Below are 57,671 nucleotides of genomic sequence, written 5' to 3' on the forward strand. Positions count from 1 at the left end.
CGCGGTCGGGGCGCAGGCCCATCTCGTCCATCTGGTAGACGATGCGTCGGTGGACCGGCTTCAGGCCGTCCCGGGCGTCCGGCAGGGCCCGGGAGTAGATGACCGAGTACGCGTACTCAAGGTAGGAGCCCTGCATCTCGTCGACGACGTCGATGTCGAGGATCCGCTCCTCGAACGAGTCGTCGGGCGGCGGGGTCTTCGTGCTGCGGCGGGCCATCGCTGCCGGCTCCTCTTTTCTGGTCGCTCGCCTGGGGGTCGCTCCCCTTCGGCTCACTCTTGCTGAAGCGTGAACGGGGTCTTGACGTGAACCATTGTGGACCGCGGCACTGACAACGCGGACCAGGACCCGGCGTCGGCCGCTCGGCTCCGTCACCGACGACGGCCGCGTGGGTCCACGTGTGCGACAGCCCGCAGGCTACGCGATCTCGCTCTCGGCGTACGTCCGCCGGGAACTTCGCCGAGGGTCCGCACGCTTGCATACAGTGGCGGGACGAGCAGGATTTCTGCGGTTCCAGCCAGAGAATCCGCGATCGAAGGGACGTACATGCCCATGGGTCACACGGCCACCGCCGAGGCAGGGTCCGGCGGTCTGACAGCGACCGAACACCGCTTGGCCAACGGTCTGCGCGTGGTCCTCTCCGAGGACCACCTGACCCCGGTCGCGGCGGTGTGCCTCTGGTACGACGTCGGTTCGCGCCACGAGGTCAAGGGCCGTACCGGCCTGGCTCACCTCTTCGAGCACCTGATGTTCCAGGGCTCCGGACAGGTGAAGGGCAACGGCCACTTCGAACTGGTGCAGGGAGCGGGCGGTTCGCTCAACGGCACCACCAGTTTCGAGCGCACCAACTACTTCGAGACCATGCCCACGCACCAGTTGGAGCTCGCCCTCTGGCTCGAAGCCGACCGCATGGGCTCCCTGTTGGCCGCCCTGGACGACGAGTCCATGGAGAACCAGCGGGACGTCGTCAAGAACGAACGCCGTCAGCGCTACGACAACGTGCCCTACGGGACGGCGTTCGAGAAGCTGACCGCCCTCGCCTACCCGGAGGGCCACCCTTACCACCACACGCCCATCGGCTCGATGGCGGACCTGGACGCGGCCACCCTGGAGGACGCGCGCGCGTTCTTCCGCACCTACTACGCGCCCAACAACGCCGTCCTGTCCGTGGTCGGCGACATCGACCCCGAGCAGACGCTCGCCTGGATCGAGAAGTACTTCGGGTCCATCGCCTCGCACGACGGCAAGCCCGCGCCCCGTGACGGCGCGCTGCCCGACACCATGGGCGGCGAACTGCGCGAGATCGTCGAGGAAGAGGTCCCGTCGCGCGCCCTGATGTGCGCCTACCGGCTCCCCGAGGACGGCACCCGCGCGTCCGACGCGGCCGACCTCGCCCTCACCATCCTCGGCGGCGGCGAGTCCTCGCTCCTCTACAACCGCCTCGTACGACGCGACCGTACGGCCGTCGCGGCCGGCTTCGGGCTGCTGCGGCTGGCCGGAGCGCCCTCCCTGGGGTGGCTGGACGTCAAGACGTCCGGTGACGTCGAGGTGCCCGTCATCGAGGCCGCCATCGACGAGGAACTCGCCCGGTTCGCCGCGGAGGGCCCCACGGCCGAGGAAATGGAGCGCGCCCAGGCCCAGTTGGAGCGCGAGTGGCTGGACCGGCTCGGCACGGTCGCGGGCCGCGCGGACGAACTGTGCCGCTACGCCGTCCTGTTCGGCGACCCGCAGCTCGCCCTGACCGCCGTACAGCGCGTCCTGGACGTCACGGCGGAGGAGGTCCAGGAGGTCGCCAAGGCGCGCCTGCGGCCCGACAACCGCGCGGTGCTCGTCTACGAGCCGGTCGCGGACGAGGACGCCGGCGACGACACCGACGACGAAGCAGCGGCCGAGGCCGGCGACGAGAACGAGGAGACGGCGAAGTGACCGAGCTCGCCACGATGGAATTCCACCCGCAGCCCCAGGCGGGCGAGGCCCGGCCGTGGGCCTTCCCGGCGCCCGAGCGCGGAACGCTCGGCAACGGCCTGACCGTGCTGCGCTGCCACCGCCCCGGCCAGCAGGTCGTCGCCGTCGAGGTGCTCCTCGACGCGCCCCTGGACGCCGAACCGGCCGGCCTGGACGGTGTCGCCACGATCACCGCGCGCGCCTTCTCCGAAGGCACCGACAAGCACTCCGCCGAGGAGTTCGCCGCCGAGCTGGAGCGCTCCGGCGCCACCCTCGACGCGCACGCCGACCACCCGGGCATCCGGCTGAGCCTGGAGGTCCCGGCCTCGCGCCTGGCCAAGGGCCTCGGCCTGCTGGCGGACGCCCTCAGGGCACCCGCCTTCGCCGACAGCGAAGTCGAACGGCTGGTCCGCAACCGCCTCGACGAGATCCCGCACGAGACGGCCAACCCGTCCCGCCGCGCCGCCAAGGAGCTCTCCAAGGAGCTGTTCCCGGCGACCTCGCGCATGTCGCGCCCGCGCCAGGGCACCGAGGACACCGTCGAGAAGATCGACTCGGCGTCCGTCCGCGCCTTCTACGACCGGCACGTCCGCCCCGCGACCGCCACCGTCGTGGTCGTCGGCGACCTCACCGGCATCGACCTGGACGCCCTGCTCGCCGACACCCTGGGCGCGTGGACCGGCTCCACCGCCGAGCCGCGTCCCGTGCCGTCGGTGACCGCCGACGACACCGGGCGGGTCGTCATCGTGCACCGGCCCGGCGCCGTCCAGACGCAGCTGCTCATCGGGCGGGTCGGAGCCGACCGGCACGACCGCGTGTGGGCGGCCCAGGTGCTCGGCACGTACTGCCTCGGCGGCACCCTCACCTCCCGCCTGGACCGCGTCCTGCGCGAGGAGAAGGGCTACACCTACGGTGTGCGCTCGTTCGGCCAGGTGCTGCGATCCGCACCCGACGGCACCGGCATCGCGATGCTCGCCATCAGCGGCTCCGTGGACACCCCGAACACGGGTCCCGCCCTGGACGACCTGTGGACGGTGCTCCGCAAGCTCGCCGAGGGCGGCCTCACCGACGCCGAGCGGGACATCGCCGTACAGAACCTCGTCGGGGTGGCGCCGCTCAAGTACGAGACCGCCGCGGCCGTGGCGAGCACCCTGGCCGACCAGGTCGAGCAGTACCTGCCCGACGACTACCAGGCGACGCTGTACCGGCAGCTCGCCGCGACCGGCACCGTGGAGGCCACCGCGGCGGTCGTCAACGCCTTCCCGGTGGACCGTCTGGTGACGATCCTCGTCGGCGACGCCGAGCAGATCAAGGAGCCCGTCGAGGCTCTCGGCATCGGCCAAGTGACCGTCGTTCCGGCGGAGTAGTCGCCGTAGCGGCACGCGCGCGTGGGGAGCCCCGGTGACGGAAGCGTCACCAGGGCTCCCCATTGTCCGAATTGGGGGAGAGGTTGCCTGTCTGCCCTGTGGCGTGCGCTACAAAAACCGTGATCCGTTTGGGGATTGAAAGTGGCCCCCCTTAGCGTCGGTCCGGCTGTCCGTCAGGCACCGCGCCGCACTCGCGGCACCGGACAGTCATCGCCGAGTCCCCGTACGGCGCGAGCCAGGGGAGCCGGGGACCCACATGAGTCCCTGGGGTGAATCGGACGCCCGCGCGCACGGCGGGGGAGTCCGTAGGAGACCTTCCTGCTCCGAACCCGTCAGCTAACCCGGTAGGCGAGAAGGAAGGAAAGGACCAGCCACTTCATGGCGTTCACCCGCGCCACCGGGAAGCACCGTCGCCCGAGCCGGACCCATCGCACCACCGTTCGCGCCGCCAGCGTCGCGGCTCTCGCCACCTCCGGTGTCGTAGGCACCCTGGCCGCCGCCCCGGCGTTCGCCGCGGAACCCGCCCCCGAGCAGACCGGCCTCACCCCCGTCGTCGCCATCGGCGACTCCGTGGCCGAGAAGATCGACGCCCAGGCCGTCGCCCAGCGGCAGGCCGCCGCCGAGACGCTGGCCGAGGAGACCGCCCGCGCCAAGGCCGCCGCCCAGGCGAAGGCGGCCCGTGAGGCCCACGCCCGCGCCGCCCGCGAGGCCGAGCGCAAGAAGCTCAACACCTTCGTCGCGCCGGTCTACGGCTCGTACGTCTCCACCGGTTACAAGACCGGCGGCTCCCTGTGGTCCTCCGGTGCCCACACCGGCATCGACTTCCACGCCTCGACCGGCACCAGTGTCCACGCGGTGGGCTCCGGCACCGTCGTCGAGGCCGGCTGGGGCGGCTCGTACGGCAATCAAGTGGTGATCAAGATGGCGGACGGCATGTACACCATGTACGGCCACCTGTCGTCCATAGGTGTCTCGGTCGGCCAGAGCGTCACCCCGGGCCAGCAGATCGGCCTCTCCGGGGCGACCGGCAACGTCACCGGACCGCACCTCCACTTCGAGGCCCGCACGACCGCCGAGTACGGCTCGGACGTCGACCCCGTCGCCTACCTCCGCAAGCACGGCGTCGACGTCTGACCGCGCACCACCGCACTTCCCGGAGCCCCGGCCCACAGGCCGGGGCTTTCGGCGTTTCCGGACCCCTCCTGTCCAAAAAATATCCATGGATTCCGGTCCGCCATCGGAAATTCCCGCTGATTGCAATAGAGTCACGGAACACACGTCAATCGTCGACGTTTCACGGGGATTAAGGCGGAGGTCGGACATGCGTATTCCGGCGCACTCGGTATGCACGGCGATCCGGGACGACATCGTCGCCGGTGTCTACGAGCGCGGCGGCCGGCTCACCGAGGAACTCCTCGCGCGCCGGTACGGCGTCTCGCGCGTGCCCGTGCGGGAGGCGCTGCGCACGCTGGAGGCGGAGGGGTTCGTGGTGACCCGTCGGCACGCGGGCGCGTGCGTCGCGGAGCCGACCGAGCAGGAGGCCGCCGACCTGCTGGAGATGCGGATGCTGCTGGAGCCGCTCGGTGCCTCGCGGGCCGCCCAGCGGCGCACCGAGGCCCATCTCAAGGTGCTGCGCGGCCTCGTGCGGCTGGGCCAGGAGCGCGCCAGGAGGGGCAACAGCGAGGATCTGCGCTCCTTGGGCAGCTGGTTCCACGAGACGCTGGCCCAGGCCTCCGGAAGCCCCGCCCTGACCTCGATGCTGACCCAGCTGCGGCACAAGATCGCCTGGATGTACGCGGTGGAGGTGCCGGCCAACCCGGTGGAGTCCTGGGCGGAGCACGGGGCGATCGTGGACGCCGTGGCGCGCGGCGACGCCGAGCGCGCGCGGGCGATCACCGCCCTGCACACCGAACGCGCGGGCGCCGCGCACCGGCTGCGCTTTCCCGGCGGGGCGCACGGCGCGGACCGTGTGAGGACTTCGCAACCTCCCGTAAACATGTCGGGTCTCCGGCATTAACACGGGCGCCGTATACAAAGAGGGGGTAATTCGCGGGGGATTATTTCTGCTGCCCGCAAGTGGAATAGCGAAGGGCTCGCCCGGTAATTCGGACGAGCCCTTCGGGGTTGCGGTCACCGTTTTTGCGGCGAAATCACCGCAACCATCAATTCCAGGCCGCTCAGACGGTCTCGGGGAGTTCCTCAAGACCTTCCGCGACCAGCTTCGCCAGGCGGTCGAGGGCCGCGTCCGCGCCCTCGGCGTCCGACGCGAGGACGATCTCCTCGCCGCCCTGGGCGCCCAGGCCCAGGACCGCGAGCATGGAGGCCGCGTTGACGGGGTTGCCGTCGGCCTTGGCGATCGTCACGGGGATACCTGCGGCCGTGGTGGCCCGGACGAAGATGGAGGCGGGGCGGGCGTGAAGGCCCTCCGCCCAGCCGACGTTGACGCGGCGCTCAGCCATGTGATGCTGCCCTTCAGAGTCTCAGGGTTGTCTAGACCAGTTTCCCACACGTGAAGCGAGTCCGGAGCGGCCCTGCGGACCGTCCGGAGAGGGGTGTCGGACTGCGGCCTCGGCCCCACTTCCCCTCGCTGCTTTCCCCACAGACTGCCTCGCGCCGTTGTCGGACGCGAGCCGTACGCTGGGGCCCATGCAGCAGACCTCGTCGGACCGGCACGAGTACCCCGCCCACTGGGAAGCCGACGTCGTGCTGCGCGACGGCGGTACCGCGCGCGTCAGGCCCATCACCGTCGACGACGCCGATCGCCTGGTCAGCTTCTACGAGCAGGTCTCCGACGAGTCGAAGTACTACCGCTTCTTCGCGCCGTACCCTCGCCTGTCCGCCAAGGACGTCCACCGCTTCACGCACCACGACTTTGTGGACCGGGTGGGACTCGCGGCCACGGTCGGCGGCGAGTTCATCGCCACCGTACGCTATGACCGCATTAGTGCCGACGGACGTCCCGCGTCCGCCCCCGCCGACGAGGCCGAGGTGGCCTTCCTGGTGCAGGACGCGCACCAGGGCAGGGGCGTCGCTTCCGCCCTCCTCGAACACATCGCGGCCGTCGCCCGCGAGCGCGGCATCCGCCGCTTCGCCGCCGAGGTGCTGCCCGCCAACAACAAGATGATCAAGGTGTTCACGGACGCCGGCTACACCCAGAAGCGCAGCTTCGAGGACGGCGTCGTACGCCTGGAGTTCGACCTCGAACCCACGGACCGGTCCCTCGCCGTGCAGCGCGCGCGGGAGCAGCGCGCCGAAGCGCGGTCCGTACGACGGCTCCTGGTGCCCGGCTCGGTCGCCGTCATCGGTGTCGGCCGTACCCCCGGAGGGGTGGGCCGCAGCGTCCTCGACAACATCAGGGACGCCGGATTCACCGGCGGCCTGTACGCCGTCAACACCGCCTTCCCCGAAGGGCAGAAGGAACTCGACGGGGTACCGGCACACCGCTCGGTGCGCGACATCGAGGGCCCCGTCGACCTCGCGGTCGTCGCCGTCCCCGTCGAACACGTCCTCCAAGTCGTCACCGAGTGCGGCGAACACGGCGTGCAGGGGCTCGTCGTGGTCACCGCCGGCTACGCCGAGAGCGGCCCCGAGGGACGCGAGCGCCAACGCGAACTCGTCCGGCACGCGCGCACGTACGGCATGCGCATCATCGGGCCGAACGCCTTCGGGGTCATCAACACCGCAGCCGACGTACGGCTCAACGCGTCCCTCGCCCCCGAGATGCCCCGCCCCGGACGCATCGGACTGTTCGCCCAGTCCGGCGCCATCGGCATCGCCCTGCTCTCCCGGCTGCACCGGCGCGGCGGCGGCGTCACCGGAGTCACCGGCGTCTCCACCTTCGTGTCGTCCGGCAACCGCGCGGACGTGTCCGGCAACGACGTCCTCCAGTACTGGTACGACGATCCCGACACCGACGTCGCCCTCATGTACCTGGAGTCGATCGGCAACCCCCGCAAGTTCACCCGCCTCGCCCGGCGCACCGCGGCGGCGAAGCCGCTGGTCGTCGTCCAGGGCGCCGGATCCGCCCCCCAGGGGCACGCCGTACGCGCGACCCGCCTGCCGCACGCCACGGTGTCCGCGCTGCTGCGCCAGGCCGGCGTGATCCGCGTCGAGACGATCACCGAACTCGTCGACACCGGGCTGCTGCTCGCCCGTCAGCCGCTGCCCGGCGGGGCCCGGGTGGCGATCCTCGGGAACTCCGAGTCACTCGGACTGCTGACCTACGACGCGTGCCTCTCCGAGGGGCTGCGCCCGCTCGCCCCGCTGGATCTGACCACGGCGGCCACCGCGGCCGACTTCCACCGGGCCCTGTCCCAGGCGCTCGCCGACCAGGCCTGCGACGCGGTCGTGGTGACCGCGATACCGGCCGTGGGGGAGGGCCCGGCCGAGGACGCGGCCCTGGCCGAGGCCCTGCGGTCGGCGGCGGAGACCGATCCGGGGAAGCCCGTGCTGGTGGTGCACGTGGAACTCGGAGGCCTCGCGGAGGCACTGTCGGCCGCGACCAGCACGGCACCCCAGGCCGTTTCGAAGCGGGAGGACCAGCAGCCCGCCGAACGACCGCCCACCGCCGCGCGGACACCCGAAGGCGTCGGCCTCATCCCCGCCTACCCCGCCGCCGAACGCGCGGTGCGCGCCCTCTCCGAAGCCGTGAAGTACGCCCAGTGGCGGCGCGAGGCCACCGACCCCGGCCGGGTGCCCGAGTACGAGGACATCGACGAGAAGGGGGCCGCCGCACTGATCGGCGGGCTCCTCGCGCGCGGGCAGGGCCTCACCCTCGGCGCCGACGCCACCTGCGAACTGCTCGGCATGTACGGCGTCGACGTGCACCGCGCGCTGCCCGCGCCCACCCCCGACGCCGCCGCCGAGGCCGCCCGCACCCTCGGCTACCCGGTCGCCCTCAAGGCCACCGCCCCGCACCTGCGCCACCGCGCCGACCTGGGCGGCGTACGCCTCGATCTCACGGACGAGGACCGACTGCGGCGCGCGTACGCCGAGTTGGGCGATCTGTTCGGCAGCCCGGAGGAACTGCGGCCGGTGGTGCAGCGGATGGCACCGCGCGGGGTCGACACCGTCGTACGGGCCGTCATCGACCCGGCGGCGGGGGCCGTACTGTCGTTCGGGCTCGCCGGAGCCGCCTCGCAGCTGCTCGGGGACATCGCGCACCGGCTGGTTCCGGTCACGGACCGGGAGGCCGGTTCGCTGGTCCGGTCGATCCGGACGGCCCCCCTCCTGTTCGGCTGGCGCGGCTCGACGCCCGTCGACACGCCCGCCCTGGAGGAACTGCTGCTGCGGGTGTCGCGGCTGGTCGACGACCATCCCGAGGTGGTCGCGGTCACCCTGGAGCCGGTGGTCGTCGCCGCGCACGGCCTGAGCGTCCTCGGCGCCTCCGTCCGGCTGGCCCCGCCGCCGGTCCGCGACGACCTCGGCCCGAGGACGCTTCCCGTGTACTGACGGACCTCCCGCGCGCGGGAGGTCCGCCTCCCGGTGCTGGTCCCGTGTCCTGAGACGGCTGTGACAAGACCGCGCTCGGCGGTGCCTCGCAGTCAGTGGGCCACCGTAGGATGGACATCATGGCCAAGACCAGTACGACGACCCAGGGGCTGCGTGCGGCGATCGAGCGCAGCGGCTACTACCCGGCCCTCGTGGCCGAGGCGGTGGAGGCCGCAGTGGGCGGCGAGCCGATCCGGTCGTTCCTGGTCCACCAGGAGACCACGTTCGACCAGAACGAGGTACGCCGACATGTGACCGTGCTCGTCCTCACCGGCAACCGCTTCATCGTCAGCCACACCGACGAGCAGGCCGCCGACAGCACCTCCCCGACGCCCTACGCCACGACGTCCACCGAGTCCGTGAAGATCGGCCGGATCTCGTCGGTGGTGCTCAGCCGCGTGGTCGCCAACCCGGAGTCGTACAAGCCGGGCACACCGCCCCGCGAGGTCGTGCTGACCATCGGCTGGGGCGCCGTCTCCCGCATCGACCTGGAGCCGGCCGCCTGCGGCGACCCCAACTGCGAGGCCGACCACGGCTACACGGGCAACTCGACGGCGGACGACCTGAGCCTGCGCGTCAGCGAGGCCGGGGACGGCCCCGAGACGGTCCAGCAGACCCTGGCCTTCGCGCAGGCGCTCTCCGAGGCGACCGCGGACGTTCCGCGATAATGGCGCAGCCCGCAACCTGGGACCACCCCGAACCCCTCGCCGTGGCCTCCGCGCCCGTCCCCGAGTACGGCTCCGGCTCGCTGGCCGACCTGCTGCCCACGCTGGCCGCGGGCATGGGCGTCCCCGGGACGACCGCGGCCATCCCGGAACTGACGGCGGCCGACCGCAACTGCGTCTTCCTGGTCGACGGCCTCGGCTGGGAGCAGATCAAGGACCACGCCGACGAGGCGCCGTATCTGCACGCGCTCCTCGGCAGCTCGCGCGGCGGCACGGGACGCCCGCTCACCGCCGGCTACCCGGCGACCACCGCGACCTCGCTGGCCTCCGTCGGCACCGGCCTGCCGCCCGGCGCGCACGGCCTGCCCGGCTACACCGTGCGCAACCCGGCCACCGGCGCGCTGATGAACCAGCTGCGCTGGCAGCCGTGGACCGAGCCGAAGACCTGGCAGCCGTACCCGACGATCTTCCAGCTCGCCCAGGACGCGGGTGTGCACGCGGCCCAGGTGTCGTCCCCCACCTTCCAGAACACCCCGCTGACGAAGGTCGCGCTCAGTGGCGGAACGTTCCTGGGGCGGCTGACCGGTGAGGAGCGCATGGACCTCGCGGCCGAGCAACTGGCCGCCGGGGACCGCTCCCTGGTGTACACGTACTACGCCGAACTCGACGGCGCGGGCCACCGCTACGGCGTCGCCTCCGACACCTGGCGCGGCCAACTCATGTACGTCGACCGGCTCGTCCAGCGCCTCGCCGAGCAACTGCCCCCGCGCAGCGCGCTGTACGTCACCGCCGACCACGGCATGATCGACGTGCCCTTCGACGAGGAGCACCGCATCGACTTCGACGCGGACTGGGAGTTGCGCGCCGGGGTCGCCCTGCTCGGCGGTGAGGGCCGCGCCCGCCATGTCTACGCGGTGCGGGGCGCCGAGAACGACGTGCTGACCTGCTGGCGCGAGGTGCTCGGCGAGCAGTTCTGGGTGGCGTCGCGGGACGAGGCGGTCGCGGCGGGGTGGTTCGGCCCGACGGTCGACCGGCGCGTCCACGACCGGCTCGGCGACGTGATCGTGGCGGCCCGGGACGACGTCCTGGTCATCGCGTCCGAGCGGGAGCCCAAGGAGTCCGCGATGGTCGGCAACCACGGTTCCATGACCCCTGCCGAACAGCTGGTCCCCCTCCTCGAAGTACGCTCCTGAAGCCCACCCTGCGACCCCCTCCGCCGAAAGGTCCTCAACTCCCCATGCCCGAGCTGGTGTTCTTCTCCGGAACGATGGACTGCGGGAAGTCGACCCTGGCGCTCCAGATCGAGCACAACCGCTCGGCACGCGGCCTGGCAGGGATGATCTTCACCAGGGACGACCGCGCGGGCGAGGGAAAGCTCTCCTCACGGCTCGGCCTGGTCACCGACGCGGTGGAGGTCGAGGACGAGCAGGACCTGTACGCGTATCTCGTCGACCACCTCTCCCGGGGAGGTCGCGCGGACTACGTCATCGCCGACGAGGCGCAGTTCCTGGCGCCCGTCCAGATCGACCAACTCGCCCGCGTGGTCGACGACCTGGGCCTCGACGTCTACGCCTTCGGCATCACGACCGACTTCCGCTCCAAGCTCTTCCCCGGCTCCCAGCGCCTGGTCGAACTCGCCGACCGCGTCGAGGTCCTCCAGGTGGAGGCCCTGTGCTGGTGCGGCGCCCGCGCCACGCACAACGCCCGCACGATAGGCGGCGAGATGGTCGTCGAGGGCGCCCAGGTCGTCGTCGGAGACGTCAACCAGTCGGAGGCGATCGGCTACGAGGTCCTGTGCCGCCGCCACCACCGCCGCCGGATGACGTCCGCGACGGCACGCGCGGCGGCGCTGTCACCGGATGTGCTGCCGATGACGTCGGCCTAGCGCCCACTCGATGCCGAGGGCAGCTGCCACTCGCCGACGTCGTCCGAGAAACCGCTGTTCATGGCGAACTGGACGCTGACGATCCGGGACGCCGTCGGCACCTCGAACGTGATGAAGCCGAGGGCTGTCTTTCCGGTGCCGACGGTGACACTGCCCGGGAACGGGGGACCGGCCGTGGAATTGTTCAACGATGCGGAGAATCGCTGACCGTCCTTGTCGATCACCGTCGTCCCGTTGGACGGCGAGTCCTTGTAGACGGCGGTGCCCGTGTTCTTGAGCCGGAACTGCACGGACACGAAACGCTTCCCGGACGACGGATGGTCGTACGGCCCGGCACCTGCCGGATCGACGACCTTCACGACGGTCACGTCGAGCTTCTCACCGGTGTTGGTGCCGGTGAGGCTCAGCGTGTCTCCCACCTTGCTGTCGGACATCGGTGCCAGGGCCAGTGCTGGGACTGCCATCAGACAAGTCAGCAGCGGTGCCGTTTGACGGAACATCGCTCCTCCAGGTGTGCGGAGCGGCTGATGACCACATGATCCGCCCGCAGCACACCGGAGGCGACCGGAAGCGTTACCGCGGCCCCTGGATCACCGAGAACATCGCGCCCTCCGGGTCGGTCACCGTGGCCACGCGGCCGTGCGGGCTGTCGTGGGAGGGGTCCAGGACGTGGCCGCCCAGGTCCGTGACGCGGCGCAGGGCCTCGTCCGTGTCGGCGACCTCGAAGTACGTCATCCAGTGCGGGCCCCGGTCGCGGGGCAGCGCCGTGCCGACGCCGCGGATGCCGACGACCGGGGTGCCGTCCAGGTGCAGGGTGACGTGGTCGAGGTCGGCGGACTCGACCGGTACCTCCTCGTAGCCGAACACCGCCGCGTAGAACTTCGCGACGCTCGCCGCCTCGAAGGTCAGCAGCTCGTTCCAGGCGGGTGTGCCGGGGACGCCCGTGACCGACGTACCGAGCCGGTCCGTGACCTGCCAGATGCCGAACACCGCCCCCGAGGGGTCGGAGCCGATGGCCAGACGGCCGGCCTCGGCCGCGTCCAGGGGGCCCACCCCGACCGTGCCGCCGCACATCCGTACCGTCTCAGCCGTCTGGTCCGCGTCGTCTGAGGCGAGATACGGCGTCCAGGCGATCGGCAGATGCCGGTCCGGCGGCAGCTGGCCGATGCCGGCCACCTCCTGCCCGTCGAGCAGGGCCCGCACGTAGGGGCCGAGCTGATGGGGGCCGGGCCGGAACTCCCAGCCGAACAACTCTCCGTAGAACTCCTGCGTCGTGGCCATGCCGTGGACCATCAGACTCACCCAGCAGGGTGTGCCCTGCGTACGCCGAGTGTGCGTGTCGCCGTTCAGGTCGGCCGACCCCCGTGCCTCGGTCATCGTCACCTTCTCCTCGGCCCCTCGCGGTGGCCGTTTCTTCCGCACTGCGGATCCGCGTGCCGCGACCGCGGCACGCCCCGAGCCGATGCTCGTACCCCTGGTGGCGCGGCGCCCCCGGCCGTGCCGTCGACTGACGGCTCACGCACGGAGAATGCCTGGTCTGTGGCCACTTGCCCGTTTCCGGTTGATTGTCGTGGGGTGTCCATCGGTAGTACACCATGTGCTCGATCCCGTACGCCTGGTGATCGAGACTGTCCGGCGGGCAGAGTAGTCGGACCCGGCCGTGACGGCCACCCCTTGCGCGAGGATGGTGACCATGAACGCCATCATCTCCGCATCCGAACTGGCGAGCGATCTGGCCGGGACGAACCCGCCGGTCCTCCTCGACGTCCGCTGGCAGCTCAGCATCGCCAAAACCGCAGGTGAACCGCCCTTCGACGGACGCGCCGAGTACGCGGCCGGGCACATCCCGGGCGCCGTCTACGTGGACCTCGACCAGGAACTCGCCTCGACCCCCGGCGCCCGCGGCCGGCACCCCCTCCCCGACACCGCGGACTTCGGCGCAGCGATGCGCCGGGCGGGTGTAACGGCCGACCGCGCGGTCGTCGTGTACGACGGTGGCCAGGGCTGGGCCGCCGCCCGCGCGTGGTGGCTGCTGCGCTGGGCGGGTCACCCGGACGTGCGGGTCCTCGACGGCGGCCTTCCCTCCTGGGAGGGTCCTTCGGAGACGGACGCGCCGACGCCGGCCGAAGGCGACTTCGCTCCGGAGCCGGGGGCCGTGCAGCTCCTGGACGCGGACGGTGCCGCCGCGCTGGCCCGCAGCGGGGTCCTGTTCGACGCCCGCGCGGGGGAGCGTTACCGGGGCGAGGTGGAGCCGATCGACCGGGTCGGCGGCCACATCCCGGGCGCCGTGTCCGCGCCGACCAACGAGAACGTCGGCAGCGACGGCCGCTTCCTCCCGGCGGAGGAACTGGCCGCCCGCTTCAAGGCCTTGGGCGCCACGGAGGGCACGGGCGTCGGCGTGTACTGCGGCTCGGGCGTCTCGGGCGCCCACGAGGTGCTGGCCCTGGCGGTGGCGGGCATCCCGGCCGGACTCTACGTCGGCTCCTGGTCGGAGTGGTCCGCGGACCCGGAGCGACCGGTCGCGGTCGGCCCCGACCCGCAGTAAGAGCCGTAGCGCACGGAGAGGGCCCGCGACCGAAACCGGCGCGGGCCCTGCGTCGTAACCGAACCCCCCTGCGGCGGGCTGTGGTTCGGCGAACTATTCCTGTTACTCCTGCTTCTTCCTTCTCGTGCCGAAGACGATCTCGTCCCAGCTCGGGACCGCGGCTCTGCGGCCCGGGCGGACGCCGTCCGCCTCGGCCTGGCGGTCCGTGGAGCCGATGAGGCGGTCGCGGTGGGCGCCGACGGAACGGGGCATGAGGACGTCCGCGTAGGCCGAACCGGCCGAGGCCGCGGGAGCCGGGGGCTCCTCCGCCTCCGGTTCCTCCACGGGCTCCTCCGGGGTCTCCGAGGGGCGCTCGGGGACCACCATGTCGCCGCGGAAGCTCGGTACCGCCTCCAGGAGGCTGGTCAACGAGTCGCGCTCGCTCTCCTCGACCGGCTCGGTCGCCGGCAGCGCGGGACGCTCCGGGCGCTCCAGGGCACGGTCCAGCGGGCGGTCCCGGGGCAGCCGGGCGATCCGCGGGACGAACGGGAAGCTCGGCTCCGGCGTGGCGGCGAGGTCGTCGGACTCGCCGATCAGCGAGCGCGCCTCGTCGTCGACGGCCTGGACGAGCCGCCGGGGCGGGTCGTACGTCCAGCTCGCCGAGTGCGGTTCGCCCGCGACCCGGTAGACCAGCAGGACCTCCCAGGTGCCGTCGTCGCGGCGCCAGGAGTCCCACTGGACGGTGTCCTTCTCGGCCCCGCGCAGCGTCAGCCGTTCCTGGACGGCCTCACCGAGCTGGGGTCCCGCGTTCTCGCCGGGGCGGCGGACAGGGGTCTTCCGGGCGCGCTCGGCCATGAAGGCGCGCTCGGCGAGCACGGGACCCTCGAAGCGGCGCACCCGGTCGACGGGGATGCCGGCGAGCTGCGCGACTTCCTCCGCGGAGGCGCCGGCACGTATACGTGCCTGAATGTCTCGGGGGCGGAGATGGCTCTCCACCTCGATCTCGATCTGGCCGAGGCGGGGACGGTCGCCGCGTACGGCGGCGCGCAGACGCTCATCAATCGGAAGCGTGTACTCCGTGCTGTCCGCAGCCTTCAGCACCAGCCGTGTGCCGTCGTTAGAGACGGCCACGACACGCAGTTCGGGCATGGGGACCTCCCGGGTGGTGCCTGCCGACGTCACGTGCGTCGCTGCTTCCGCTAGTCGAGTGTGGCCTGCCCGGGTGCAGCCTGCCACAACCTTGCCGAGTTGCCCGGCGTGTCGGGCACGGGCCCTGACTCGCCGTTATGGCACGGTTACCTATTCGCAACGCTAAGTGACCAACCACGTCACCCTGTGCAACTGGCCCCCTCTGAGCGGTCCGAAAGGCCACGGACGCCCTGGCTGGAGACCGCACCCAGGGCTCGCAACAGTACTCCATTTGGACCACGTGCGTGGATTGGCACGCCACCCAACTTCTTGCGGGGAGCGGGACTTGGCGCTCGGTGGCGGGCTCGGGGCGATCTTGGAAGTGGCGCACTTCACGCCATGACGGGAATCGGAAGCTTGTCCTCCAGCACCTCTTCGGACGGGCCGGAGCACCGCTCCGGCCCGTGACCGTGTCGGCTACTGACCCAGCACCCGCCGCAGGTAGTCGTTCTGGAACCGCCGGTCGGGGTCGAGCCGGTCCCGCAGCGCGGTGAACTCACCGAAGCGCGGGTAGACCCCGGCGAAGTACTCGGCGTCCCGGGTGTGCACCTTGCCCCAGTGCGGCCGGCCCTCGTGCGCGGTGAGGATGCGCTCGGCGGCGGTGAAGTACTCCTGGTACGGAGTGCCCTTGTACATGTGCACGGCGATGTAGGCGCTGTCCCGGCCGGACGCGGTGGACAGGGCGATGTCGTCGGCGGGGGCGGTGCGCACTTCTACGGGGAAGCTGATCCGGAGGTCCGAGCGGTCGACCATGGCCCGCAGTTCTCGCAGGGTCTCGACCAGGGCCTCGCGCGGTACGGCGTACTCCATCTCCACGAAGCGCACCCGCCGGGGAGAGGTGAAGACCTTGTACGGGATGTCGGTGTAGGTCCGCGCGGACAGTGCCTTGCTGGAGACCTGCGCGATCGTGGGCACCGTTCCGGGCACCGCGCGGCCGACCCACTGGGCCACCTGGAACACGCCGTTGGAGAGGAACTCGTCCTCGAACCAGCCGGCCACCGGGCTGACGGGCTGCTCCGGGCCCGCGCTGCGGTTGTTGCGCTTCGTGTTGGTGCTCCCGGTGTGCGGGAACCAGTAGAACTCGAAGTGCTCGTTCTCGGCCCAGAGTTCGTCGAAGCGCTCGGTGACCTCGTCGAAGGTCATCGGCTCCTCGCGGGCGGTGAGCAGGAAGACCGGCTCCACGGCGAAGGTGATCGCGGTGACGACACCCAGGGCGCCGAGGCCGATCCGGGCCGCCGCGAAGACGTCCGGGTTCTCCTTCTCGGAGCAGGTGAGCACGGAACCGTCCGCCGTCACCAGCTCAAGTCCCCTGATCTGGGCGGCTATGGAGCCCGATTCGCGGCCGGTGCCGTGGGTGCCGGTGCTGGTCGCCCCGGAGACCGTCTGCTCCATGATGTCGCCCATGTTCGTGAGCGACAGGCCCTCGCGCGCGAGAGCCATGTTGAGTCTCTTGAGCGGGGTGCCGGCCTCGACCGTGACGGTCAATGCCTCCCGGTCAATGTTGCGGATGCCGGTCAACAGTTGAGGACGGATCAACACACCGTCCGTGGCGGCTATCGACGTGAAGGAGTGCCCGGTGCCGACGGCCTTCACCGTCAGACCGTCCTCGCCGGCCCTGCGGATGGCCGCGGCGAGCTCCTCGACGGAGGCGGGCGTGACCTCCCGCGCGGGCCGGGACGCCACCGTCCCGCCCCAGTTACGCCACGTGCCGTTCTTCGCGCTCGCTGTGGTGCCCAACAACGGTGCCTCCCCGACCCGGTGCCGGTCTGCTGAGCCGGCGGTACCCGAGGAAACCGACCGTGACCGCGACGGCCCCGGCGACCACCGGAACCCCGTACCCGGCCCGCGCGTCGGCTGCGTCGATCACCCAGCCGGCGGCCGAGGAACCGAGCGCCACCCCGACCGCCAGGCCGGTGCTCACCCAGGTCATGCCCTCGGTGAGCTTCGCGCGAGGTACGTGCTCTTCGATGAGGGACATCGTCGTGATCATCGTGGGTGCGATGGACAGTCCCGCAAGGAACAGCGCCACGGCCAGAAGCGGCAAGTTTCCGACCAGTAGGAGGGGGATCATACTCACGGCCATCGTGCATACGCCCAGCAGCCACCGGCGCTCGGGCGCTCCCCGGAACCGCAGCAGCCCGAACACGACTCCGGCCAGACAGGACCCCGCCGCGTACAGGGCGAGCACCACGCTGGCGCCGGCCTTGTGGCCCCGCTCGTCGGCGAACGCGACGGTGACCACGTCGACCGCCCCGAAGATCGCCCCGGTCGCCACGAAGGTGGCCACCAGCACCTGGAGACCGGCCGCCCGCAGCGCCGAGCCGCCGCCCTCGGCGCCCTTCACGCGCGGGTGCGGTGCGGGCTCGGTGGCGCGCTGCGCGGTCAGCCAGAAGACGCCGACCGCCAGGAAGCCGGCGGCCAGCAGGGGCCCCGCCTCCGGGAACCACACCGTGGACAGCCCGATCGAGATGATCGGCCCGAAGATGAAGCACACCTCGTCCACCACGGACTCGAAGGAGTACGCCGTGTGCAGCTGGGGCGTGCCCCGGTAGAGGGCCGCCCAGCGCGCGCGGACCATCGCGCCCAGACTGGGCACCGAGCCGATACCGGCGGCGCACACGAACAGCACCCAGTCCGGCCAGCCGAAGCGGGCGGCCAGCAGCAGCCCGGCCGCCGCGGTCAGCGCCAAGAGCGTCGCCGGACGCAGCACCCGCCGCTGTCCGTACTGGTCGACCCAGCGCGAGATCTGCGGCCCGATCGCGGCGGCGGCGAGCGCGATGGTGGCCGACAGCGCGCCCGCGAGCCCGTAGCGCCCGTTGATCTGGGAGATCATCGTGACCACGCCGATGCCCATCATCGACAGGGGCATCCGGCCGAGGAACCCCGCGGCGGAGAAGCCCTTGGAGCCTGGGGCGGCGAACAGGGCGCGATACGGGCTGGGCACGGGTGACTCCGGTCGGAAGGGCGCGGGGCGGCTCGGTCATGCTGAGGTGACTGCTGGGTAAGGTGCTAACGCGGCTGATACAGCTTACGAGCGGGACGCCTCCTGCGCACCTCCCCGGAAGCCCCGGATTCGCGGCCCGGCACCCCTCCGTTTCCCGGCTGTCAGTGGCGGGTGGCAGGATCGAACACATGCCAGACGTGCTCGACGCCACCCCCTACGACGCCCTGCTCCTGCTCTCGTTCGGCGGCCCCGAGGGCCCGGACGAGGTGGTTCCGTTCCTGGAGAACGTGACGCGCGGGCGAGGCATCCCCAAGGAACGCCTCAAGGAAGTGGGGCAGCACTACTTCCTGTTCGGCGGGATCAGCCCCATCAACGACCAGAACCGCGCCCTCCTGGACGCCCTCCGCAAGGACTTCGCGGACCACGGCCTGGACCTGCCGGTCTACTGGGGCAACCGCAACTGGGCCCCGTACCTCACGGACACCCTGCGCGAGATGGTCGCCGACGGCCGCCGCCGCATCCTCGTCCTGGCCACCAGTGCCTACGCCTCGTACTCGGGCTGCCGCCAGTACCGGGAGAACCTCGCCGACTCCCTGGCCACCCTCCAGGAGGAGGGCCTCGACCTCCCGAAGGTCGACAAGCTGCGCCACTACTTCAACCACCCGGGCTTCCTGGAGCCGATGATCGACGGGGTGCTCCAGTCCCTCGCCGACCTCCCCGAGGACGTCAGGGACGGCGCCCACCTCGCCTTCTCGACCCACTCCATCCCGACCGCCGCCGCCGACACCTCCGGCCCGGCCGAGGACCACGGGGACGGCGGGGCGTACGTCGCACAGCACCTGGACACGGCCCGGCTGATCGCCGACGCCGTCCGCGAGCGCACCGGAATCGACCACCCCTGGCAGCTCGTCTACCAGTCCCGCTCCGGCGCCCCGCACATCCCCTGGCTGGAGCCCGACATCTGCGACCACCTGGAGGAGCGCCACCAGGCCGGCGTCCCCGCCGTCGTCATGGCACCCATCGGATTCGTCTCCGACCACATGGAGGTCCTCTACGACCTCGACACGGAGGCCACGGCCAAGGCCGGGGAACTGGGCCTGCCCGTACGCCGGTCGGCCACCGTGGGCGCCGACCCGCGCTTCGCCGCCGCGGTCCGTGAGCTGGTCCTGGAGCGCGCCGCCGCCGAGAGCGGGCACCGGGTCACCCCCTGCGCTCTGGGCGCCCTCGGAGCCGGCCACGACCTCTGCCCGGTCGGCTGCTGCCCGGCCCGCGCCCCGCGTCCCGCCGCCGCGGGCGCCGACAGCCCCTACGCGTGAGGAGCACCGTGACCGACCCCCTGCACCAGGAACTGCTGGCACTCGCCCAGGAAGCCGCCCGCAAGGCCGGCGCCCTGCTGCGGGACGGCCGCCCGGCCGACCTCGCGGTCGCGGCCACCAAGTCGAGCCCGATCGACGTCGTCACCGAGATGGACATCGCGGCCGAGAAGCTGATCACCGATCTGATCTCCGAAGCGCGGCCCGACGACGGGTTCCTGGGCGAGGAGGGCGCCTCCGTCACCGGCACGAGTGGTGTCCGCTGGGTCGTCGATCCCCTCGACGGCACGGTCAACTACCTCTACGGACTGCCCACTTGGTCCGTGTCCATCGCCGCCGAGCTGGACGGCGAGACCGTCGCCGGGGTCGTCGCGGTCCCGATGCGCGGCGAGACGTTCCACGCGGTGATCGGCGGCGGGGCGTGGGCCACGGGCGCGTGGGAGGGCGAACGCAGGCTCACGTGCCGGCCCGCGCCGCCCCTGGAGCAGGCGTTGGTGTCGACCGGCTTCAACTACGTCACCGAGGTCAGGGTCCACCAGGCCGACGTGGCGCGGAAGTTGATCCCGCTGCTGCGCGACATCCGGCGGGGCGGCTCGGCGGCCGTAGACCTGTGCGACGTGGCCGCGGGACGCCTGGACGGCTTCTACGAACGGGGCCTGAACCCGTGGGACCTCGGAGCGGGGGACCTGATCGCCCGGGAAGCGGGCGCTGTGAGCGGTGGACGCCCCGGAGAGCGCCCCGGACGGGATCTGGCGGTCGTGGCGAGCCCGGGGGTCTTCGAGCCGCTTCAGAGGCTGCTGGAGGACTTCGGGGCCTGGCACGACTGACACTCACTAAACCGACGGCGAGAGGCCCGGCGCGCGGAGGCCCGAAGGGCTGAGCACGGTGGGCCTCTCGACCCCGGCTCGAAGCGCCCCGAAGGCGACCGAACCAGACAATCAGCAGGACCCCGGCGCTGGATTCGCCGGGGTCCTGCTTTTCTGCTGTTCGCGCTGATCAGACGCTCGTCGCGCTGACCTCCACACCGTGGTCGGCGGCCAGGCGGCGCAGGTCGTCGAGCTCGGCCTGTTCCACCTCGACGAGGAAGTCGTCGCCCTCGTCGCGAGCCCGAGTCAGGTCGGTCTCGGTCGCCCTTATGCGCTGCAGAAGTCCTGCGGTGAATGCGTCCATGCTGCGCCCCCTCGTCCTGGGTCGTGGGTCGGGTGGCACGGGGGTGTGCCGTTCGGAAGGGGCGATCACGTCTGCGGATGCGAGTGCCCAGCGCTGCCCTGGCTGGGCGGCGACGGTGCCGGACACCCACGCCCGCTCTGCGGAAGCGTTGGACGTACCACAAGGTGGCTTGCCACATGCAGAGCGTGATCGCGGGGTGTAAAGCCGTCCTCCCCCCGCTCCCTCCGACGGAAACCTCAACCCATCGAGAAAATCCCGCATTCCCGGGCCTCATACCCGACCTTCATCTTGCGCCCCGCCGCCTTACAGCCGACTTATGGCCGAAAAGGGCAGGATGGAGGTCACACAGCCACGAAGACCCTGCCCGCGTGCGCCGAGGCGCGCTACGCGGGTGGACAGAGGAAGGACAAGCGACGTGCGCGTACTCGTCGTCGAGGACGAGCAGCTGCTCGCCGATGCGGTGGCCACCGGACTGCGCCGGGAGGCCATGGCCGTCGACGTCGTGTACGACGGTGCGGCCGCCCTGGAGCGCATCGGCGTCAACGACTACGACGTGGTCGTCCTCGACCGCGACCTCCCGCTCGTGCACGGCGACGACGTCTGCCGCAAGATCGTCGAGCTCGGCATGCCCACCCGGGTGCTGATGCTCACGGCGTCCGGCGATGTCAGCGACCGCGTCGAGGGCCTGGAGATCGGCGCCGACGACTATCTGCCCAAGCCCTTCGCGTTCAGTGAGCTGACGGCACGCGTGCGTGCCCTCGGCCGTCGTACGAGCGTGCCGCTGCCGCCCGTCCTGGAGCGCGCCGGCATCAAGCTGGACCCGAACCGCCGCGAGGTGTTCCGCGACGGCAAGGAAGTCCAGCTGGCGCCCAAGGAGTTCGCCGTCCTGGAGGTGCTGCTGCGCAGCGAGGGCGCCGTCGTCTCCGCGGAACAGCTCCTGGAGAAGGCCTGGGACGAGAACACGGACCCGTTCACCAACGTCGTGCGGGTGACCGTCATGACGCTGCGCCGCAAGCTCGGTGAGCCGCCGGTCATCGTCACCGTGCCCGGCTCCGGCTACCGGATCTGAGTCCACCGTGGCGACGACTCCCGCGCCTCCCCAGGCGCCCCCGAAGCCCACGTGGGACCCCAGAAGGCCCGAACCACCGTTCCCCTGGCTGCGCCCCACCATCCGTATACGGCTCACGCTGCTCTACGGCGGGATGTTCCTGATCGCCGGGATCCTGCTGCTGTCGATCATCTATCTGCTCGCCGCGCACGCGCTGAACGTGGGCAGTGAGCTGCCCTTCAAGGTCATCTCCGGCTCGGTCGGCAGCAGTACGTGCAACTTCCCGTCCGAGCCGTCGGCGGCCACGCTCAACAACGCGATGGACCAGTGCGTCAACGAACAGCGCCAGCACGCCCTGGACGACCTGCTCAGCCGCTCCCTGCTGGCCCTGCTGGGTCTCGCGATCATCGCCTTCGCCTTCGGGTACGCGATGGCGGGCCGCGTGCTGTCCCCGCTCGGCCGGATCACCCGCACCGCCCGCGCGGTGGCCGGCTCCGACCTGTCCCGCCGGATCGAGCTGGACGGCCCGGACGACGAGCTGAAGGAACTCGCGGACACGTTCGACGAGATGCTGGAGCGCTTGCAGCGGGCCTTCACCGCCCAGCAGCGCTTCGTCGGGAACGCGTCGCACGAGCTGAGGACGCCGCTCGCGATCAACCGCACGCTCCTGGAGGTGCATCTGTCGGACCCGGGCGCCCCGGTGGAGCTCCAGCAGCTCGGCAAGACGCTGCTGGCCACCAACGAGCGCAGTGAGCAGCTCGTGGAGGGACTGCTGCTGCTCGCCCGCAGCGACAACCAGATCGTCGAGCGCAAGCCCGTGGACCTCGCCGAGGTCGCCGAGCAGGCCGTCGACCAGGTGCACGCCGAGGCGGCGGCCAAGGGCGTGGTGATCCGCGGCGAGCAGAAACCCGCGGTCGTCCAGGGCAACGGTGTGCTGCTCGAACGGATCGCCCTCAACCTGGTCCAGAACGCGGTGCGCTACAACGTGCCCGAGGACGGCTGGGTCGAGGTCACCACCGAGGTTCAGCACGGTCACGCGGTGCTGATCGTCTCGAACACGGGTCCCGTGGTCCCGGCGTACGAGATCGACAACCTCTTCGAGCCCTTCAGACGGCTGCGTACGGAGCGAACGGGCAGCGACAAGGGTGTGGGCCTCGGTCTGTCGATCGCGCGCTCCGTGGCGCGCGCTCACGGCGGCCACATCGCGGCCCAGCCACGTGAGGGGGGTGGGCTCGTGATGCGAGTCACCCTGCCCATCTGAGATCATGTCGCCGACACACGAGGATGTTCGCTTTGCGCGGAATTTTCTGGCCGCGACTTCGGCACTCTTGTGTGTGATCGATCACAAGCGCGAATTTCGGGGCATCTACTCTCCGTGATCATGCACCCTGTCGGAAAGCCGGGAAAATGCGGGTTTTCAGGGGTCTTGATCACGGGAAGTACACGGTGAGGTGCCTTTGAAGAGCGGCATGAGGACCGTGTACGGTCCCCTTCGCCATCCAAGCCGATCACTCTTGAGGGGTCCGGTTGGGTGTCGATTGAGTAACAGACCTTGATGTGAGGCAAAATCTCCGCCTCAGGTCGGGCACAAGTCCGGCCTCTCACGCGTTACGTGCGCTGGAGACACCGCAGACACCCAGAGGGGGAGAGCGCGACATGGCAACGGATTACGACACCCCACGCAAGACCGACGACGACGTCGACTCGGACAGCCTTGAAGAGCTCAAGGCGCGTAGGAACGACAAGTCGACTTCCGCAGTGGACGTCGACGAATTCGAGGCGGCCGAGGGCCTCGAACTGCCCGGAGCGGACCTCTCGAACGAGGAGCTGGCCGTCCGGGTGCTGCCCAAGCAGCAGGACGAGTTCACCTGCATGAGCTGCTTCCTGGTGCACCACCGCAGCCAGCTGGCCCGCGAGAAGAACGGCCAGCCGATCTGCCGCGACTGCGACTGAGGCGGGGTCGGCCGTGACTGGCTCGACCCCACCCTGGAAGCGCCGCTCCCTCACCTCGGGAGCGGACGAAGGGCCGGCTGACGGCCCTCATGGCGCGCGTGACGACGAGCGGGGCTCATCCGAACAGGGATCAGCCTCGCTCGAACCGGCGGCCGACCGGGCTGACCTCCCGGTGCCCGCCGATGCTCCCGCAGCCGCCCCCGTTGCCAGGCGACGGGCGGCGGTCATCCGGGACAAGGCCAAGGAAGGCGTCCGTAAGGGCGGCAGCCGGGCCAGGGCGGGCCTGGCGTACCTCGCCGACCGAATCATCGACATCGCCCCGCGGATCCCCGTACGGGACCTTGAGGCGCTTCGGCGGCAGTTCCCGGGCCTGGACCCCGAACAGCTCGCCGACAAGCTGGTGGCGGGCGCGGCCAACGGGACCTCGACGGTCGGTGCCGGAATCGGTGCCGCCGCGATGCTGCCGGTACCGCCCGCGATGCCCACCGAACTGGCCGCCGAGATCACCGGCGTCGCCGCGATCGAGCTGAAGCTGATCGCCGAGCTGTACGAGGTCTACGGCGTCCGTCCGCCCGGCGACCTCCGCCAGCGCAGCACCGCGTATCTGAACTCCTGGTCCGGGGAGCGCGGTATCGACGTGACGAAGCCGTCGACCATGAGCGCCGCGCTGAACGGCCACATGAAGCGCGAACTGCGCCAGCAGATCATGAAACGCATGGTCCGCGACCTGCCGAACCTGATGCCCTTCATGGTCGGCGCCGCCGTCGGAGCGGTGATGAACCGCCGGGACACCAAGAAGCTCGCCGAGCGCATCCGCAAGGACCTGCGCAAGGCCCAGGTGCCCTGGGACGCGCTGCCCGAACTGCCGCCCCTGGAGGCTCCGCCGGACCCGCTGAGGATGGGCGAGATCCCCAGGGAACTCGGGCGCTGAGGGCGCGCCCAGGACGCGCCCCGGACGTGTCCTAGGCGGCCGCCGCCTGCGCCGCCTTCAGTGCCTCCGCCAGCCGCTCCGGCTCGCGCGTCGACAGATACAGGTACGGCGTCGGGTCGGCCGGGTCGGTGACCTCCACGCGCAGTGCCGTGGGGATGTAGGAGCGCAGCAGCAGGAAGGCGCGGGTGTCGGCCTTGTAGGTGCGCCAGGCGCGCGCCTCCTCCGGGTCCAGGATCTCCGCCTCGCCCAGGGCCGTCACCGGGACCTTCGCCTCGCCCGCGATCAGCTGGTCGCCCACGATCCGGATGCGCAGCGAGCCGTAGGAGCTGGCCATGACGGACGCGGCCGCGGTGCCGCCGACCAGGCCGCCGAGCATCGGCAGGGTGCCGAAGGGCAGCAGGATCAGGGCGAAGGAGACGCCCACCAGGAACGAGATGAACCACCACGAACGGGGGGCGGTGAGGCGCTCGTCGTAGGGGGAGGCGGAAAGCTGCATGGAGTCAAGCTTGGCACGGTGTCCGCGAGGCGCCGACGCGCGGGTAAGGTCTGCGGCTGTGGGTGGTACTTCTCCAGCTCTTAAGCCTCCGTCCGACGCCGTGAAACCGGTGCGGCACCCTGACGCGCCCGCGCCGGGCGAGCTGCTCGGCGCGCACTACGAACAGTGTTTCGGATGTGGTGGTGACCAGGCGCACGGGCTGCATCTGGCGGCGCGGGCCGGAGAGGGCGTGACGATCACCGCCGAGTTCACCGTGCGGGCCGCCCACCAGGGCGCCCCGGGCCTCGCGCACGGCGGAGTGCTCGCCAGCGCGCTGGACGAGACCCTCGGCTCGCTGAACTGGCTGCTGCGGACGATCGCGGTGACCGGCCGGCTGGAGACCGACTTCGTGCGGCCGGTGCCCGTGGACACCGTGCTGTACCTGGAGGCCGAGGTGACGGCGGTGGCCGGGCGGAAGATCTACTCGACCGCCACCGGACGCATCGGCGCCCCCGACGGGCCGGTGGCCGTGCGCGCCGACGCGCTCTTCATCGAGGTGAAGGTCGACCACTTCATCGACAACGGCCGTCCGCAGGAGATCCGGGCCGCCATGGAAGACCCGGACCAGGTCCGGCGTACCCGCGCCTTCGAGGTGAACCCGTGAGCAGTGGCCGTAGTCCCCTGGACGTACTGATCCGGCGCGTCGACCCCGACGTACCGCTTCCGTCGTACGAGCATCCCGGTGACGCGGGCGCCGATCTGCGGACCACGCAGGGGCGGGAACTGAAGCCGGGTGAACGGGCCGTGCTGCCCACGGGGGTGTCTGTCGCCCTCCCGGAGGGGTACGCGGCCTTCGTGCACCCCCGTTCCGGGCTCGCCGCCCGCTGCGGTGTCGCCCTAGTGAATGCCCCGGGGACGGTTGATGCCGGGTACCGTGGGGAGATCAAGGTGATCGTGGTGAATCTCGACCCGTACGAGTCGGTACGGTTCGAGCGCTTCGACCGGATCGCCCAGCTGGTCGTCCAGCAGGTCGAGAGGGTCCGCTTCCAGGAGGTCGCGGAACTTCCCGATTCGGCGCGGGCCGAGGGGGGCTTCGGGTCCACCGGCGGTCACGCCGCCGTGGGCGCCACCACGGGTGGGAATCGATACGCTTCGGTCGTAACCGACCGGGAAGGACAGTGACGTGTTCGGACGTCGCAAGAAGGGCACTGCCGCCGAGGACGCGGCGAGCGAGGCCGAGCAGGTCGTCGACGACGTCGACACTGAGGCGGACGGCGAGGTCGAGCGCGTGCGGCTCGAACCGGAGCCCCGCCCCGACGGACCCTGGGACGACTCGGAGGTCGGCGATCCCGCCGAGGGCCGGGTGGACCTGGGCGGTCTGTTCGTGCCGGGCGTCGACGGCATGGAGTTGCGGGTCGAGGTCGCGGGTGACGCGATCGTCGCCGCCACCGTGGTTCTCAAGGACAGTGCCATCCAGTTGCAGGCCTTCGCCGCTCCCAAGCGCGAGGGCATCTGGGGTGAGGTCCGCGAGGAGATCGCCAGCGGCATCACCCAGCAGGGCGGAATCGTCGACGAGGTCGAGGGCCCGCTGGGCTGGGAGCTGCGCGCGCAGGTCCCGGTGCAGCTGCCGGACGGCACGGGCGGCTTCCAGGTGGTGCGGTTCGTCGGTGTGGACGGTTCGCGCTGGTTCCTGCGCGGGGTGATCTCCGGGCAGGGCGCGGTGCAGCCGCAGGCGGCCGGTCTGCTGGAGCAGATCTTCCGGGACACGGTCGTCGTGCGCGGCGAGGGCCCGATGGCGCCCCGCGACCCGATCGTCCTGAAGCTGCCGAACGACGCCCAGATGGTTCCCGAGGGCGTCCAGCAGGAGGAGGCGGGTTCCCGCTTCTCCGGCGGCATGGGGCAGTTGCAGCGCGGACCGGAGATCACCGAGGTCCGCTAGCGGCAAGAGACAGCCACGAAAGGGCCGTACCCCTCCGGGGGTGCGGCCCTTCGTCGTGCGCGGACTCTTGACGGGGTATTAGTCCGTACCTATGGTCTCGGCTCAACGCCCAGTTCATGAGGGTGCTCTGTGTTCACATACGGAAACGGAGTCACCGTGCGCCGCGCTGCCCTGCTCTCCGTCGTCACCGCACTCGTCCTGGGCTTCTCCGCCCGGCCCGGCGGCCCGACCGCCGAGGCGGCCCCCGCCGCATTCGTCCATCCCGGAGTCGACGTCTCCAGGAGCCAGCTCGACTTCGCCCGCACCGAGGTCCTCGCCGGAGCCCAGCCCTGGAAGGGCGCCTACGACCAGATGACGGCCAGCTCCTACGCCAGCTTGAGCCGGACCCCGAAGCCAAGAGCCGTCGTCGAGTGCGGCTCGTACTCCAACCCCGACCACGGCTGCACCGACGAACGCGAGGACGCCATGGCGGCCTACACCGACGCGCTCGCCTGGTACATCACCAAGGACGCGCGCTACGCCCGGAAGGCCATCGAGATCATGGACGCCTGGTCGGCCACGATCACCGGCCACACCAACAGCAACGCGCCGCTGCAGACCGGCTGGGCCGGCTCCACCTGGCCCAAGGCCGCCGAGATCATCAAGTACACGTACACCGGGACATGGACCAACTCCGCCCGCTTCGCGACCATGCTGCGCACCGTCTACCTGCCCGAGGTCATCAACGGGTCCCATTCCAACGGGAACTGGGAACTGTCGATGATGGACGCCGCCATCGGCATCTCCGTCTTCCTGGAGGACAGGACGTCGTACGACAAGGCGATGGCCACCTTCCGGACGCGTACCGCCGCCTACGTCTACCTCGCCTCCGACGGCAGCGTCCCGAAGACCGTGCCCGGCCAGAACCTGAACACGACCGCGAAGATCGTCGCCTACTGGCAGGGTCAGTCCACCTTCGTCACCGGGCTCACCCAGGAGACCTGCCGCGACCTCACCCACACCGGGTACGGCATCTCCGCGATCTCCCACGTCGCCGAGACCAGCCGGATCCAGGGGACCGACCTCTACGGCACCGACGTCGGCGAGCGGCTGCGGCAGGCGCTCGGGTTCCAGGCCAAGTACCAGCTGGGCGCGGCCGTGCCGGGCTGGCTGTGCGGCGGGTCGCTGAAGCTCGGGCTCGGGCCCGTCACCGAGGTCGGCTACAACGCCCTGCACAACCGCCTGGGCATCGCCATGGCCAACACCCGCACGCTCACCCTGGACAACCGCCCGGCCGGCAGCAACAACCTCTTCGTGGCCTGGGAGACCCTCACCCACGGCGACAACCCCGGCTGAGCACCACGGCATCAGAGTTGTGTCAAAGACACCCACGACCAGGCCCACCACCCCATTTGTCGGACTTATTGGCCGTAAAGTCGACGCTGCGTACACGGGTGTGACGGGAAGACAATGGGGCCATGGGACGCGGCAAGCTTCGGATCTACCTCGGTGCGGCACCGGGCGTCGGCAAGACGTACGCCATGCTGTCCGAGGCCCACCGCAGGGTGGAGCGGGGCACCGACTGCGTGGTCGCCTTCGTGGAGCACCACGGCCGGGCCCGCACCGAGGTGATGCTGCACGGCCTGGAGCAGGTCCCGCGCGTGGAGCTGGCCTACCGGGGGGCCGTCTTCACGGAGATGGACGTCGACGCCGTCCTGCGCCGGGCCCCCGCCGTCGCCCTGGTGGACGAACTCGCCCACACCAACGTCCCGGGCTCCCGCAACACCAAGCGCTGGCAGGATATCGAGGAACTGCTCGCGGCCGGCGTCGACGTCGTCTCGACCGTCAACATCCAGCACCTGGAGTCCCTCGGTGACGTCGTCGAGTCGATCACCGGGGTGCGCCAGCAGGAGACCGTGCCGGACGAGGTCGTGCGCCGGGCCGACCAGATAGAGCTTGTCGACATGTCGCCACAGGCGCTGCGGCGGCGGATGGCGCACGGCAACATCTACCAGCCCGACAAGGTCGACGCGGCCCTCTCGAACTACTTCCGCCCCGGCAACCTCACCGCCCTGCGCGAACTGGCCCTCCTCTGGGTGGCCGACCGGGTCGACGAATACCTCCAGGAGTACCGCAGCGAGCACCAGGTCTCGGCGATCTGGGGCTCGCGCGAGCGGATCGTCGTAGGACTGACCGGCGGTCCCGAAGGGCGGACGCTGATCCGGCGGGCCGCGCGGCTCGCCGAGAAGGGGGCCGGCGGCGAGGTACTGGCCGTCTACATCTCCCGCAGCGACGGACTGACCTCCGCCTCCCCGAAGGAACTGGCCCAGCAGCGCACCCTGATCGAGGATCTGGGCGGCACCTTCCACCACGTAGTGGGCGACGACATCCCGGCCGCGCTGCTCGACTTCGCGCGCGGGGTCAACGCCACCCAGATCGTCCTGGGCTCCTCCCGCCGCAAGACCTGGCAGTACGTCTTCGGGCCCGGTGTGGGCACCACGGTCGCCCGTGAGTCCGGGCCCGACCTGGACGTCCACATCGTCACCCACGGAGAGGTCGCCAAGGGGCGCGGACTCCCGGTGGCCCGGGGCGCGCGTCTCGGCCGGGCCCGCATCGTCTCGGGCTGGATCGTCGGCGTGGCCGGGCCCGTGGGCCTCGCGCTGCTGCTCAACGCGATCCATCTCGGGCTCGCCAACGACATGCTGCTGTTCCTGTCGCTGACGGTCGCGGCGGCGCTGCTCGGCGGACTGCTGCCGGCGCTGGTCTCGGCGGCCCTCGGGTCGTTCCTGCTGAACTACTTCTACACACCGCCGCTGCACCGGCTGACCATCGCCGACCCCAAGAACATCGTCGCCATCGCGATCTTCGTGGGCGTCGCCGTGTCCGTGGCCTCCGTGGTGGACCTCGCCGCCCGCCGCACCGAGCAGGCCGCCAGACTGCGCGCCGAGTCGGAGATCCTGTCCTTCCTCGCGGGCAGCGTGCTGCGCGGCGAGACCAGCCTCGAAGCGCTCCTGGAGCGGGTCCGGGAGACCTTCGGCATGGAGTCCGTGGCGCTGCTGGAACGCAAGAGCGACGTCGAGCCCTGGACGTGCGCGGGCCGGGTCGGCGTCGGGGTGCCGCTGGAGCGGCCCGAGGACGGCGACGTGGACATGCCGGTCGGCGACCACATGGCCCTCGCGCTGACCGGCCGCGTGCTGCCCGCCTCCGACCGCCGGGTCCTGGCCGCCTTCGCCGCCCAGGCCGCCGTCGTACTGGACCGCAGACGCCTCCGCGAGGAGGCCGACCGGGCCCGCGCCCTCGCCGAGGGCAACCGCATCCGTACGGCCCTCCTGGCGGCCGTGAGCCACGATCTGCGGACCCCGCTGGCCGGCATCAAGGCGGCCGTGTCGAGTCTGCGCTCCGACGACGTGGCGTGGTCCGAGGAGGACCAGGCCGAACTCCTGGAGGGCATCGAGGCCGGCGCCGACCGGCTCGACCACCTGGTGGGCAACCTCCTCGACATGTCCCGCCTCCAGACCGGCACGGTCACACCGATCGTCCGCGAGATCGACCTCGACGAGGTGGTGCCCATGGCGCTGGTCGGGGTCCCCGAGGGCAGCGCGGAACTCGACATCCCGGAGACGCTGCCCATGGTCGCCGTCGACCCCGGACTGCTGGAACGGGCGGTGGCCAACCTGGTCGAGAACGCGGTCAAGTACAGCCCGCCCGAACGACCCGTCCTGGTGTCCGCCAGCGCCATCGCCGACCGCGTGGAGGTCCGGGTGGTCGACCGGGGCCCCGGAGTCCCGGACGCGGCCAAGGACCGCATCTTCGAGCCCTTCCAGCGCTACGGCGACGCCCCGCGCGGTGCCGGAGTGGGGCTCGGCCTCGCCGTGGCGCGTGGCTTCACCGAGGCCATGAACGGCACCCTGAACGCCGAGGACACGCCCGGCGGCGGCCTCACCATGGTCCTCACGCTCCGCGCGGCGCACGGAACCGCGGAGGACGCGCAGGGCGTGGAAGACGTGCACGGCGTGCGTGCTGCGGGCGCTGCGGATGCTGCGGGTGACGAGCGTGACGTGAAAGACGTACAACCGGAAAGGCAGGTCTCATGACCAGGGTCCTCGTGGTCGAGGATGAGCCGCAGATCGTGCGGGCCCTCGTGATCAACCTCAAGGCGCGCAAGTACGAGGTCGACGCGGCGGCCGACGGGAAGACCGCGCTCGACCTCGCCGCCTCCCGCCACCCCGACGTCGTCGTCCTCGACCTGGGGCTGCCCGACATGGACGGCGTCGAGGTGATCCGGGGGCTGCGCGGCTGGACCCGGGTGCCGATCCTGGTGCTGTCCGCCCGGCACTCCTCCGACGAGAAGGTGGAGGCGCTGGACGCGGGCGCCGACGACTACGTCACCAAGCCCTTCGGCATGGACGAGCTGCTGGCCCGGCTGCGGGCCGCCGTGCGCCGGGCCGAGCCCACCGGGGGCGGCGAGGACGACGTCCTGGTCGAGACCGAGGAGTTCACCGTCGACCTCGCCGCCAAGAAGGTCCAACGGGACGGCAGGGACGTACGGCTGACCCCCACGGAGTGGCATCTGCTGGAGGTCCTGGTGCGCAACACCGGGCGGCTGGTCAGCCAGAAGCAGCTGTTGCAGGAGGTCTGGGGGCCGTCCTACGGGACCGAGACGAACTACCTCCGCGTCTACATGGCACAGCTGCGGCGCAAGCTGGAGACGGACCCCGCGCACCCGAAGCACTTCATCACGGAACCCGGGATGGGATACCGGTTCGAGCGCTGACGACGTGGGTACGTCGCTGTCGGCGGACCCCGGTACGCTTCAGATATGAGCGCTGTCTCCCGTTCCGAAAAGCCGGCCGGCCGGTTCCGGCGCATGCTCGACCGGCTGTCCTCCTCGCAGGAGGACCTGGAGTCCGAGGAGCTGCGCGAGGACTCCGCGACCGAGGGCTGTGTCCGGATCGGCGACTGCCACGACCGACAGATCGTGACGGTTACTGGTACCTTGCGCACGGTCACGCTGCGCCCCCGGGCGGGGGTCCCGGCCCTTGAGGCCGAGCTGTTCGACGGCTCCGCCGCCCTGGACGTGGTGTGGCTCGGCAGGCGTTCCATCGTGGGCATAGAACCGGGACGCAAGCTGATCGCGTCCGGCCGGATCTCCATGAGCAGAGGCCGCCGGGTGCTCTTCAACCCGAAATACGAACTGAGACCCCTCGGACGGGAGTAGCCGGTGACGTCGCTCGACAAGCCGACCACAGAGACCGTGGACGCCGAAGACAGCGAGCAGGATGTCCGGGCGGTGACCGAGGCGGCCCTCTTCGAGGCGTTCGGCGGGCTGCGCGGCATGATCGAAACGGTCCTGCCCGGCCTGCTCTTCGTCACCATCTTCACGATCAACAAGAACCTCCACGCGTCGGCCATCGCCGCACTGGCCGTGTCGCTGGTCCTCGTCGTGGTGCGCCTGGTGAAGCGCGACACCGTCAAGCACGCCTTCAGCGGTGTCTTCGGCGTCGCCTTCGGTGTCGTCTTCGCGATGATGACCGGCAACGCCAAGAACTTCTATCTCCCCGGCATGCTCTACACGTTGGGCCTCGCCCTCGCGTACATCGTCACGACCCTCGCGGGCGTCCCGCTGATCGGACTGATCCTCGGCCCGGTCTTCAAGGAGAACCTCTCCTGGCGTACCCGCAACCCCGGCCGCAAGAAGGCCTACGCCAAGGCCAGTTGGGCCTGGGGCCTGATCCTGCTCGCCAAGTGCGCGATCCTCTTCCCGCTCTACTGGTGGGCCAACACCGCCCAACTGGGCTGGGTCCTGGTCGCGTTGAAGATCCCGCCCTTCCTGCTGGCCGTCTGGCTCACCTGGGTCTTCCTCGCGAAGGCGCCCGCGCCGATCGACGTGTTCGCGGAGATGGAGGCGGAGGAGCAGGCCGAGAAGGAACGCAAGGCGGCGCAGGCCGCCACGACGGAGGGCCGTCACCGGCGGGACGCGTAGTTTCCCCCACGACGATTCCCCTACGACGATGAGGGCGCCCCGAGATCTCGGGGCGCCCTCATCGTCGTAGCACCGGACTAGCTCGCCGCGTCCTCCCGGCGTACCGACAGCAGGTCCTCCAACTGCTCCTCGCGCGCCTGGGCCGCCACGAACAGGAGTTCGTCGCCGGCCTCCAGGGAGTCCTCGCGGGACGGGGTCAGGACGCGGGTGCCGCGGATGATCGTGACCAGGGAGGTGTCCTCGGGCCACTCCACGTCGCCGACCTGGGTGCCGGCCAGGGCCGACTCCTCGGGGAGGGTGAGTTCCACCAGGTTCGCGTCACCGTGGCTGAAGCGCAGCAGCCGGACCAGGTCGCCGACCGAGACCGCCTCCTCGACCAGCGCCGACATCAGGCGAGGGGTGGAGACGGCGACGTCGACGCCCCAGGACTCGTTGAAGAGCCATTCGTTCTTCGGGTTGTTGACGCGGGCGACGACGCGCGGAACGCCGTACTCCGTCTTCGCGAGGAGGGAGACGACGAGGTTGACCTTGTCGTCGCCGGTCGCGGCGATCACCACGTTGCAGCGCTGGAGCGCCGCCTCGTCCAGGGACGTGATCTCGCAGGCGTCGGCCAGCAGCCACTCCGCCTGGGGGACCCGCTCGACCGAGATCGCGGTCGGGGCCTTGTCGATGAGAAGGATCTCGTGACCGTTCTCCAGCAGCTCACCGGCGATCGAACGTCCGACCGCGCCGGCTCCGGCAATGGCGACCCTCATCAGTGACCGCCCTCCTCTTCGGGACCCTTGGCGAACGCCGCCTCGACCTTGTCGACCTCGTCCGTGCGCATCATCACGTGCACGAGGTCGCCCTCCTGCAACACGGTCTGCGAAGAGGGCAGCATCGCCTCGCCGAGACGGGTGAGGAACGCCACGCGGACGCCCGTCTCCTCCTGCAACTTGCTGATCTTGTGGCCCACCCAGGACGCCGAGGCGTGCACCTCGGCGAGCTGGACACCGCCGGTGGGGTCCCGCCACAGCGGCTCCGCGCCCGAGGGCAGCAGCCGGCGCAGCATCTGGTCGGCGGTCCAGCGGACCGTGGCGACGGTGGGGATGCCCAGCCGCTGGTAGACCTCGGCACGGCGGGGGTCGTAGATACGGGCCGCGACGTTCTCGACGCCGAACATCTCGCGGGCCACGCGCGCGGAGATGATGTTCGAGTTGTCACCGCTGGAGACGGCCGCGAACGCGCCCGCCTCCTCGATGCCCGCTTCGCGCAGCGTGTCCTGGTCGAAGCCGACCCCGGTGACCCGGCGACCGCCGAATCCCGGGCCCAGCCGACGGAAGGCGGTGGGGTCCTGGTCGATCACGGCGACCGTGTGCCCCTGTTGCTCCAGGGTCTGGGCGAGAGCGGAACCCACTCTGCCGCAGCCCATGATGACGATGTGCACGACCGTCCTTCCGGTGTCCTGAAATCCATGCTCAGCCCCATCAGGGTCTCAGACCGAGGCCAAAGTACACACGTCCGGTCCTTCCGGGGCACCCCCGTGCGTCAGCGGCGCCCGATGCTGCGCACGCTGGCCAGGGTGAGGATTCCGAGGCCGGCCAGGGCGGCGAGGGCGCCGATCAGCTCTGCGGTCGAGGGCATGGGACCTCCAGGGGGCGGGTGGGAGCGGGGTTTTGTCATATAGACACGGAGTCGTCACTCCCGACGGAATCCGCAACTCCACTCCTCACCGATTTCACCCGTGAGGCAGATGCGGGACAGCTGCGGGACGGCTGCGGGACAGATGAGAGGCAGATGACATGGCTCAGGCAGGTGGCGAGTAGAGGATCGCCTGTTCGAAGGCCTACGATCCTCTGTTGTGTCCAAACTGACCGACGTGCCCAAGCGCATCCTCATCGGGCGCGCACTGCGCAGCGACCGGTTGGGCGAAACGCTCCTGCCTAAGCGCATCGCACTCCCCGTGTTCGCTTCCGACCCGCTGTCCTCCGTGGCCTACGCGCCCGGCGAGGTGCTGCTGGTCCTCTCCATCGCGGGCGTGTCGGCGTACCACTTCAGCCCCTGGATCGCGGTCGCGGTCGTGGTGCTGATGTTCACCGTGGTCGCCTCCTACCGGCAGAACGTGCACGCCTACCCCAGCGGCGGCGGCGACTACGAGGTGGCCACCACCAACCTCGGCCCCAAGGCCGGCCTCACCGTCGCCAGCGCCCTGCTCGTCGACTACGTCCTCACCGTCGCCGTCTCGATCGCCTCCGGCATCGAGAACCTCGGCTCCGCGATCCCGTTCGTGGTGGAGCACAAGGTGATCTGCGCGATCGCCGTCGTGGTGCTGCTCACCCTGATGAACCTGCGCGGGGTCAAGGAGTCCGGCTCCCTGTTCGCGATCCCGACCTACGTCTTCGTCGCGGGCGTCTTCGTCATGATCGCGTGGGGCGCCTTCCGCGGCCTGGTCCTCGGCGACACCATGCGCGCGCCGACCGCGAGCTACCACATCAAGGCCGAGCACCAGGGCCTCGCGGGCTTCGCGCTGGTCTTCCTGATGCTGCGCGCCTTCTCCTCCGGCTGTGCCGCGCTCACCGGTGTCGAGGCGATCTCCAACGGCGTCCCGGCCTTCCGCAAGCCCAAGTCGAAGAACGCGGCGACCACCCTCGCGGCGATGGGCCTGCTGGCCGTCACGATGTTCTGCGGGATCATCGCGCTGGCCATGACGACCAAGGTCCGGATGGCCGAGAACCCGGCCACCGACCTGATCCACAACGGCGTGGCGATCGGCTCCGGCTACGTGCAGAACCCGGTGATCTCCCAGGTCGCCGAGGCGGTGTTCGGCAAGGGCAGCTTCCTGTTCGTGGTCCTCGCCGCGGCCACCGCGCTGGTCCTGTTCCTCGCCGCCAACACGGCGTACAACGGCTTCCCGCTGCTCGGCTCGATCCTCGCCCAGGACCGCTACCTCCCGCGCCAGCTGCACACCCGCGGCGACCGCCTCGCCTTCTCCAACGGCATCGTGCTGCTCGCCGGAACCGCCACCCTGCTGCTCGCGATCTACGGCGCCGACTCGACCCGCCTGATCCAGCTGTACATCGTGGGCGTGTTCGTGTCCTTCACCCTCAGCCAGACCGGCATGGTCCGGCACTGGAACCGCCACCTCGCCACCGAGAAGGACCAGGCCAAGCGCCGCCACATGGTCCGCTCGCGCGCGATCAACGCGTTCGGCGCGTTCTTCACGGGGCTGGTCCTGGTCGTGGTCCTGGTCACGAAGTTCACCCACGGCGCCTGGGTGGCCCTGCTCGGCATGTGCATCTTCTACGCCACGATGACCGCGATCCGTAAGCACTACGACCGGGTCGCCGAGGAGATCGCCGCCCCCGAGGGCCCCAGCGACGACAGCCTCCGCCCCTCCCGCGTCCACTCGGTCGTCCTGATCTCCAAGATCCACCGCCCGGCGCTGCGCGCCCTCGCCTACGCCAAGCTGATGCGCTCGGACACCCTGGAGGCGCTCAGCGTCAACGTGGACCCGGCCGAGACCAAGGCGCTGCGCGAGGAGTGGGAGCGGCGCGGGATCGACGTACCGCTGAAGGTGCTGGACTCGCCCTACCGCGAGATCACCCGGCCGATCATCGAGTACGTGAAGGGCCTGCGGAAGGAGTCGCCGCGCGACGCGGTCTCCGTGATCATCCCCGAGTACGTGGTCGGCCACTGGTACGAGCACCTCCTCCACAACCAGAGCGCGCTCCGCCTCAAGGGCCGGCTGCTGTTCACGCCGGGCGTGATGGTGACGTCGGTGCCCTACCAGCTGGAGTCCTCCGAGGCCGCGAAGAACCGGGCCCGCAAGCGGCAGGAGTGGAGCGCGCCGGGCGCGGTGCGACGGGGTCCGGCGGAGGAGCGGCACCGGGAGTCGTCCGACTCCAAGAGCTGAACGCCTTGTGGTGAGCGGCCGGGCGGTGTCCACGTAGACTGGTGGGCTGTTGTCCGGCCGCTCACCCTTTGACGTTGTGGAGTCACCCCGCCATGCAGGCAGAACCGAAGAAATCGCTGGTGGGGGAGGAGTACGAGGTCGAGGTCGGCCCCGTCGCCCATGGCGGGCACTGCATCGCCCGTACGGCCGAGGGCCAGGTGCTGTTCGTCCGGCACACGCTGCCCGGTGAGCGTGTGATCGCCCGGGTCACCGACGGCGAGGAGGGCGCGCGGTTCCTGCGCGCGGACGCGGTCGAGATCCTCTCCGCGTCCAAGGACCGCGTCGAGGCGCCCTGCCCCTACGCCGGCCCCGGTCGCTGCGGCGGCTGCGACTGGCAGCACGCCAAGCCCGGCGCGCAGCGCCGCCTCAAGGGCGAGGTCATCGCCGAACAGTTGCAGCGGCTCGCGGGGCTCACGCCCGAGGAGGCCGGCTGGGACGGCACGGTGATGCCGGCCGAGGGCGACAAGCTGCCCTCAGGGCAGGTCCCGCAGTGGCGCACGCGCGTCCAGTACGCGGTGGACGCGGACGGCAACGCGGGTCTGCGCAAGCACCGTTCGCACGAGGTCGAGCCGGTCGAGCACTGCATGATCGCGGCGCCGGGCATCAGCGAACTGGGCATCGAGGACCGCGACTGGTCCGGCATGGCCTCCGTCGACGCCATCGCGGCGACGGGCTCCCAGGACCGCATGGTCATCCTGGAGCCGAGGCCGGGAGCCCGCCTTCCCCTCGTCGAACTCGACCGCCCGGTCTCCGTGATGCGCGTCGAGGAGCACGACGGGGGCATCCACCGCGTCCACGGCCGCGCGTTCGTCCGCGAGCGCGCCGACGGCCGCACGTACCGCGTCGGCAGCGGCGGCTTCTGGCAGGTCCACCCGATGGCCGCCGACACCCTCGTCAAGGCCGTCATGCAGGGCCTGTTGCCGCGCAAGGGCGACATGGCGCTGGACCTGTACTGCGGGGTGGGCCTCTTCGCCGGAGCCCTCGCCGACCGCCTCGGCGACAAGGGCGCGGTCCTCGGCATCGAGTCCGGCAAGCGCGCGGTCGAGGACGCGCGGCACAACCTCGCCGGCTTCGACCGCGTCCGCATTGAACAGGGCAAGGTCGAGAGCGTGCTGCCGCGCACGGGCATCACGGAGGTCGACCTGATCGTCCTGGACCCACCGCGCTCGGGCGCCGGCAAGAAGACCGTGGAGCACCTTTCGTCGCTGGGGGCTCGGAAGATCGCGTACGTGGCATGCGATCCGGCGGCGCTGGCACGGGACTTGGGGTACTTCCGGGACGGGGGGTATCGGGTGCGGACGTTGCGGGCGTTCGATCTGTTTCCGATGACCCACCATGTGGAGTGTGTCGCGATCCTTGAACCGGTGGCAAAGCTGTCCTGACCTGCGGTTTTGTGCGTGCGCGTTATGTGCGGTGTGGGCGTTACGGGCGATATCTTGACGCTGAAATAACGCTCTCCGAGGCATCTTGACGCTCATTTGACGCTCGTTCTGATGGGGTGTCAGATGGGTGAAGGGTGCTGCTGAACTCGGTTGCGGCGGTGGAAATCAAGAGGGGTGCTTTTGGGGTTTCGGTGGTCGGCCCCGATGCTGGTCGGGTGACGAGATTTTCTTGAAGTTATCTGCCTGGCGATGCTGACCTACGGTGATGCTGCCGGGAACGTCTCTGGCCTGGGCTGATCCGTCTTTCTGGGCCTTTCGAGCTCGCGCCCGGATGCGCAGTCGATTCTCCCCAGAGAACAGCTCCGTCAGCGGTCGGCGGGGCACTCTGCGTGAACGCCTTCGATTGGCGGGCGGACCGCTGGTCAGGGAAGTAGATGGATGGCCAGGACGGAACCGTCCTGGTGTATCGAGACGGGACCGGCCCACTTCTTGTCCCAGGTGTCCGAAGGCCAGGTGGAGCGCAGAGCGTGGACGTCGCTTCGGTATTGCTCCAGGCGGCCGTGGCTCAGGTGATTGAAGAGGTCCGCGTGGACTCCGGAGAATGCCTCCACACGTGTTCCGTTGAGTCGGAAGACATGGTCGGTGCCAACGAACGGGATGCCGAGGAGAGTGTAGTTGGCGTCCTGGACGCTTCCGGTAGCCGCGTGCGCGATGCCGGCGGAGAAGCGGCGGCTTCCCTGACGGGTTGTGAGATACGGGGCTGCGGAGTTCCCGTCGCCGGCGAAGGCGGTGAGTCCCGCGGCGGATGTGCGCGCGAGTACTCGCTGGAACCATCCGGAGATTTCATCGTTGACATGAACGCCTGGCTCCGAGGGCGGCCTTTTGCCGTTGTCGGCTGGTGGGTGAATACCCGGGGGCCACGCCTCGTCCTGAAGCTGTGCGTTCAGGTTCCCGAGTGGGAAAGCGTCTGTACCGGATAGCCAGCCGCCCGAGCCATCGGCCTTCAGCGCGTGCACGGTGAGCGGTTCATCCAGCGGCAGCTGCGTGCTGAAGATCAGGCCGGGTGTCTCGTCGTAGGTGCCGATGTGCACTCCCTCTATGTAGGCGGAGGCGTCGGCGAGTTGGCCGTAGGACGTCGTCGCGGTGCCGTGGTTGCCGCGGGAGACGACAGGGAAGATTCGCGATGGTTCTCCTGGTTTCCAGACTTCGCCGAAGTACTGCGGGCGGTACCGGTAGCCCACCGTGGTGCCTTTGTCCTTGCTGTTCAGGGCCCAGCCCGCACGAAGGGCCGTGTCCGCGGGAACGATCGATACCGCGTGGTCTGGGTAGCGGCGGCTGAGAACCCGTTCGGTGACGGCCAGCGCGAACGCGATGCCGAGTTCTCCCGACTGGAGCGCCTTGTAGTAGTCGGCGGTGTCCCGCCCTTCGGCGGAGAGCCCCATGAATGACGTGGGGTTGCCGCTGAGGGCCAGGCTGTATTTCAGGCTGCCCCAGTGCTCGGCCAGACCGCGGGCTGCTCCTCGGCGTGCCAAGGAGATGGCTCGCGCCAGGGTGTGTAGAACATCCCACGGTGTTAGTCGTACCGAGTTGCCAAGTTCTGCGCCGGGTAACTGACGCAGGCCCGGCTTGCGCCGTAGGGTTTCGAGGTCTTTCTCCTTGCGTTCCTCGTCGTCCGCCGCGGCTGCGGCCCCTACGTCCCCGGCGACTGCCGAGGTGGAATGGACAGCGACGTTCGAATGCTGTGCGAGATCCTCCAGCGCTTCTGCAGTTGACTTCGACATCTGTTTCCCCTGTTCTCCGGAGGGTTGCAGTGGGACCCAAGACCAACGTCGCAAGGTACGAGTCGAACAACGGGCGCACACAAGTACGCATGCGGCGCATGCCCTTGGAGCGTGACGACCGGTGAACGTTGTGCTCGGTGTCCCGGAGGGGGTGTCGTAGCGGCATCATGACGGGGTGGATCACAACCTCAACGGGTTGAGCACCCGAGAGTTCGAGCACGTGTCACAAGCCCTGGTTCAGGAGATTCTCGGGCCAGGCGTCTCCGCCTTCGGGGACGGCAGGGATGGCGGGCGCGAGGCGACGTTCCAGGGGCGCGTGCCGTATCCGAGCGGCCTTGAGGCATGGGACGGCTACGGAGTGGTGCAGGCTAAGTTCCGGCAGCGCACCGATCAGCAACACCCCCATGCCGTCTCGTGGTTGAAGGGGCAGATCAAGGATGAAGTGGAAGCGTGGCTGAGCCCGGCGTCCACGAGGGAACGGCTGCCCGAGTATCTGATCTTCACCACCAACGTGGTTCTCACTCCCGTGCTCAGAAGCGGAGGCATTGACCAGAGCAATCAGTTCGTCTCCACCCACGCGGCCCGTCTGGGGCTCAAGAACTGGGCGGTATGGCACTACGACCAGCTGTGCCGCTATCTCGATCGCTATGACTCCATCCGCCGGACCTACGCCGGTGCCATTACTTCCGGTGATGTCCTCGCTCAGCTGCTTGACGTGGTGTCCGCCGGGACCAAGTCGCGATCGGACGGGCTCACTGATGCGGGCCTGGCCGCGTGCCACCGCCGCGAGGCGCGACTGAGCCTTGTGCCCGAAGACCGCGTCCATGCCGTTCTGGACTGGGGTGACAAGTCGTCGCTGCCGGTGGTGACCGTCCCTGCCGGCACTCTGGCGGTTCTGGTCGCCCCGATGGGGGCCGGCAAGAGCGAAGAAGCTGAGCGTTGGTGGCACGAGGGGTTGGAGCGGGCCGGGTCGGATACCGGAGTGGCGATCCCCGTATGGGTGGATGCTCGCAAGGCCGTGCCTGATCTTGTGGACGCCATCACACGTGCGGGCGGCGATCCGGCGACTGGACTCGGTCGCATCGTGATCGACGATCTCGACGGGATCGCACCCGAACAGATCGCATACCTTCTCCGCGAGGCCCGCATCCTACTTGCAGCCCACCCGGACGCCCAGATCCTCGCCACGTGCAGACCTGGCGTCGACCTGGGCAAGGCCGGGTGCATGAAATCGCTCCATGGCCAGCGCGGAAAGGTAAGGAACTCCTGGACCTTGTGCTTGGTGACGACGTGCGAATGGCTTTCCAGGAGCGCGAAGTGCAGGACCTATTGACCAGCCCCCTTCAGGTCCTGTCCGTCGCGTCCCGCATTCTTGCTGGTGAGGATGCGAGGGTGTCCGGCCTGGCCGCATCCGTTATCAAAGGCCGGCGCACGGGGCATCCGACTACACAGAATTGGGACCGGCTCGCCCGCCTTGCCGTACGCATCCTGAATCTCGGAGGCCCGGTCTCCGCTCAGCAATTCGGCCATGAAGCCGAGGTGTGGGAGCTGACCGACACCGGCCTCGTTGTCCAAGAGGGGGGCGCGGCTCCGATTTACGCTTCCGGTCTTCGAGCAGCACTTTGGCGCACAGGCTCTGCGACGGGGAGACGTCCGGCTGGAGGAGATCGTCGCCGCCGACACCTTCCCCCGGTGGCGTTACGCGATCGCCTTCGCCGTGAACGCGAGCCACTCAGACGAAGCGGAGGACCTTATGCTCCGTCTGGCCCGTGTCAACCCTGCGGCTGCTTCCTGGGTGTTCGACGAGATCGTGCGAGGTGCGAAGCAAGAAGACGGGATGCACGAGGCCGAGGGCAAGGCACGGGTCGCGGTCGCCCAGATGGTCCCAGCGGACTTCGATGAACTCCGAACCGCCGAAACGGTTGGCACATGGTTGCGCGACGCACTCGACGCCTATGTGGAGGGTTTTGGCCCACTGAGCGGCTCGCTCCTCGACCTACAGGATGGACGATTGCCTCGCTGGGGCGTGTGGGTGAAGGAAGGATGGGTGGCCGTCTCTCCTTCGAGATTCTCCTTCGAACCTCCCGCGGTGACGCCTCTGGAAGTGCACCCGAGGCATCGTGAAGAACCGGAATGGTTCTGGTGGAGCCAGTTTCTCTTTCCCCGTGATCCGCTGGGCAGGTGGGAATGGGCTGGCGGCAAGATTCGTGAGCCGCTTGAGCGGATTGTCCGGCGTGGCGCCCTCCTGGTGCCGCCGGATTCACCTCTGGCTCGTGAACGGCTGTGGTACCTCGCCCAGAGACTTCGCCTCAGCAGTAGCTCCCCCCATGCGGTCAACGTGCCCGAACTGCGCCAGCGAGTCGAAGCGATGATGGAGCGTGCGCGTGCGTCCGTGTCGTTCACCCATCAGGCTCCGGGCTACACATATAACTCGGCGGATGTTCGGTGGATGCATTCACAGTTGGACTGTGTGACGGATGACCTGTTGCGCAGACCGTACGGAGAACCGGATCAGGAAATCCCGCAGCACGGAAGTAACTGGCAGGGTTACTCCCCACTGCTGACGCTGAAGATCAACAAGCAAGTTCTTCGGGATGCCATCGTTGGCTACCAGCAGTTGGTCGAGTCGAGCTTCCCGGCCCTTGCCCCTGCTTTGGGCCTATACACCGCCCTGCCGGTGAGTGCCGAGGGCATGGTGGTCATGCCGGAAGACGACTCAGACGGGTCGCACAGTGGCCTGCTCTACACTCTCCGTCCCAAGGCAACAGGCCGCCGCAACGATCCACCCGAAGTGGACCTGGACCTGTGGACCGAACCAGGGTTTGGCCCTACCTCGCCGTTCCCCGGTGGTCCGGTGGACTCCAAGACGAATTTTCATCGGCCGTACTACCAGGATTGCGAACTGCCCACAGGGTCAGCGCGTCCTGCGACCGCATTCGCCTACGAGTGGTTGATCCGTGACTTGAAGGCGGTTGGCTGGATCAGTGCGACTGCCCGGCTCTCCGCCTGATGGCATCAACTGGCCCGAAATAGCAATCGGCCGTCTTCACAGTCCAACTGGCGCAGCGGGTTATGCCCGATCGGAATGCTGACCTTTGAGGGCGCCGGATTATCCGACCGGAGATTCCGCCCCGTGCTGAAGCTCGTCGGACGAGCCTCAGCACGGTATCGGTGTGCGTCGGTCAGGCTGCCTTGGACTGGGTGCCGGCCAGGTCGTTCAGGACCGCGTTGACCACGGGCCAGCACATGTTCAGTGTGTCGCGGTCCGGGGCGTGAGCCTCGCGGATTTCGGCGCTCGGGTGGACGAAGTTGCGGTACTTGCGCAGCTCGTGGACGAAACGCTCGACGTCGGCGCCGATCCAGCCGGCGTTGTGGCAGATCTTGATCAGGGTGTCCAGGCTCACGTTGTCCGGGGTCTTGTTGCCCAGCAGTGATGCGTCGCGTTCCAGGACCACGTGGACCATGACGCCTTCGAGGAGACTGCCGAGCATGATGATGGCGGCCACGTGGGCGCCGTTGGCGTAGCAGGTGTGTGCTTCGTCCAGGCGGTGCTGGAGCAGTCCGGCCATCTGCTGGTCGCTGATGAGGTCGGTCATCGCAGCTCTGAGTTCGACCTGGCCCTGGTTGCCCGGGTGGGTGAGAGCAGGGTCGCAGGCGACGAGGCGGGGACGTCCACCTGGGGTTTCCAGGCGTACGCCCTCGTGGATGAGGAAGGCGTTGACCGCGGAGACGACGGCGGGGAGCTGTTCGGGTTCGTCGAGGTACTCGCGCGGGTCGGCGAGTCGGAGCAGGATCTTCTCCAACTCGGTGGGGTCGTCTCGGCGTTCGGTGAGCCGGGCGAGGGTCCAGTCCTTGCGGTAACCGTCGTACTCCGGGACCTGCTGCCAGCCGGCGCGCTCCAGGAACTGGGTGATCTCGTAGCTCTTGCGGTAGTAGAGGTGGTCGTCGCCGCAGATGACGCGAGCCAGTTCCTCCAGGGTGTTGGCGTCGAGGATGCCGAGTGGGGACTGCGGGGTCATGCCGGGCCTTCCGTGTTTGTGCCGTCGGTCTCGTCGACTTCGGTCAGGTCGAGTGAGGCGACGGGATCGGTCGCGTCCGGGCCGTCCGGAGACTCTGCCGGATCCTCGGCCAGTGCCTCGTCGGAGGAGAGGTCGAGGGGGGTCCACTGCACTCCGGCGGAGGCGGACGCGCCATGGGACCGGTCGTTGGCGCTGATGAACGTGGCCGGACGAATGCCGAGCCGGTCCAGTTCCTCCCACAGGCCGACCAGGGCCTCGTCCGGGTCGAACCGGAACTCGCTTTCGGGGATGCGCCAGAACGTCCAGCCCACCCGCTGAAGTTCACGGTCACGCTGCTGGTCGTACCGGATCTGGTCGGGCGACGAGTGGTAACGCTCGCCGTCGCATTCGACGGCCAGGCGCCCTCGTGCCCCTACGACGACGAGGTCGATGCGTTTGCTTCCTGCGGGGTACTGCGGGATCACGTGATATCCGCGAGCCTTCAGACGCAGGTAGACGTGCTGCTCGAAGAGCGAGTCGAACGGCTTTTGCGAGATCTCGCTCGACACTTCCCCGATGTCGTCGGAGTCGGCCAGTGCGGCCGGTGGGTTCTCCATGTAGGCGAGGAGGTTGAGCCGGAGGTCTCCGGTCTTCAGGCGGTCCGGCGGAACCGAGTAGAAGAGCCGCATCTGGTCCTGGGCCCGGGACGCGGCGACGTTGTACGCCTGTCGTTCGCTGCGCGCGCCGCCTGCGATGCGCGGTGGGTCGGTCGCCACCATCGAGAGCAGAATGACGTGCCGCTCGTCGCCCTGGAACGAGGCGGGATTGCCCACGCGGATCTGGTGATGTTCGCGGGCCGGTGCCGGAATCCGTTCGTTGATCAGCTGTTCCAGGAGCTTGACCTGGCCGACCGGTCCTTGAAGGGTGATGACCCCCATGGTCTTGTCCCGGTAGGCGGGGTCCTCCACCAACTGGGCCAGGCAGTCGACCAGAGTCTCGGCTTCCTTCGCGTTGCGGAGCCGGCTGTCGCGTCCCTGGGTGACGGCGTCCTCGACGAAGTGCGTCACGAGCGGGTCGAGACGATCACCGCCGTACTGGCGCAGCGGCTGCAGTTTGTTGTTGTAGAAGGTCTGGGACGACCAGCCGATGATCTCGGGCATGCACCGGAAGTGCTCCTCCAGCCTGATCACCTTCGGGAAGAACGTGGACAGCAACTGGTAGAGGTTCGTGGCGGGGCCGTAGAGCGTGCGCAGGCTCGCAGGCATGTCGGGCAGATGGGAGATCAGCCGGTCGTGGATCGCCTGGTGACGGCCCAGGACGCTGAGCGAGGGCGCGCACTGTTTGTCGTCCCCCACGACGATCACACGAGGAGCCAGCCACATCAGGAACAGCGCGTCCATGCCGGCCTGACTGGCTTCGTCGACGATGACAACGTCGAACGCGTCCCGCTTGGGCAGCACCATCTCGGCGACCTGCGAGATAGGCATCACCCACGCGGGTACGGCTCCCTGTGCTGTTCGCATGGCGTCGTGTGCCGCAGCACGGTAGCGGCCCGCGCTCCGGCCCTTGCCCTTGCCGTACGAGGCCATGTGGGTCCGATACGCCTGGAGCGCGGACCGCTGCTCCTGCGTCATGCGTTCCAGGCAGTGCAACCGACCCCAGAGGGCGGCGAGTTCACCGGTGAAGTCCTCCAGGTTCCTTTCGTACCGCGCCAGTTCGCCTTCGAGCTGACGCTCCCGGCCTGGCGTGCGCTGCCGGCGTACGAACGCGGAAGCCACTGACCAGGCCCAGGCGTCGGCCAGCGAGTCCAGCCTGGTCTCCCAGGCCGGATCGTCTGGCTCCTGCGTCAACTGGTCGGCGAGCAAGGGGTGTGCCCTGCGAACACTGTCCAGAAGCACGGCGCATCGGCGCCGACGGTGTTCCCGTTCGTGCGTTTTCCGCAGCGCCTCAAGCTCCTTGACGTAGCGGTCGACGTCTTGGTCCCGGATCGCCTGGGCGGCGGCGAGCGCTTCGGTAGCGGGGCGTGAGCCGTCCGACGGCGTGCGGAGGCGCTCCTCCCAAGTGATCAGCTGAGCCATGGCTTCGTCGGCAGTCCGCCGGCCGGAGAGGGCGGCCAGCGCCGTGGTGAAGTCCTGCCAGGCCGGGCGGGAGGTGAAGGGGACGTGGACACCGTGGCTCACGAGCAGGTCGTCGATCCGATCCCGGGCGGCGCCGAACGCGTCGATGTGCTCCAGGCGTTCGTACGCCTCGGCCAAGGAAGCCAGACGGAGCTCTACCGGACCCTCGGGTATGGGGACTCCGACCTGGGCCCACCGCTGGGCAAGTGTGACAACGGAGGAATGAGCACGCAGGTAGACGAGGACGGAATCGAGATCGTCCAGTGTCTCCGGGGGACGACCGTTCACGGTGCATGTGTCGAGGAGCTCTTGAGCGGCCTTCTGCGCCTTGGCCGCGCGCAAGCTGCCACGAGGCCGCAGCTTGCCACCCGAGGCAAGATGGTCGCGCAACGCAGAGCCGGTCGCGAGCATCAAGTCGGCCCTCTCGACAGGGAGCCGTTCGGGAACGGTGACCCGCGTCATTCCCTGGTCGTCCAACTGCCTTGAGAGCAGACCGAGTTGATCGGAGAGTTCGGACACCCGACGCCACCCAGGAAGATTCTCACGGGAGAGCCGCTCCGTGAGGGCCTTGGTGGTCCATCTGTCGGGATCCCACTGCAACGCGGACGGCGGCAGACCGAGGCGGTGCAGGGCGGTACGGCAGTCGCTCGCCAGTGAGGTCAACTCATCGGTGACGGAAGTGTCCAACTGGACGAGGGAGTTGCGAATGTCGACAGCCTCTGCAGAGAGACCGTCATCGGTGGCGCGGCTGGCCGCGAGCTCTTGGACGAGGTCCTCGCGAGTGGGGAGAGCGTCCGGATCAGGCAGCATGCCGCCGGCACGTGGCTCGGCCGCACCGTCGCGCAGCAGGATCAGCAGTTCAACGGCCTGCGCGGGAGCGAGCGGCGGAACGGAGGAGTTCGGTCCCTGATCCGGAACCACGCCGATCCAACGGTGACGTTCGGCGTTGTCGCGAACGTGTTGCACGATTACGGCGAGAGTGCCGGCGTATCCGCGAGCGACCTCGGGGTGCCGGTAGACCTCCGCCTCCCGCAGCGCGATCACCTGCTCGGTGAGCGCACTGATCCTTCCTCGCACCTCTTCCCGCCGTGCGGCGAGGCGACGGATCTCGTCCCGAAGCACCTCAGGGTCGCTCGCCGCGACCTGGTCGGTCAGGGCATTGATGGTGCGCTCAAGTTCGTCTGATCCGTCCTGTCGCGTGGAGCTGAGCAGCAGGACGCACAAGTCCCGCACGGCAGGCGGAAGTTTGTCCCGCAGGACGGTCAGGGCCTGATCGCGGGCGCTGGTCACCAGAACTCTCTGCCCTTGAGCGAGCAGCGCGGACACCAGGTTGGCGATCGTGTGCGTCTTGCCGGTGCCGGGTGGGCCTTGAACCACCACGCCCGTGTCGTGTTCCAGTCGCCGCAGCACACTGCGCTGTCGTTCGTTCGTCTTCCCAGGGAAGAGCGGGTCTTCGCCGAGCAGGGGAGAGACCTCGCGACCGTCCCAGTTCGCGCGTTCCTCGGTGCTCAAGGGGAGCACCAACTGAGCCAGCCCCAAAGGCGCGTGCGCCTCGGCAGCCACACTGTCCGCGATCCGGTCGTAGAAGCTCAACAAGGCATTGCGGTCCCGTGGCCGTACGATCAACGCCGGCGCGTAGGTGAGCCGTGCGCCTGCCCCCGGCTCGCCTGGCGGCTGCCACTCGGCACTGAACGACACCGGACGTTGCAGCACTCTTTCCTGCCACTGGGCCAGTTGCTCCAATGCCTCCGTGCCCAGCAGGTGCAGCGACTGGGCGGCCATCTCCTCCGCCAGCGCGGCCGAGCGTTCGGGAGCCCAGCCGTCATCGGTGTCGAGGAACGCTTGATCCTCAAGCCGCACCGCTCCTTCCGCCATGAGGCGGACTGTGAGGCGAGCGGTCTTGCGGTTCACCGAGGTCTCCACCCGGTGTGTGAGCAGGTGGCGGTGGACCGCGTCACCGCGTGGATCACTCCAGGTCAACAGTCCAGTGGCCAGGACGAGTTCGAGTTGGTCGTCCTGTTGGGTGAGCTTCTGGTGCCAGTGGTAGACCTGCTCGTACAGCTCCCGAAGCGCTCGGTCGGTACGCTCCCGCTCCGCCCAACGGCGCCAGCGTTCCAGCCACGGACCGTAGGCCCGGAGCACCTCGGCCGCGTCCTCTCGGCGGACGGTGTGATCCTCCGCTTCCTCCCGCCACTGACGGCCGTCTGCGGCGCGCACGAGTTCCGTGGCCGGTCCCTCGACGGCGAGCGGCGGATCACCGCCATCCGCGTCCTGACAACGTTCCGCTGATACCCATCCATCCAGTACCTCTGGCGGAGGGGGCGGCGCTGTTTGCGGCACGTGGTCAAGTGTGAGCAGTAGACCGTCGACTCGATCTGACGGTCGTCGTACGGAAGTGGGTAGCTTGGCCAGCCACAGGCGCTCCCGTGAGCGCCTGTCGTCGCGCAGGCGGTTGTGGCTGCTCTGTACGACTTCCTTGAGGAAGCCGATCAGACCGGTGGTCTGTCCAATGACGTCAGGGTCGTTCGCGGCATGTCGCGGCACGTTCACCTTGCTCCCCTCGGCTGGTGGCGAACATTTCAGGATGAGGTGGCCAAGGAGACAGGGCAACGTGTTGTGGGGGAATGGCGTGATACGCGCGGCGCATAGGCCGGATCGTCATCGTGCCAGGATGCCGTCGACTCGCGGGCAGCGTGCACAAAAAGGTCAGGTAGGGCTGTGGGGTGGCAGCAGGTAGGCGAAGCGGATCACTTATCTGGAGCCGTGGAGAACAGTGCCTCAAGGCGGGCTTGACCGGAGGTGTTGGTTGCCCGGTCGTGTTCGTGCAGGATCTGGCCGTACTTCGTCGGTGACGCCGCTTCCCCTCGGAGGTGCCATTTGTGTGTGGTGCTTGTGGCGCACGAACCGATGCCGAAAAGTAGGCGAGCACGCGAAGCGCACGGTAGGCCGCTCAGGGCAACGAAGCGACGGTCACCCAGAAATGATGATGGCGGGCCTGTCCGTGACCCGTAGCGGAGAACTCCGTATGGAGGTTGTGTCATGAGAGCCGTCAGCGGGCGTCGGTGTAGCCGGGAAGCCTGAGCGGGACGGGGACCAGGGGACGGGAGTCGTCGTGGGTGTCGATGAGATAGAGACGGAAGTGCTCGCCGTCCTGTGGGCGAAAGACGACTTCGGTACCGGCCCCCCGTCCTGATTTGAGCGTTGTGATGGCCTGTCGACCGTTGTCGGCGGTGACTTGGGCGTGAAACAGATGGACGGGGCCGATGCCCAAAGTGTGGTCGCCAACGGTCACTTCGAAGCGGGAAGGGCCGAAGCGCAGGCATTGTGCCTGAGGACCGAGGACTGTACGGAGGGCTGGGGAGTCGAGGCCGTTGAGGGTGACAGTGATTGTGCGGGCCGATCGGTAGGCCACACAGCGGCCCTCAATGAGTAGGCGCCCGATCCGCAGGTCGATGCGCTCCTCCCCACTGTAGGCCAGCGGGGCAGGGAAATACGACTCGCAGTGGCGCTGCACAACGTCCAAGTCCGAGAGGTACGACAACAACTTCTCAACCTCGATGTTGTCCTCGTCGGTACCGGTGGCGGACAGTCTCCCAGAACCAACCCTGATGCCGTCGACGGTGATGCGAAACGAACCGCCTCTCAGGATGCGTTGATGCAGCCGAAGTACCTTCATCGCCTCGGCCGGCTCTCGGCCGCTGAGATCGAAGGAGTAGCGGATCGTTCCGTCGACGCGTTTGTCGAACGGGACGAGCATCTGCAGGCGGGCGCCGTAGATATCCGCTTCCAGGGAGGCTCCCAGCTCACCGGAACGCTGTGCGATCAGGCGACTGGCGTAACGCCCGGTGGTCACCCCTTCGCGGTTCAGGAATTCGACCTCAGCGGCGGCGTCGGACTGCGCGGCGTCAGGAACGGGTTGCCAAGTCACCCGGACGTCACTGACGGTCTTCGACAACCACTCCGGGCCGTCGACCGTCAGACTGGCCACGGCCTCGGGAGGCAGCTCGACCTCCTCGGCGATCCCGTACCCCAGGGTCCGGGTAAAGGCTGCGGTCAAGCCGGCGTCCATTGCTTCGGGGCGTGTCGGCAGAGTCAGCCGGACCGGGCTGACCTCGTGGGCGAGCGCGTGCTGAGGGCGCAGGGTCTGGATGACGGCGTCGCCTTGCCGTTGGAAGTCCCAGGTCCAGTCGGGGTCGATGTTGTCCGCCCGGTTGCCGAGGGCTCGAACGCGTTGGACCAGGTCGTCTCCATCGACGAGGAGCGCCTGTTCACGCCCGAAATCCCTGGCCGCCTCCCGTGCTTGCTCACGGGTGAAGGTGGCTTCGAGGGCCGGGTGCGAGGCGAATCCGTTGTCGAGTGCCGGCCGATCCATCACAGTCACCTTCACCGTCCGGCCGACGGTGAGTTTGTCCACGAAGGAACGCTCCGACGGAGTGAGCGTAGTGGGGACCACCAGAGTCCATTCCACCGGATCGTGCTGCATGGCCCGCTGGAATGATTGCTTGATCGCGGTGCGGCGCCCTCGATAGGAGCCGGGAAAACCGTCAGGGTGATACTTCAGCTGAAAGATGCGCAGCCCGTCCTCGGTGCTGACCCGGACGTCGATGCCCTTGTCACCGCCACGCCCGTTGACGGCGATGCTCCTCCCGTCGTACATGCGGTGCAGCAGCGCCTCCACATGCCGGTCGAAGGCCGCTTGCCCGATACGGTCCCAATCGATTGCCACGCTTGTACCTCCCGTGTGTCCGCATCCTCACATAGAGGACTGACATGAGAGACCAAATGCTGGTGCTACTCGGGGAATCCGGAGACGGGCCGAGTTGACTGCGCTGCCCTGGTTTCGGGAAACGGTGGCTCCGGCCGGACTTCGGCCTCGGCGACGGGCGATCTGAAAACGGGACGGCCAGCGCGGTGCAGCGCTGTAGTTCAAGATCGAAGAATGTGCCCACCCAGGCACTGACCTCAGTTCCCTTTTCGGGGAGCCTGGCACCTGGGGTCAAGAGGTGGCGCGATGAGGTGGATCGGCATGGGGTGTGGCGTTGCAGCCGGACTCGGTGTGTTGCGCCTGGTGCTTCGGCAGTTCCGAGAATTCCTTGTGGATCTGGGGGCCGTTGTCGAGACATGGCGCGATCTTGTGCGAGCGGTGAGAGGCTCGGCGAAGCCTCGTGATGGACCGCCTCGACGAGTGTGTTGACGAAGGGGGCTTTCCGGTCGCTCGCACGTCAACTTGCGGCAGTGGTAAGGGGGGATCGGGCGACTGGAGCCGTGTCGCCCTCACGTCCAGTGAGGGCCTGTCGCGTTCGAGGAAAGGGTGGCACCCGAAGCGTCCTGACGATCGTCCGGGACTACGCCTTGCCGAGTCAGTAACCGCGCTGCTCAGTCGGGCCCGGCGGCAGTGCAGTGCGCCAACAGGCTCCCGGCGACGGGATCGGCCACTCGGTACCGCACCACGCGTCCCTTCTTCTCGCCCGCCACGACGCCGAGCGCCGTCACTAGCTCTTCCGGCATGACGAGCTGTCCCGCGAAGAGCACCGCCGTGCCGAAGGCGAACACGGATGCCGTTTGGGTGATGGTGATGACGGCGCCGAGGATGACCGTCTGTCAGGCTGTGCTGCGGGCGCCGACCAGATAGGCGGCGAGCATGGCTTTGCCATAGCCGGGCGTCAGGGTGTGGAATGCGCCGAGGAGACCGTGCAAGTGCTGATCAGAGCCAGCAGCGTTCACGGGGAAGTCAGGGGAGAGCGAAGCGCGTTGAGGATGGCGCTGCCGCTTCCTGGAAGGACACTTCCGTCGCGTTGGTTTGCAAGACGCGGTGGATGAGTGCCTTCTGGGCCCCCGCAGGCAGCCGCGGATCGTCCAGCAGCAGCCCCGCACGGTCGTGATCTGCCGATAGCCGAGCCGCGTGTTCGGCCGACTGGGCCTCCACTGCTGCCACACCCCCGGTCAGCCGGTCGGGATCGCCAACTGGTGCGTCCAGCGTGGCCAAGAAGGTGGTGAGCGCCCGCAGGGGGAGCCAGAAGTACCTGCTGCTGTGGTGCGAGGTTCACCGGCTCGGTACCCACTGCTCGGTGAACAGACGGCCCAGCGACCGGCGGAGAGCGTCCTCGACCGGCAGAGCGCGGAAATCGAGACCGGACCGCGAGGGCTCCCGTAACGCCCCGGTGCTCGAAGACGAGACCGTCGCCCATCACGACCGGCGGCCTGCTCACGGGCATGGTCGGCAGCGTCGCCGTACGCCCGCACCGTCTCACCATTGAGAACAGGACTCCCTGGTAGTTGGCAGCGCGCGGCGACTGGTGAGTTCTATTGACATTGCAGCGGTGATATCGCCGCCGAGATAGGGAGCCAGGCCGTCCGAGGTGGATGGTGGTCGTCCGTCGTTTCCCGGGCTCTTTTCGACTTCCTGGTTGTCCTGTCGACCGCCATGTGAAGACGGTGAGTGATCCGTTCGCTCTCGGGAAATCGCCCTTACTCGAGCTGGTGCTCGCCGAGCAGCGCGAAGGTTCCGCCGATGTAGTACTCCTGCTTCGCCTCGGGAAAGCTGAGAAGTCCTCCGAAGCGGGTCAGCGCGTCGGACGGCGCCGGCTGTTCGCGGGCACGTTGGAGATCCTCCAGCGCAGCCAAGGCCGTGGGGCGGTCCCCGACGCGCGCTGCCGCTCGGGCTTCGATCGCCGCGATCCGGATGCGTGTCTCCCCACCGGGCGTCAGTCGGGTCGCCTGGCGTGTGTATTCCAGGGCTGTCTGCCGACGGGCGGACCATTCCGCGATAAGGGCGGCTGTGCCCTTGACCCAGGCGCGGAGGTCGTTGTGGTCGGCCTGTTCCGCGAGCGTCCACGCGGTTTGGAGCTGAGCGATCGCGGCGTCCTCGTCGCCTAGGTTCTGTGAGGCATGCGCGAGCAGGAGACAACTCGTACCGGCGAGAAGGAGCAGTTCACGGGTCTGCCCAAGAGGTTGGCGGCCGTTCAGCAGGGTGAAGAGACAATCCCGTGTCGTGACAAGGTCCGTGAAGATCTGGCGTAGCGGAGCGTGGACGTAGTCACCGGCGATCCGAGTGAGGGTGGATTCAAGACCTTCCAGTTCGGCGCTGCTCACGGTGGTCTTGGCGATCTCGTCGGTGAACTGCAGTGACCGTACGGCGGCATGGGCCGTGAGATCGTTCAGATCCGCGACGTGCTGCACCGAAGGTGGCACGACGTGGCGGCCGAGCGCTGGAAGTGCCACACCGGCAGAAGCTGTGGGCGGCGCCTGTTCACGGAAGGGTGGGGCGAGCAAGCTCTCCGGTGTTCCGATGCCCTCCAGAAACCGCGTGGCCTTGTCGAGGCTGGTCAAGCGGCGATTGCCGGCTTCGAGCATCGAGAGGAAGCTCTGGCTGAGTCCGGTCATGAGCGCCATGTCGTCCTGGCGAAGAGCCGCTCGTTCGCGGATGAGGCGACTCGCGAGGCCGAAGTCCCAGTTGGCGATGGCGACTTGGACGGCCGGATGGACCCAGACCTCGTCCGGGACACGGGGGCCCGAGCGTGCGGCCATTCGCCTGTCGCGGGAGCATGCGGCGCACCGGTCTTCCAAGTTGTACTGGCTCAGGCGGCATTCACAGTCGGCGCATACGCGAGCGTGGTTCCGCATCGCACCCCCGTTCCTCCTCCGTGTACGTCAGAGTACGGGCGTACGCGGCCAGCCCGTATTACTCATGTGATACGGGCTGGCCGGGCGGGATTGGCGGGACCGGAACCGGAATTTCCGAAGTGATATCACCCTCGGCATGTGCGCAATCGCGCCTGTGCGAACAGTCTTAGGCATCTGCCAACGTCCTTGTGAGAGTGGTTACTTGGTCGTGAGGCGCAGCCATGAATCCGCATGCACAGGAGATCCCGGTGATTGCCTCGCAAGGCCGAATTGGAACCGACTCTGATCCGCGCTCCGTTCAGAAGCAGATGGCACCAGTGGTGGATTTGGACGGCCGGCGCCGGTGGCACGGTCACCCCACCATCCCGGAGCCGATCGCGCCGTGTGCGCAGACCGAATTGCCCTGGAGGATCCAGCTCGCGTCCCGTCCGCTGCCGCGACTCGGACCCGTCGACGTCATACAGGCAGGACTCCTAGTCGGTCTACGCGCTGTCGAGGGAGCCCGAAACCGGGGAATTCCTGTCGGGCCGGTGCTCTGCTGCCCCGCGCACGCCCAGATCCACATCCCCGTCGAAGCGGGAACCGCCTACCGGTGGCACGTTCCGCAGACGGCGTGCCGTGCGAGACGCCTGTGGGAATGCGTGCTCGATGGCCAGACAGTCGGATACTCGCGCTGCTCGGCGGTGTGGCTGCTTCCTCCTGATGGCCATCCAGAACACACCGACAGCGCCACCCTCCTGCACGGTGACGATCCAGCAGGAGTTCCCCCAGTCTGTGAATCCGGAACGTTCCGGGAAGCTCGTGATCGAACTTCCGTATCACCGATCTGGTCGCCAGCGCCGCTGGGGTGACCGCAAACGATGGATGGTGGAGGACGCACTCGGCACGGTCCTCAAGGAGATCGAGGCCCGAGCGGTGGAGAACACCAAGCGCAAGGTGGATGAGGAGCGGGCCGAGGCGGAGCGTGAGGTTCGATGGAAAGCGGCCATGGTCGAGGCCAGGGAGCAGGCTGTGCAGGCCCAGTTCGCCGAAGTACTCCGTGAGCAGGCCGGCGACTGGCAAGAGGCGATGCTTTTGCGGGCGTATTGCGACGCGCTGGATCGCCGACTCATGGACGTAGAGGGTGTGGACGAAGCCGATGTCGAAGCGTCGAGACGGTGGCTGGGCTGGGCTCGACAGTACGTTCAGATTCTCGACCCTCTCAGCCGGCTGCCGGAGATGCCGAAAACACGGGAACCGGCAGCGGATGACCTGAAGCCGTACTTGAAGGGCTGGAGCCCCTACGGCCCCGAAGCGCGCCGTCACGGCTGGGGTCCTCGCTGACGACCTCCCCCTCCGCCGGTTGCCGCTCCGCTCCGGCAGGTCGTGACGCTCGTTTGACGCTCCGGGCCGCCGAGAAGCGTGTCCATGGTGCCGTAAAGTGCTTCTGACCTGCGGCTATATCGGCTCCCTCTCGTGGTGATCTGTTTGCTATGACCTCTCATGTTGAGTGTGTCGCTGTTCTAGAGCCAGTGGCGAAGGGCGTCTGAGCTGCGGTTTTGCAGTTTGGTTGAGCTTGTTCGACCTGCTTTCGGGGCTTGGGCGTGTGCATCGTTTGGAGTGCGTTGCGCCACTCGATCTGATCTACGGAGCGGTGCTGGCGCGACGCCCCGTCCCACCGTTCTGTTCTAGTGACAGGTGGTGCTGTCTGCGGTCGCCTGTGGCGTCCCGACGGCTCGGTGGGTAGGTCATGTAGGCAAATTCGTGCAGGACCTTGGGTGGGCTCGTCCCGGACCCTGCTCGTTGGAGGATGTAGGTCGGCCAAGACGATGGCTTCGAGGATGGGCAGTCGCCAGTGCTTGGGGTGAATGGATGCGAGGAGTTGGTTGAAGGTGTCGAGCGAGTACTCGTCGTCGATGGACTCACCTCGGTCGGCCTCGAGCCGCGTTCGGATCTCCAGCCAGCGGTGTGCTCATTCGCTGATGTGTCAAACGAACGTGAGGAAAGCGGCAGCCGGGATGATGTGGATCTGACAGGTCTCGGCGGCGATGACTGCGGCCGTGCACTGCTGGGAGTCCAACACGACCAGTTCGCCGAGTATCTCACCGGCGTCGCGCACGGCAAGGAGCGTCCTTTCAATGATGACCCGATCGAGTCGACAGACAGAGAACTTCCGATCGACCCGACTGCCCCGCTGGGTCCAGTCCACGGTAGGCGGACGTTCATGCCATCATGGTGCCCATGGGGGACGTGAATCTGACCTTTGACGACGGCTCGGTGGTGCGTCTGCACCTGGCCCCGGTCAAGGAAACTGCTGCGGTCGGTGTGGCGGCGTATAGACAGGCCGAGGCAGATGAGTCTCTTGAGCTTCCAGCTGGCTTCGGCTCCGCGCAGCCTGTCAGCGTCCATGGCCGTATGACGCAGGCACTCACCCGAGGAGGCGAAGCCCTTACGGAAGCGCTCCGCCCGCTGGGTGGCGTTCTGGATGGGATTCATCAGTCCCTAGCGGATTCTGTTCAACGACCGGACGAGGTGACCGTGGAGTTCGGGGTGACTCTCGGCAGCGATCTGAGCCTGGGGGTCTTCTCAGGTAAGGGCGAGGCAAGCTTCACTGTTTCAGCGAGCTGGCACTTCACCAGAGGCGCAGGGCCTGGTCTGTCCCCCGATGGGCCGCTTCCCGCGAACGGGGCGGCTGCGTCAACCGTTTCGTAACGGAAGCGATGAGACGTGCTTCCTCCCCATCACGATGACGCAGCATTTCGCCGGTCGTTCATATCTGTCCTCGGACCGGACGGCTTCGTAGGCGCTGCCGTTCTGATCAGGGACTCCCTGGTCCTCACCTGTGCTCATGTCGTCAACTCGGCACTGGGGCGGGACGCCTTCGAGACCTCCACTCCGGGGCCTGACAAGGTCATCCGGTTGCGGATGCCTCATGTGGACCGCGACCGAGAACTCACGGGCCGTGTCGATCACACGATGTGGCGTCCGCCAAGGCCGTATGCCTCGGCGGGTAGTGGCGCTTCCGCAGCCGGAAGACTGCCGTACTTCGGCGATCTAGCCGTGCTCAGACTCGGAGAGCCAGCTCCGGACGGCGCGGAGCCCGCACCCTTTCTGCCCGAGCAGGGCGGGCATGAAGTCACCGCGCTGTGGGCCAGCGGCAACACACTGACAACCCTCCGTGCCCTGCCGCGTGCTGTGGCTGAGCCGTGGGTAGTGCTCGACGTTGTGGCAGGCTCGCTGGTCGGCGGGTACAGCGGCGGACCGCTCTGGGACCGGGACCGCGAGGCGGTGGTAGGGATCGTTGTCGCTGCCCATGTAACCTCAGGTGCGGGTGAGGGCTCGGCGTCCGCAGCCCCGCTGTACGCTATAGGTTTGCCCACGATCGAGGCCGAGCTTCCGGAACTCCCGCCGCTTGCCGTACCTATGGCAGGGCTGGGCCGGCAACAGATGTTGGCTGTCCTGGAGCAGCTCTTGCCGGGCAGCGAGTCTGTCCGCAAGTGTGAGGAGAGGCTGGCTGCCAAGCTCTGCAGGGAATCGGCAGGTCAAGCTGCGGACTGCTACCGGCTGCTTGCCCTCGCTCTGAGCGTGCGGCGCGGGATACCAGAACTGCTGGATGTCGTTCGGGACCACTTGGCGGATGCCGGAATCAGTGAATCCCCGGCCACAAGGTGGCTCTGGGAGCAGCTGCTGAGCGTGGCCCGTGTGGTGAGCGAGCGGGACGTACTCACCGTGCAACAGCGGCGTGATCTGGTCGGTCTGCTGGCCCACTGCCACGCCGATTCCGCGGACCTGCTCCGCTCGGTGCTTCCGTACGCCGATGTGCTGCCGCGAGCGTCCGGCCTCGTTGAAGTCACCGACCTCTTGGAGGGATACGACCCGGTTGCTGGGCGCTTGATGCCTCCTCTACTTCAGGCGGTCGTCAAGATCGCCCTCACGGAGGGTTATGTCGGCAACGCCGTGGCGCGCGACCTTGACGCCTGGGTGACGAGGGTGGCACTTCGACTCGGAGTACCAGAAGCCGCAGTCGCTCAGTTCCGCGAAGACGTCCGTGCTGCTCCCCATGA

General features: G+C 68.9%; 48 protein-coding genes and 1 riboswitch (2 of these 49 cut by a window edge). Of the genes, 30 read left to right on the forward strand and 18 right to left on the reverse strand.

Annotated features, from left to right (window positions below):
* A protein-coding gene (locus ACIQPR_RS41050) for a DNA topoisomerase (ATP-hydrolyzing) subunit A (RefSeq protein WP_403659928.1) crosses the window boundary here: on the reverse strand, positions 1 to 217 show its start. Its footprint begins 2,240 nt before the window's first position; the window shows 217 of its 2,457 coding nt (coding positions 1–217); the start codon lies at positions 215 to 217; the stop codon falls past the left edge of the window.
* A gap of 333 nt (positions 218 to 550) precedes the next feature.
* Here ACIQPR_RS41050 and ACIQPR_RS41055 point away from each other — a divergent pair, with 333 nt between their 5' ends.
* The 4 genes from ACIQPR_RS41055 (at position 551) to ACIQPR_RS41070 (ending at position 5,326) form a co-directional block, all read left to right on the forward strand.
* Complete coding sequence (locus tag ACIQPR_RS41055) at positions 551 to 1,924, forward strand: M16 family metallopeptidase (protein ID WP_403660288.1); 1,374 nt, start codon at positions 551 to 553, stop codon at positions 1,922 to 1,924.
* Entirely contained in the window at positions 1,921 to 3,309 is a 1,389-nt protein-coding gene (locus tag ACIQPR_RS41060) for a M16 family metallopeptidase (RefSeq protein WP_403659931.1), read from the forward strand. The genes ACIQPR_RS41055 and ACIQPR_RS41060 overlap by 4 nt, the downstream gene beginning before the upstream one ends.
* A 201-nt stretch (positions 3,310 to 3,510) precedes the next feature.
* Positions 3,511 to 3,674: riboswitch (cyclic di-AMP (ydaO/yuaA leader) on the forward strand.
* A 13-nt stretch (positions 3,675 to 3,687) separates the two neighbouring features.
* Complete coding sequence (locus ACIQPR_RS41065; RefSeq protein ID WP_403659934.1) at positions 3,688 to 4,443, forward strand: M23 family metallopeptidase; 756 nt, start codon at positions 3,688 to 3,690, stop codon at positions 4,441 to 4,443.
* A gap of 187 nt (positions 4,444 to 4,630) precedes the next feature.
* Positions 4,631 to 5,326 carry a GntR family transcriptional regulator gene (locus ACIQPR_RS41070; protein WP_403659937.1) on the forward strand — a complete coding sequence of 232 codons (696 nt, stop codon included), beginning with the start codon at positions 4,631 to 4,633 and terminating at the stop codon, positions 5,324 to 5,326.
* 160 nt (positions 5,327 to 5,486) lie between these two features.
* Here ACIQPR_RS41070 and ACIQPR_RS41075 read toward each other — a convergent pair whose 3' ends face one another.
* The gene (locus tag ACIQPR_RS41075) at positions 5,487 to 5,768 is read right to left on the reverse strand and encodes an HPr family phosphocarrier protein (RefSeq protein WP_019072943.1); all 282 of its coding nucleotides are present in this window, start codon (positions 5,766 to 5,768) and stop codon (positions 5,487 to 5,489) included.
* Between the two features lie 187 nt (positions 5,769 to 5,955).
* Here ACIQPR_RS41075 and ACIQPR_RS41080 point away from each other — a divergent pair, with 187 nt between their 5' ends.
* From ACIQPR_RS41080 to ACIQPR_RS41095, 4 genes are all read left to right on the forward strand, one after another.
* Positions 5,956 to 8,760 (forward strand): GNAT family N-acetyltransferase, encoded by a 2,805-nt coding sequence (locus tag ACIQPR_RS41080; RefSeq protein WP_403659940.1) that lies wholly within the window; start codon positions 5,956 to 5,958, stop codon positions 8,758 to 8,760.
* A 119-nt stretch (positions 8,761 to 8,879) separates the two neighbouring features.
* On the forward strand, positions 8,880 to 9,467 hold the full coding sequence (locus ACIQPR_RS41085) for a DUF5998 family protein (RefSeq protein ID WP_403659943.1): 588 nt from the start codon (positions 8,880 to 8,882) through the stop codon (positions 9,465 to 9,467).
* On the forward strand, positions 9,467 to 10,657 hold the full coding sequence (locus tag ACIQPR_RS41090) for an alkaline phosphatase family protein (RefSeq protein ID WP_403659946.1): 1,191 nt from the start codon (positions 9,467 to 9,469) through the stop codon (positions 10,655 to 10,657). The genes ACIQPR_RS41085 and ACIQPR_RS41090 overlap by 1 nt, the downstream gene beginning before the upstream one ends.
* Positions 10,658 to 10,701: 44 nt before the next feature.
* Positions 10,702 to 11,349, forward strand: a complete 648-nt coding sequence (locus ACIQPR_RS41095; RefSeq protein ID WP_403659949.1) for a thymidine kinase — start codon at positions 10,702 to 10,704, stop codon at positions 11,347 to 11,349.
* On the opposite strand, the gene ACIQPR_RS41100 is transcribed toward ACIQPR_RS41095, so the two are convergent.
* Together ACIQPR_RS41100 and ACIQPR_RS41105 are read right to left on the reverse strand one after the other, a co-directional pair.
* Complete coding sequence (locus tag ACIQPR_RS41100) at positions 11,346 to 11,813, reverse strand: DUF4352 domain-containing protein (protein WP_403659952.1); 468 nt, start codon at positions 11,811 to 11,813, stop codon at positions 11,346 to 11,348. The two genes, ACIQPR_RS41095 and ACIQPR_RS41100, sit on opposite strands and share 4 nt — an antisense overlap.
* Before the next feature lie 109 nt (positions 11,814 to 11,922).
* The gene (locus ACIQPR_RS41105) at positions 11,923 to 12,726 is read right to left on the reverse strand and encodes a VOC family protein (protein ID WP_403659955.1); all 804 of its coding nucleotides are present in this window, start codon (positions 12,724 to 12,726) and stop codon (positions 11,923 to 11,925) included.
* A 316-nt stretch (positions 12,727 to 13,042) separates the two neighbouring features.
* Between ACIQPR_RS41105 and ACIQPR_RS41110 the strand changes: the two genes are divergently transcribed.
* The gene (locus ACIQPR_RS41110; protein ID WP_403659958.1) at positions 13,043 to 13,894 is read left to right on the forward strand and encodes a sulfurtransferase; all 852 of its coding nucleotides are present in this window, start codon (positions 13,043 to 13,045) and stop codon (positions 13,892 to 13,894) included.
* A 102-nt stretch (positions 13,895 to 13,996) separates the two neighbouring features.
* Here the strand turns inward: ACIQPR_RS41110 and sepH are convergent, their stop codons facing one another.
* The 3 genes from sepH to ACIQPR_RS41125 form a co-directional block, all read right to left on the reverse strand.
* Positions 13,997 to 15,022: a septation protein SepH gene (sepH, locus tag ACIQPR_RS41115; RefSeq protein ID WP_403659961.1), complete on the reverse strand. Its 1,026-nt coding sequence runs from the start codon at positions 15,020 to 15,022 to the stop codon at positions 13,997 to 13,999.
* A gap of 456 nt (positions 15,023 to 15,478) precedes the next feature.
* Positions 15,479 to 16,798: a D-arabinono-1,4-lactone oxidase gene (locus tag ACIQPR_RS41120; RefSeq protein ID WP_403659964.1), complete on the reverse strand. Its 1,320-nt coding sequence runs from the start codon at positions 16,796 to 16,798 to the stop codon at positions 15,479 to 15,481.
* Positions 16,758 to 18,005, reverse strand: coding sequence for an MFS transporter (locus ACIQPR_RS41125; RefSeq protein ID WP_403659967.1), 1,248 nt, complete (start codon positions 18,003 to 18,005; stop codon positions 16,758 to 16,760). The genes ACIQPR_RS41120 and ACIQPR_RS41125 overlap by 41 nt, the downstream gene beginning before the upstream one ends.
* A 188-nt stretch (positions 18,006 to 18,193) precedes the next feature.
* On the opposite strand from ACIQPR_RS41125, the gene ACIQPR_RS41130 reads away from it, so the two are divergent.
* Both ACIQPR_RS41130 and ACIQPR_RS41135 read left to right on the forward strand, forming a co-directional pair.
* Positions 18,194 to 19,321, forward strand: coding sequence for a ferrochelatase (locus ACIQPR_RS41130; RefSeq protein ID WP_403659970.1), 1,128 nt, complete (start codon positions 18,194 to 18,196; stop codon positions 19,319 to 19,321).
* Between the two features lie 8 nt (positions 19,322 to 19,329).
* On the forward strand, positions 19,330 to 20,145 hold the full coding sequence (locus ACIQPR_RS41135; RefSeq protein ID WP_403659973.1) for an inositol monophosphatase family protein: 816 nt from the start codon (positions 19,330 to 19,332) through the stop codon (positions 20,143 to 20,145).
* Positions 20,146 to 20,314: 169 nt separating this feature from the next.
* Here ACIQPR_RS41135 and ACIQPR_RS41140 read toward each other — a convergent pair whose 3' ends face one another.
* Entirely contained in the window at positions 20,315 to 20,488 is a 174-nt protein-coding gene (locus ACIQPR_RS41140; RefSeq protein ID WP_019072956.1) for a hypothetical protein, read from the reverse strand.
* A gap of 415 nt (positions 20,489 to 20,903) precedes the next feature.
* Here ACIQPR_RS41140 and ACIQPR_RS41145 point away from each other — a divergent pair, with 415 nt between their 5' ends.
* The 4 genes from ACIQPR_RS41145 to ACIQPR_RS41160 all read left to right on the forward strand — a co-directional run bounded on the left by ACIQPR_RS41145 (position 20,904) and on the right by ACIQPR_RS41160 (position 24,420).
* The gene (locus ACIQPR_RS41145; protein WP_010983842.1) at positions 20,904 to 21,557 is read left to right on the forward strand and encodes a response regulator transcription factor; all 654 of its coding nucleotides are present in this window, start codon (positions 20,904 to 20,906) and stop codon (positions 21,555 to 21,557) included.
* Between the two features lie 7 nt (positions 21,558 to 21,564).
* A complete protein-coding gene (locus ACIQPR_RS41150; RefSeq protein ID WP_403659976.1) occupies positions 21,565 to 22,797 on the forward strand; it encodes a sensor histidine kinase in 1,233 nt (410 codons plus the stop codon).
* Between the two features lie 395 nt (positions 22,798 to 23,192).
* Positions 23,193 to 23,489: a DUF4193 domain-containing protein gene (locus ACIQPR_RS41155; RefSeq protein WP_005481602.1), complete on the forward strand. Its 297-nt coding sequence runs from the start codon at positions 23,193 to 23,195 to the stop codon at positions 23,487 to 23,489.
* Positions 23,490 to 23,502: 13 nt separating this feature from the next.
* A complete protein-coding gene (locus ACIQPR_RS41160) occupies positions 23,503 to 24,420 on the forward strand; it encodes a hypothetical protein (protein ID WP_403659979.1) in 918 nt (305 codons plus the stop codon).
* 31 nt (positions 24,421 to 24,451) lie between these two features.
* On the opposite strand, the gene ACIQPR_RS41165 is transcribed toward ACIQPR_RS41160, so the two are convergent.
* A complete protein-coding gene (locus ACIQPR_RS41165; RefSeq protein WP_403659982.1) occupies positions 24,452 to 24,916 on the reverse strand; it encodes a DUF3093 domain-containing protein in 465 nt (154 codons plus the stop codon).
* 58 nt (positions 24,917 to 24,974) lie between these two features.
* On the opposite strand from ACIQPR_RS41165, the gene ACIQPR_RS41170 reads away from it, so the two are divergent.
* The 8 genes from ACIQPR_RS41170 to ACIQPR_RS41205 all read left to right on the forward strand — a co-directional run bounded on the left by ACIQPR_RS41170 (position 24,975) and on the right by ACIQPR_RS41205 (position 32,796).
* A complete protein-coding gene (locus ACIQPR_RS41170; protein ID WP_403659985.1) occupies positions 24,975 to 25,559 on the forward strand; it encodes a PaaI family thioesterase in 585 nt (194 codons plus the stop codon).
* Positions 25,556 to 26,077 (forward strand): dUTP diphosphatase, encoded by a 522-nt coding sequence (gene dut, locus ACIQPR_RS41175; protein ID WP_403659988.1) that lies wholly within the window; start codon positions 25,556 to 25,558, stop codon positions 26,075 to 26,077. The genes ACIQPR_RS41170 and dut overlap by 4 nt, the downstream gene beginning before the upstream one ends.
* A gap of 1 nt (position 26,078) precedes the next feature.
* Entirely contained in the window at positions 26,079 to 26,834 is a 756-nt protein-coding gene (locus ACIQPR_RS41180; RefSeq protein WP_403659991.1) for a DUF3710 domain-containing protein, read from the forward strand.
* A 156-nt stretch (positions 26,835 to 26,990) separates the two neighbouring features.
* A complete protein-coding gene (locus tag ACIQPR_RS41185) occupies positions 26,991 to 28,169 on the forward strand; it encodes an alginate lyase family protein (protein WP_403659994.1) in 1,179 nt (392 codons plus the stop codon).
* 122 nt (positions 28,170 to 28,291) lie between these two features.
* The gene (locus ACIQPR_RS41190; protein WP_403659997.1) at positions 28,292 to 30,907 is read left to right on the forward strand and encodes an ATP-binding protein; all 2,616 of its coding nucleotides are present in this window, start codon (positions 28,292 to 28,294) and stop codon (positions 30,905 to 30,907) included.
* A complete protein-coding gene (locus tag ACIQPR_RS41195; RefSeq protein WP_019061071.1) occupies positions 30,904 to 31,587 on the forward strand; it encodes a response regulator in 684 nt (227 codons plus the stop codon). Before ACIQPR_RS41190 ends, ACIQPR_RS41195 begins: the two co-directional genes overlap by 4 nt.
* A gap of 45 nt (positions 31,588 to 31,632) precedes the next feature.
* The gene (locus ACIQPR_RS41200) at positions 31,633 to 32,031 is read left to right on the forward strand and encodes an OB-fold nucleic acid binding domain-containing protein (protein WP_403660000.1); all 399 of its coding nucleotides are present in this window, start codon (positions 31,633 to 31,635) and stop codon (positions 32,029 to 32,031) included.
* Between the two features lie 3 nt (positions 32,032 to 32,034).
* Positions 32,035 to 32,796 carry a DUF3159 domain-containing protein gene (locus ACIQPR_RS41205; RefSeq protein ID WP_403660003.1) on the forward strand — a complete coding sequence of 254 codons (762 nt, stop codon included), beginning with the start codon at positions 32,035 to 32,037 and terminating at the stop codon, positions 32,794 to 32,796.
* 77 nt (positions 32,797 to 32,873) lie between these two features.
* Here ACIQPR_RS41205 and ACIQPR_RS41210 read toward each other — a convergent pair whose 3' ends face one another.
* Together ACIQPR_RS41210 and ACIQPR_RS41215 are read right to left on the reverse strand one after the other, a co-directional pair.
* On the reverse strand, positions 32,874 to 33,551 hold the full coding sequence (locus ACIQPR_RS41210) for a TrkA family potassium uptake protein (protein ID WP_019061074.1): 678 nt from the start codon (positions 33,549 to 33,551) through the stop codon (positions 32,874 to 32,876).
* Positions 33,551 to 34,222 (reverse strand): potassium channel family protein, encoded by a 672-nt coding sequence (locus ACIQPR_RS41215; protein WP_403660006.1) that lies wholly within the window; start codon positions 34,220 to 34,222, stop codon positions 33,551 to 33,553. Before ACIQPR_RS41215 ends, ACIQPR_RS41210 begins: the two co-directional genes overlap by 1 nt.
* Positions 34,223 to 34,636: 414 nt before the next feature.
* On the opposite strand from ACIQPR_RS41215, the gene ACIQPR_RS41220 reads away from it, so the two are divergent.
* Together ACIQPR_RS41220 and ACIQPR_RS41225 are read left to right on the forward strand one after the other, a co-directional pair.
* A complete protein-coding gene (locus ACIQPR_RS41220; protein WP_403660009.1) occupies positions 34,637 to 36,688 on the forward strand; it encodes an APC family permease in 2,052 nt (683 codons plus the stop codon).
* Between the two features lie 92 nt (positions 36,689 to 36,780).
* Positions 36,781 to 38,109: a class I SAM-dependent RNA methyltransferase gene (locus ACIQPR_RS41225; RefSeq protein WP_403660012.1), complete on the forward strand. Its 1,329-nt coding sequence runs from the start codon at positions 36,781 to 36,783 to the stop codon at positions 38,107 to 38,109.
* 422 nt (positions 38,110 to 38,531) lie between these two features.
* Here the strand turns inward: ACIQPR_RS41225 and ACIQPR_RS41230 are convergent, their stop codons facing one another.
* A complete protein-coding gene (locus ACIQPR_RS41230) occupies positions 38,532 to 39,890 on the reverse strand; it encodes a hypothetical protein (protein ID WP_403660015.1) in 1,359 nt (452 codons plus the stop codon).
* Between the two features lie 175 nt (positions 39,891 to 40,065).
* Here ACIQPR_RS41230 and ACIQPR_RS41235 point away from each other — a divergent pair, with 175 nt between their 5' ends.
* Both ACIQPR_RS41235 and ACIQPR_RS41240 read left to right on the forward strand, forming a co-directional pair.
* On the forward strand, positions 40,066 to 41,223 hold the full coding sequence (locus ACIQPR_RS41235; protein WP_403660018.1) for a hypothetical protein: 1,158 nt from the start codon (positions 40,066 to 40,068) through the stop codon (positions 41,221 to 41,223).
* A gap of 462 nt (positions 41,224 to 41,685) precedes the next feature.
* Positions 41,686 to 42,900 (forward strand): hypothetical protein, encoded by a 1,215-nt coding sequence (locus ACIQPR_RS41240; protein WP_403660022.1) that lies wholly within the window; start codon positions 41,686 to 41,688, stop codon positions 42,898 to 42,900.
* 172 nt (positions 42,901 to 43,072) lie between these two features.
* Here the strand turns inward: ACIQPR_RS41240 and ACIQPR_RS41245 are convergent, their stop codons facing one another.
* The 5 genes from ACIQPR_RS41245 to ACIQPR_RS41265 all read right to left on the reverse strand — a co-directional run bounded on the left by ACIQPR_RS41245 (position 43,073) and on the right by ACIQPR_RS41265 (position 53,532).
* On the reverse strand, positions 43,073 to 43,909 hold the full coding sequence (locus ACIQPR_RS41245) for a DUF4145 domain-containing protein (protein ID WP_403660024.1): 837 nt from the start codon (positions 43,907 to 43,909) through the stop codon (positions 43,073 to 43,075).
* Entirely contained in the window at positions 43,906 to 48,555 is a 4,650-nt protein-coding gene (locus ACIQPR_RS41250; RefSeq protein WP_403660027.1) for an AAA domain-containing protein, read from the reverse strand. Before ACIQPR_RS41250 ends, ACIQPR_RS41245 begins: the two co-directional genes overlap by 4 nt.
* Positions 48,556 to 49,054: 499 nt before the next feature.
* Positions 49,055 to 50,731, reverse strand: coding sequence for a hypothetical protein (locus ACIQPR_RS41255; RefSeq protein ID WP_403660029.1), 1,677 nt, complete (start codon positions 50,729 to 50,731; stop codon positions 49,055 to 49,057).
* Between the two features lie 650 nt (positions 50,732 to 51,381).
* On the reverse strand, positions 51,382 to 51,558 hold the full coding sequence (locus ACIQPR_RS41260; RefSeq protein ID WP_403660032.1) for a hypothetical protein: 177 nt from the start codon (positions 51,556 to 51,558) through the stop codon (positions 51,382 to 51,384).
* A 915-nt stretch (positions 51,559 to 52,473) separates the two neighbouring features.
* A complete protein-coding gene (locus ACIQPR_RS41265; RefSeq protein ID WP_403660035.1) occupies positions 52,474 to 53,532 on the reverse strand; it encodes a helix-turn-helix domain-containing protein in 1,059 nt (352 codons plus the stop codon).
* A gap of 840 nt (positions 53,533 to 54,372) precedes the next feature.
* Between ACIQPR_RS41265 and ACIQPR_RS41270 the strand changes: the two genes are divergently transcribed.
* A complete protein-coding gene (locus ACIQPR_RS41270; protein WP_403660038.1) occupies positions 54,373 to 54,951 on the forward strand; it encodes a hypothetical protein in 579 nt (192 codons plus the stop codon).
* Positions 54,952 to 55,594: 643 nt separating this feature from the next.
* Here ACIQPR_RS41270 and ACIQPR_RS41275 read toward each other — a convergent pair.
* Positions 55,595 to 55,726 carry a hypothetical protein gene (locus ACIQPR_RS41275; RefSeq protein WP_403660041.1) on the reverse strand — a complete coding sequence of 44 codons (132 nt, stop codon included), beginning with the start codon at positions 55,724 to 55,726 and terminating at the stop codon, positions 55,595 to 55,597.
* Between the two features lie 122 nt (positions 55,727 to 55,848).
* On the opposite strand from ACIQPR_RS41275, the gene ACIQPR_RS41280 reads away from it, so the two are divergent.
* Positions 55,849 to 56,319, forward strand: coding sequence for a CU044_2847 family protein (locus ACIQPR_RS41280; protein ID WP_403660044.1), 471 nt, complete (start codon positions 55,849 to 55,851; stop codon positions 56,317 to 56,319).
* 15 nt (positions 56,320 to 56,334) lie between these two features.
* Positions 56,335 to 57,671, forward strand: the 5' portion of a protein-coding gene (locus tag ACIQPR_RS41285; RefSeq protein ID WP_403660047.1) for a trypsin-like peptidase domain-containing protein. Its footprint extends 784 nt past the window's final position; only the first 1,337 of its 2,121 coding nucleotides appear in the window; it begins with the start codon at positions 56,335 to 56,337; the stop codon falls past the right edge of the window.

Origin of the sequence: Streptomyces sp. NPDC091280 (genome assembly GCF_044768565.1) — a bacterium.
In the GTDB taxonomy this organism is placed as follows: Bacteria; Actinomycetota; Actinomycetes; order Streptomycetales; family Streptomycetaceae; genus Streptomyces.

Excerpts from the sequence above, each read along its gene's own strand:
- ACIQPR_RS41055 (WP_403660288.1), top strand. The coding sequence starts at position 551 with ATGGGTCACACGGCCACCGCCGAGGCAGGGTCCGGCGGTCTGACAGCG.
- ACIQPR_RS41065 (WP_403659934.1), top strand. The coding sequence starts at position 3,688 with ATGGCGTTCACCCGCGCCACCGGGAAGCACCGTCGCCCGAGCCGGACC.
- ACIQPR_RS41070 (WP_403659937.1), top strand. The coding sequence starts at position 4,631 with ATGCGTATTCCGGCGCACTCGGTATGCACGGCGATCCGGGACGACATC.
- ACIQPR_RS41075 (WP_019072943.1), bottom strand. The coding sequence starts at position 5,768 with ATGGCTGAGCGCCGCGTCAACGTCGGCTGGGCGGAGGGCCTTCACGCC.
- ACIQPR_RS41080 (WP_403659940.1), top strand. The coding sequence starts at position 5,956 with ATGCAGCAGACCTCGTCGGACCGGCACGAGTACCCCGCCCACTGGGAA.
- ACIQPR_RS41085 (WP_403659943.1), top strand. The coding sequence starts at position 8,880 with ATGGCCAAGACCAGTACGACGACCCAGGGGCTGCGTGCGGCGATCGAG.
- ACIQPR_RS41090 (WP_403659946.1), top strand. The coding sequence starts at position 9,467 with ATGGCGCAGCCCGCAACCTGGGACCACCCCGAACCCCTCGCCGTGGCC.
- ACIQPR_RS41095 (WP_403659949.1), top strand. The coding sequence starts at position 10,702 with ATGCCCGAGCTGGTGTTCTTCTCCGGAACGATGGACTGCGGGAAGTCG.
- ACIQPR_RS41100 (WP_403659952.1), bottom strand. The coding sequence starts at position 11,813 with ATGGCAGTCCCAGCACTGGCCCTGGCACCGATGTCCGACAGCAAGGTG.
- ACIQPR_RS41105 (WP_403659955.1), bottom strand. The coding sequence starts at position 12,726 with ATGACCGAGGCACGGGGGTCGGCCGACCTGAACGGCGACACGCACACT.
- ACIQPR_RS41110 (WP_403659958.1), top strand. The coding sequence starts at position 13,043 with ATGAACGCCATCATCTCCGCATCCGAACTGGCGAGCGATCTGGCCGGG.
- sepH (WP_403659961.1), bottom strand. The coding sequence starts at position 15,022 with ATGCCCGAACTGCGTGTCGTGGCCGTCTCTAACGACGGCACACGGCTG.
- ACIQPR_RS41130 (WP_403659970.1), top strand. The coding sequence starts at position 18,194 with ATGCCAGACGTGCTCGACGCCACCCCCTACGACGCCCTGCTCCTGCTC.
- ACIQPR_RS41140 (WP_019072956.1), bottom strand. The coding sequence starts at position 20,488 with ATGGACGCATTCACCGCAGGACTTCTGCAGCGCATAAGGGCGACCGAG.
- ACIQPR_RS41155 (WP_005481602.1), top strand. The coding sequence starts at position 23,193 with ATGGCAACGGATTACGACACCCCACGCAAGACCGACGACGACGTCGAC.
- ACIQPR_RS41165 (WP_403659982.1), bottom strand. The coding sequence starts at position 24,916 with ATGCAGCTTTCCGCCTCCCCCTACGACGAGCGCCTCACCGCCCCCCGT.
- ACIQPR_RS41190 (WP_403659997.1), top strand. The coding sequence starts at position 28,292 with ATGGGACGCGGCAAGCTTCGGATCTACCTCGGTGCGGCACCGGGCGTC.
- ACIQPR_RS41195 (WP_019061071.1), top strand. The coding sequence starts at position 30,904 with ATGACCAGGGTCCTCGTGGTCGAGGATGAGCCGCAGATCGTGCGGGCC.
- ACIQPR_RS41200 (WP_403660000.1), top strand. The coding sequence starts at position 31,633 with ATGAGCGCTGTCTCCCGTTCCGAAAAGCCGGCCGGCCGGTTCCGGCGC.
- ACIQPR_RS41210 (WP_019061074.1), bottom strand. The coding sequence starts at position 33,551 with ATGAGGGTCGCCATTGCCGGAGCCGGCGCGGTCGGACGTTCGATCGCC.
- ACIQPR_RS41225 (WP_403660012.1), top strand. The coding sequence starts at position 36,781 with ATGCAGGCAGAACCGAAGAAATCGCTGGTGGGGGAGGAGTACGAGGTC.
- ACIQPR_RS41230 (WP_403660015.1), bottom strand. The coding sequence starts at position 39,890 with ATGTCGAAGTCAACTGCAGAAGCGCTGGAGGATCTCGCACAGCATTCG.
- ACIQPR_RS41245 (WP_403660024.1), bottom strand. The coding sequence starts at position 43,909 with ATGACCCCGCAGTCCCCACTCGGCATCCTCGACGCCAACACCCTGGAG.
- ACIQPR_RS41265 (WP_403660035.1), bottom strand. The coding sequence starts at position 53,532 with ATGGCCGCACGCTCGGGCCCCCGTGTCCCGGACGAGGTCTGGGTCCAT.
- ACIQPR_RS41280 (WP_403660044.1), top strand. The coding sequence starts at position 55,849 with ATGGGGGACGTGAATCTGACCTTTGACGACGGCTCGGTGGTGCGTCTG.